Origin of the sequence: Dactylosporangium sp. NPDC049742 (assembly GCF_040674675.1) — a bacterium.
In the GTDB taxonomy this organism is placed as follows: domain Bacteria; phylum Actinomycetota; class Actinomycetes; order Mycobacteriales; family Micromonosporaceae; genus Dactylosporangium; species Dactylosporangium maewongense.
Map to the genome: position 1 here is coordinate 1 of NZ_JBFANF010000074.1, position 54,379 is coordinate 54,379.

Annotated in this window: 61 protein-coding genes and 1 tRNA gene (1 of these 62 cut by a window edge); 34 read left to right on the forward strand and 28 right to left on the reverse strand. The window is 70.2% G+C overall.

The genetic code is table 11. The features are described from left to right. Positions 1-107: 107 nt before the first annotated feature. The gene (locus tag AB0J72_RS50030) at positions 108-743 is read left to right on the forward strand and encodes a response regulator transcription factor (RefSeq protein WP_360559909.1); all 636 of its coding nucleotides are present in this window, start codon (positions 108-110) and stop codon (positions 741-743) included. An 18-nt stretch (positions 744-761) separates the two neighbouring features. On the opposite strand, the gene AB0J72_RS50035 is transcribed toward AB0J72_RS50030, so the two are convergent. From AB0J72_RS50035 to AB0J72_RS50050, 4 genes are read right to left on the reverse strand one after another with little or no spacing between them, the layout of a single operon-like run. Next, positions 762-1,865 (reverse strand): hypothetical protein, encoded by a 1,104-nt coding sequence (locus AB0J72_RS50035; RefSeq protein ID WP_363413318.1) that lies wholly within the window; start codon positions 1,863-1,865, stop codon positions 762-764. Then, positions 1,862-2,353 (reverse strand): SigE family RNA polymerase sigma factor, encoded by a 492-nt coding sequence (locus tag AB0J72_RS50040; RefSeq protein ID WP_363413489.1) that lies wholly within the window; start codon positions 2,351-2,353, stop codon positions 1,862-1,864. The genes AB0J72_RS50035 and AB0J72_RS50040 overlap by 4 nt, the downstream gene beginning before the upstream one ends. Next, positions 2,350-3,855, reverse strand: a complete 1,506-nt coding sequence (locus AB0J72_RS50045; RefSeq protein WP_363413321.1) for a hypothetical protein — start codon at positions 3,853-3,855, stop codon at positions 2,350-2,352. The genes AB0J72_RS50040 and AB0J72_RS50045 overlap by 4 nt, the downstream gene beginning before the upstream one ends. Next, positions 3,852-4,709, reverse strand: coding sequence for an ABC transporter ATP-binding protein (locus tag AB0J72_RS50050; protein WP_363413324.1), 858 nt, complete (start codon positions 4,707-4,709; stop codon positions 3,852-3,854). The genes AB0J72_RS50045 and AB0J72_RS50050 overlap by 4 nt, the downstream gene beginning before the upstream one ends. A gap of 117 nt (positions 4,710-4,826) precedes the next feature. Here AB0J72_RS50050 and AB0J72_RS50055 point away from each other — a divergent pair, with 117 nt between their 5' ends. After that, entirely contained in the window at positions 4,827-5,270 is a 444-nt protein-coding gene (locus tag AB0J72_RS50055) for a hypothetical protein (RefSeq protein WP_363413327.1), read from the forward strand. On the opposite strand, the gene AB0J72_RS50060 is transcribed toward AB0J72_RS50055, so the two are convergent. The 3 genes from AB0J72_RS50060 to AB0J72_RS50070 all read right to left on the reverse strand — a co-directional run bounded on the left by AB0J72_RS50060 (position 5,254) and on the right by AB0J72_RS50070 (position 9,308). After that, positions 5,254-6,354: an ATP-binding protein gene (locus AB0J72_RS50060; RefSeq protein WP_363413330.1), complete on the reverse strand. Its 1,101-nt coding sequence runs from the start codon at positions 6,352-6,354 to the stop codon at positions 5,254-5,256. The two genes, AB0J72_RS50055 and AB0J72_RS50060, sit on opposite strands and share 17 nt — an antisense overlap. 268 nt (positions 6,355-6,622) lie before the next feature. Then, entirely contained in the window at positions 6,623-7,630 is a 1,008-nt protein-coding gene (locus AB0J72_RS50065; RefSeq protein WP_363413333.1) for an RNA polymerase subunit sigma-70, read from the reverse strand. A gap of 103 nt (positions 7,631-7,733) precedes the next feature. After that, positions 7,734-9,308, reverse strand: coding sequence for a BTAD domain-containing putative transcriptional regulator (locus AB0J72_RS50070; protein WP_363413335.1), 1,575 nt, complete (start codon positions 9,306-9,308; stop codon positions 7,734-7,736). Between the two features lie 318 nt (positions 9,309-9,626). Here AB0J72_RS50070 and AB0J72_RS50075 point away from each other — a divergent pair, with 318 nt between their 5' ends. Next, positions 9,627-10,250, forward strand: coding sequence for a hypothetical protein (locus AB0J72_RS50075; protein WP_363413338.1), 624 nt, complete (start codon positions 9,627-9,629; stop codon positions 10,248-10,250). A gap of 32 nt (positions 10,251-10,282) precedes the next feature. After that, positions 10,283-10,450 carry a hypothetical protein gene (locus tag AB0J72_RS50080; protein WP_363413341.1) on the forward strand — a complete coding sequence of 56 codons (168 nt, stop codon included), beginning with the start codon at positions 10,283-10,285 and terminating at the stop codon, positions 10,448-10,450. Positions 10,451-11,023: 573 nt separating this feature from the next. Here the strand turns inward: AB0J72_RS50080 and AB0J72_RS50085 are convergent. Beyond that, entirely contained in the window at positions 11,024-11,581 is a 558-nt protein-coding gene (locus AB0J72_RS50085) for a hypothetical protein (RefSeq protein ID WP_363413344.1), read from the reverse strand. A 1,323-nt stretch (positions 11,582-12,904) separates the two neighbouring features. On the opposite strand from AB0J72_RS50085, the gene AB0J72_RS50090 reads away from it, so the two are divergent. From AB0J72_RS50090 to AB0J72_RS50100, 3 genes are read left to right on the forward strand one after another with little or no spacing between them, the layout of a single operon-like run. Beyond that, positions 12,905-13,669, forward strand: a complete 765-nt coding sequence (locus tag AB0J72_RS50090; protein WP_363413347.1) for a TIGR04255 family protein — start codon at positions 12,905-12,907, stop codon at positions 13,667-13,669. A 44-nt stretch (positions 13,670-13,713) separates the two neighbouring features. Beyond that, the gene (locus tag AB0J72_RS50095; RefSeq protein ID WP_363413349.1) at positions 13,714-14,112 is read left to right on the forward strand and encodes a hypothetical protein; all 399 of its coding nucleotides are present in this window, start codon (positions 13,714-13,716) and stop codon (positions 14,110-14,112) included. Next, positions 14,109-14,807, forward strand: coding sequence for a hypothetical protein (locus AB0J72_RS50100; RefSeq protein ID WP_363413352.1), 699 nt, complete (start codon positions 14,109-14,111; stop codon positions 14,805-14,807). The genes AB0J72_RS50095 and AB0J72_RS50100 overlap by 4 nt, the downstream gene beginning before the upstream one ends. Before the next feature lie 52 nt (positions 14,808-14,859). Here AB0J72_RS50100 and AB0J72_RS50105 read toward each other — a convergent pair whose 3' ends face one another. Together AB0J72_RS50105 and AB0J72_RS50110 are read right to left on the reverse strand one after the other, a co-directional pair. Further along, positions 14,860-15,537, reverse strand: a complete 678-nt coding sequence (locus AB0J72_RS50105) for a YdcF family protein (protein WP_363413355.1) — start codon at positions 15,535-15,537, stop codon at positions 14,860-14,862. Between the two features lie 33 nt (positions 15,538-15,570). Then, positions 15,571-16,875 carry a helix-turn-helix transcriptional regulator gene (locus AB0J72_RS50110; RefSeq protein WP_363413357.1) on the reverse strand — a complete coding sequence of 435 codons (1,305 nt, stop codon included), beginning with the start codon at positions 16,873-16,875 and terminating at the stop codon, positions 15,571-15,573. Positions 16,876-17,112: 237 nt separating this feature from the next. On the opposite strand from AB0J72_RS50110, the gene AB0J72_RS50115 reads away from it, so the two are divergent. From AB0J72_RS50115 to AB0J72_RS50170, 12 genes are all read left to right on the forward strand, one after another. After that, on the forward strand, positions 17,113-17,433 hold the full coding sequence (locus tag AB0J72_RS50115) for a hypothetical protein (RefSeq protein ID WP_363413360.1): 321 nt from the start codon (positions 17,113-17,115) through the stop codon (positions 17,431-17,433). Continuing rightward, the gene (locus tag AB0J72_RS50120; RefSeq protein ID WP_363413363.1) at positions 17,424-17,657 is read left to right on the forward strand and encodes a DUF397 domain-containing protein; all 234 of its coding nucleotides are present in this window, start codon (positions 17,424-17,426) and stop codon (positions 17,655-17,657) included. The genes AB0J72_RS50115 and AB0J72_RS50120 overlap by 10 nt, the downstream gene beginning before the upstream one ends. Positions 17,658-17,763: 106 nt before the next feature. Continuing rightward, positions 17,764-18,147, forward strand: a complete 384-nt coding sequence (locus AB0J72_RS50125; protein WP_363413366.1) for a hypothetical protein — start codon at positions 17,764-17,766, stop codon at positions 18,145-18,147. A 139-nt stretch (positions 18,148-18,286) separates the two neighbouring features. Continuing rightward, the gene (locus AB0J72_RS50130; RefSeq protein ID WP_363413369.1) at positions 18,287-19,015 is read left to right on the forward strand and encodes a GntR family transcriptional regulator; all 729 of its coding nucleotides are present in this window, start codon (positions 18,287-18,289) and stop codon (positions 19,013-19,015) included. A 130-nt stretch (positions 19,016-19,145) separates the two neighbouring features. After that, positions 19,146-19,532: a transcriptional regulator gene (locus tag AB0J72_RS50135; protein ID WP_363413372.1), complete on the forward strand. Its 387-nt coding sequence runs from the start codon at positions 19,146-19,148 to the stop codon at positions 19,530-19,532. Between the two features lie 280 nt (positions 19,533-19,812). Next, positions 19,813-21,411, forward strand: coding sequence for an FtsK/SpoIIIE domain-containing protein (locus tag AB0J72_RS50140; RefSeq protein ID WP_363413375.1), 1,599 nt, complete (start codon positions 19,813-19,815; stop codon positions 21,409-21,411). Then, a complete protein-coding gene (locus AB0J72_RS50145) occupies positions 21,408-21,644 on the forward strand; it encodes a spread protein (RefSeq protein WP_363413378.1) in 237 nt (78 codons plus the stop codon). The genes AB0J72_RS50140 and AB0J72_RS50145 overlap by 4 nt, the downstream gene beginning before the upstream one ends. 17 nt (positions 21,645-21,661) lie before the next feature. Next, the gene (locus tag AB0J72_RS50150) at positions 21,662-22,162 is read left to right on the forward strand and encodes a DUF2637 domain-containing protein (protein WP_363413381.1); all 501 of its coding nucleotides are present in this window, start codon (positions 21,662-21,664) and stop codon (positions 22,160-22,162) included. A 14-nt stretch (positions 22,163-22,176) separates the two neighbouring features. Then, positions 22,177-22,413: a hypothetical protein gene (locus AB0J72_RS50155; protein WP_363413384.1), complete on the forward strand. Its 237-nt coding sequence runs from the start codon at positions 22,177-22,179 to the stop codon at positions 22,411-22,413. After that, positions 22,410-24,110, forward strand: a complete 1,701-nt coding sequence (locus AB0J72_RS50160; protein WP_363413386.1) for a replication initiator — start codon at positions 22,410-22,412, stop codon at positions 24,108-24,110. Before AB0J72_RS50155 ends, AB0J72_RS50160 begins: the two co-directional genes overlap by 4 nt. Next, a complete protein-coding gene (locus tag AB0J72_RS50165) occupies positions 24,103-24,315 on the forward strand; it encodes a helix-turn-helix domain-containing protein (RefSeq protein ID WP_363413389.1) in 213 nt (70 codons plus the stop codon). The genes AB0J72_RS50160 and AB0J72_RS50165 overlap by 8 nt, the downstream gene beginning before the upstream one ends. Then, positions 24,315-25,472: a site-specific integrase gene (locus AB0J72_RS50170; protein ID WP_363413392.1), complete on the forward strand. Its 1,158-nt coding sequence runs from the start codon at positions 24,315-24,317 to the stop codon at positions 25,470-25,472. Before AB0J72_RS50165 ends, AB0J72_RS50170 begins: the two co-directional genes overlap by 1 nt. 10 nt (positions 25,473-25,482) lie before the next feature. On the opposite strand, the gene AB0J72_RS50175 is transcribed toward AB0J72_RS50170, so the two are convergent. Continuing rightward, positions 25,483-25,558, reverse strand: a tRNA-Arg gene (locus AB0J72_RS50175). A gap of 327 nt (positions 25,559-25,885) precedes the next feature. Between AB0J72_RS50175 and AB0J72_RS50180 the strand changes: the two genes are divergently transcribed. Together AB0J72_RS50180 and AB0J72_RS50185 are read left to right on the forward strand one after the other, a co-directional pair. Further along, positions 25,886-26,506 carry a type II toxin-antitoxin system RelE/ParE family toxin gene (locus AB0J72_RS50180; RefSeq protein WP_363413395.1) on the forward strand — a complete coding sequence of 207 codons (621 nt, stop codon included), beginning with the start codon at positions 25,886-25,888 and terminating at the stop codon, positions 26,504-26,506. A 184-nt stretch (positions 26,507-26,690) separates the two neighbouring features. Further along, positions 26,691-26,978, forward strand: a complete 288-nt coding sequence (locus AB0J72_RS50185) for an antitoxin VbhA family protein (protein WP_363413398.1) — start codon at positions 26,691-26,693, stop codon at positions 26,976-26,978. A gap of 362 nt (positions 26,979-27,340) precedes the next feature. Here AB0J72_RS50185 and AB0J72_RS50190 read toward each other — a convergent pair whose 3' ends face one another. Next, positions 27,341-27,817: a hypothetical protein gene (locus AB0J72_RS50190; protein WP_363413401.1), complete on the reverse strand. Its 477-nt coding sequence runs from the start codon at positions 27,815-27,817 to the stop codon at positions 27,341-27,343. A gap of 103 nt (positions 27,818-27,920) precedes the next feature. Here AB0J72_RS50190 and AB0J72_RS50195 point away from each other — a divergent pair, with 103 nt between their 5' ends. Beyond that, complete coding sequence (locus AB0J72_RS50195) at positions 27,921-28,130, forward strand: DUF2191 domain-containing protein (RefSeq protein WP_360559875.1); 210 nt, start codon at positions 27,921-27,923, stop codon at positions 28,128-28,130. Between the two features lie 102 nt (positions 28,131-28,232). After that, positions 28,233-28,355, forward strand: a complete 123-nt coding sequence (locus AB0J72_RS50200) for a hypothetical protein (protein WP_363413404.1) — start codon at positions 28,233-28,235, stop codon at positions 28,353-28,355. A gap of 27 nt (positions 28,356-28,382) precedes the next feature. Here the strand turns inward: AB0J72_RS50200 and AB0J72_RS50205 are convergent, their stop codons facing one another. From AB0J72_RS50205 to AB0J72_RS50215, 3 genes are read right to left on the reverse strand one after another with little or no spacing between them, the layout of a single operon-like run. Further along, positions 28,383-28,580: a hypothetical protein gene (locus AB0J72_RS50205; RefSeq protein ID WP_363413407.1), complete on the reverse strand. Its 198-nt coding sequence runs from the start codon at positions 28,578-28,580 to the stop codon at positions 28,383-28,385. A gap of 32 nt (positions 28,581-28,612) precedes the next feature. Next, positions 28,613-29,767: a hypothetical protein gene (locus AB0J72_RS50210; RefSeq protein ID WP_363413410.1), complete on the reverse strand. Its 1,155-nt coding sequence runs from the start codon at positions 29,765-29,767 to the stop codon at positions 28,613-28,615. Between the two features lie 3 nt (positions 29,768-29,770). Then, positions 29,771-30,079 (reverse strand): calcium-binding protein, encoded by a 309-nt coding sequence (locus AB0J72_RS50215; protein WP_363413413.1) that lies wholly within the window; start codon positions 30,077-30,079, stop codon positions 29,771-29,773. Positions 30,080-30,138: 59 nt separating this feature from the next. Here AB0J72_RS50215 and AB0J72_RS50220 point away from each other — a divergent pair, with 59 nt between their 5' ends. Beyond that, entirely contained in the window at positions 30,139-30,270 is a 132-nt protein-coding gene (locus AB0J72_RS50220; protein WP_363413416.1) for a hypothetical protein, read from the forward strand. A gap of 78 nt (positions 30,271-30,348) precedes the next feature. On the opposite strand, the gene AB0J72_RS50225 is transcribed toward AB0J72_RS50220, so the two are convergent. Further along, on the reverse strand, positions 30,349-30,594 hold the full coding sequence (locus AB0J72_RS50225; RefSeq protein ID WP_363413419.1) for a hypothetical protein: 246 nt from the start codon (positions 30,592-30,594) through the stop codon (positions 30,349-30,351). Between the two features lie 130 nt (positions 30,595-30,724). On the opposite strand from AB0J72_RS50225, the gene AB0J72_RS50230 reads away from it, so the two are divergent. Next, complete coding sequence (locus AB0J72_RS50230) at positions 30,725-31,234, forward strand: SigE family RNA polymerase sigma factor (RefSeq protein WP_363413492.1); 510 nt, start codon at positions 30,725-30,727, stop codon at positions 31,232-31,234. Continuing rightward, positions 31,231-32,289, forward strand: coding sequence for a hypothetical protein (locus AB0J72_RS50235; RefSeq protein ID WP_363413422.1), 1,059 nt, complete (start codon positions 31,231-31,233; stop codon positions 32,287-32,289). The genes AB0J72_RS50230 and AB0J72_RS50235 overlap by 4 nt, the downstream gene beginning before the upstream one ends. Before the next feature lie 17 nt (positions 32,290-32,306). Here the strand turns inward: AB0J72_RS50235 and AB0J72_RS50240 are convergent, their stop codons facing one another. After that, positions 32,307-32,696 (reverse strand): CPBP family glutamic-type intramembrane protease, encoded by a 390-nt coding sequence (locus tag AB0J72_RS50240; RefSeq protein ID WP_363413425.1) that lies wholly within the window; start codon positions 32,694-32,696, stop codon positions 32,307-32,309. A gap of 153 nt (positions 32,697-32,849) precedes the next feature. Between AB0J72_RS50240 and AB0J72_RS50245 the strand changes: the two genes are divergently transcribed. Continuing rightward, positions 32,850-33,206 (forward strand): YciI family protein, encoded by a 357-nt coding sequence (locus tag AB0J72_RS50245; RefSeq protein WP_344501422.1) that lies wholly within the window; start codon positions 32,850-32,852, stop codon positions 33,204-33,206. On the opposite strand, the gene AB0J72_RS50250 is transcribed toward AB0J72_RS50245, so the two are convergent. Next, positions 33,190-33,891 (reverse strand): RluA family pseudouridine synthase, encoded by a 702-nt coding sequence (locus AB0J72_RS50250; protein WP_363413428.1) that lies wholly within the window; start codon positions 33,889-33,891, stop codon positions 33,190-33,192. The two genes, AB0J72_RS50245 and AB0J72_RS50250, sit on opposite strands and share 17 nt — an antisense overlap. 17 nt (positions 33,892-33,908) lie before the next feature. On the opposite strand from AB0J72_RS50250, the gene AB0J72_RS50255 reads away from it, so the two are divergent. The 3 genes from AB0J72_RS50255 to AB0J72_RS50265 all read left to right on the forward strand — a co-directional run bounded on the left by AB0J72_RS50255 (position 33,909) and on the right by AB0J72_RS50265 (position 35,659). Further along, positions 33,909-34,778, forward strand: coding sequence for an RNA polymerase subunit sigma-70 (locus tag AB0J72_RS50255; protein ID WP_363413431.1), 870 nt, complete (start codon positions 33,909-33,911; stop codon positions 34,776-34,778). Between the two features lie 97 nt (positions 34,779-34,875). Further along, complete coding sequence (locus tag AB0J72_RS50260) at positions 34,876-35,490, forward strand: VTT domain-containing protein (RefSeq protein WP_363413434.1); 615 nt, start codon at positions 34,876-34,878, stop codon at positions 35,488-35,490. Then, on the forward strand, positions 35,456-35,659 hold the full coding sequence (locus tag AB0J72_RS50265; protein WP_363413436.1) for a CsbD family protein: 204 nt from the start codon (positions 35,456-35,458) through the stop codon (positions 35,657-35,659). The genes AB0J72_RS50260 and AB0J72_RS50265 overlap by 35 nt, the downstream gene beginning before the upstream one ends. Positions 35,660-35,731: 72 nt before the next feature. On the opposite strand, the gene AB0J72_RS50270 is transcribed toward AB0J72_RS50265, so the two are convergent. The 4 genes from AB0J72_RS50270 to AB0J72_RS50285 are packed head-to-tail and all read right to left on the reverse strand — an operon-like array spanning position 35,732 to position 39,574. Next, the gene (locus AB0J72_RS50270; RefSeq protein WP_363413439.1) at positions 35,732-36,145 is read right to left on the reverse strand and encodes a hypothetical protein; all 414 of its coding nucleotides are present in this window, start codon (positions 36,143-36,145) and stop codon (positions 35,732-35,734) included. 35 nt (positions 36,146-36,180) lie between these two features. Continuing rightward, entirely contained in the window at positions 36,181-37,770 is a 1,590-nt protein-coding gene (locus AB0J72_RS50275) for a family 10 glycosylhydrolase (protein ID WP_363413442.1), read from the reverse strand. A 43-nt stretch (positions 37,771-37,813) separates the two neighbouring features. Beyond that, entirely contained in the window at positions 37,814-39,025 is a 1,212-nt protein-coding gene (locus AB0J72_RS50280; RefSeq protein WP_363413445.1) for a DUF4407 domain-containing protein, read from the reverse strand. Between the two features lie 21 nt (positions 39,026-39,046). Then, the gene (locus AB0J72_RS50285) at positions 39,047-39,574 is read right to left on the reverse strand and encodes a GNAT family N-acetyltransferase (RefSeq protein ID WP_363413448.1); all 528 of its coding nucleotides are present in this window, start codon (positions 39,572-39,574) and stop codon (positions 39,047-39,049) included. A 287-nt stretch (positions 39,575-39,861) separates the two neighbouring features. Here AB0J72_RS50285 and AB0J72_RS50290 point away from each other — a divergent pair, with 287 nt between their 5' ends. The 4 genes from AB0J72_RS50290 to AB0J72_RS50305 all read left to right on the forward strand — a co-directional run bounded on the left by AB0J72_RS50290 (position 39,862) and on the right by AB0J72_RS50305 (position 44,422). After that, entirely contained in the window at positions 39,862-40,956 is a 1,095-nt protein-coding gene (locus AB0J72_RS50290; RefSeq protein WP_363413451.1) for a helix-turn-helix transcriptional regulator, read from the forward strand. Next, the gene (locus AB0J72_RS50295; RefSeq protein ID WP_363413453.1) at positions 40,953-42,086 is read left to right on the forward strand and encodes a hypothetical protein; all 1,134 of its coding nucleotides are present in this window, start codon (positions 40,953-40,955) and stop codon (positions 42,084-42,086) included. Before AB0J72_RS50290 ends, AB0J72_RS50295 begins: the two co-directional genes overlap by 4 nt. 105 nt (positions 42,087-42,191) lie before the next feature. After that, positions 42,192-43,661, forward strand: coding sequence for a glutamate-cysteine ligase family protein (locus AB0J72_RS50300; protein WP_363413456.1), 1,470 nt, complete (start codon positions 42,192-42,194; stop codon positions 43,659-43,661). Beyond that, complete coding sequence (locus tag AB0J72_RS50305) at positions 43,661-44,422, forward strand: enoyl-CoA hydratase-related protein (protein WP_363413495.1); 762 nt, start codon at positions 43,661-43,663, stop codon at positions 44,420-44,422. The genes AB0J72_RS50300 and AB0J72_RS50305 overlap by 1 nt, the downstream gene beginning before the upstream one ends. 406 nt (positions 44,423-44,828) lie before the next feature. Here the strand turns inward: AB0J72_RS50305 and AB0J72_RS50310 are convergent, their stop codons facing one another. The 6 genes from AB0J72_RS50310 to AB0J72_RS50335 form a co-directional block, all read right to left on the reverse strand. Continuing rightward, the gene (locus AB0J72_RS50310; protein WP_363413459.1) at positions 44,829-45,830 is read right to left on the reverse strand and encodes a hypothetical protein; all 1,002 of its coding nucleotides are present in this window, start codon (positions 45,828-45,830) and stop codon (positions 44,829-44,831) included. Between the two features lie 128 nt (positions 45,831-45,958). Further along, on the reverse strand, positions 45,959-47,188 hold the full coding sequence (locus AB0J72_RS50315; RefSeq protein WP_363413461.1) for a glycosyltransferase: 1,230 nt from the start codon (positions 47,186-47,188) through the stop codon (positions 45,959-45,961). Positions 47,189-47,340: 152 nt separating this feature from the next. Next, positions 47,341-49,365 carry a glycosyltransferase family 39 protein gene (locus tag AB0J72_RS50320; protein ID WP_363413464.1) on the reverse strand — a complete coding sequence of 675 codons (2,025 nt, stop codon included), beginning with the start codon at positions 49,363-49,365 and terminating at the stop codon, positions 47,341-47,343. A gap of 159 nt (positions 49,366-49,524) precedes the next feature. Further along, positions 49,525-50,220, reverse strand: a complete 696-nt coding sequence (locus AB0J72_RS50325) for an NRDE family protein (RefSeq protein ID WP_363413467.1) — start codon at positions 50,218-50,220, stop codon at positions 49,525-49,527. 11 nt (positions 50,221-50,231) lie between these two features. Then, on the reverse strand, positions 50,232-52,721 hold the full coding sequence (locus AB0J72_RS50330; protein WP_363413470.1) for an EAL domain-containing protein: 2,490 nt from the start codon (positions 52,719-52,721) through the stop codon (positions 50,232-50,234). A gap of 31 nt (positions 52,722-52,752) precedes the next feature. Then, positions 52,753-54,379, reverse strand: partial view of a S8 family serine peptidase gene (locus tag AB0J72_RS50335; RefSeq protein ID WP_363413473.1) — the 3' portion only. It continues 155 nt past the right edge of the window; the window shows 1,627 of its 1,782 coding nt (coding positions 156-1,782); its start codon lies beyond the right edge, outside the window — the gene reads right to left on this strand; it ends in the stop codon at positions 52,753-52,755.

Sequence of the window (54,379 nt, forward strand, 5' to 3'; positions counted from 1 at the left end):
GGGCAGCCAAGAACATGGGCACGACACTCACCCCCGAACACCTCAACCCCGCCCTACAAACCCAACCTACCTCCGACTTAACGAACGTTGCACTAGGCTGCTCAGTTGTGACGATCCGGGTGCTCATCGCCGACGACCAGCCGATGGTCCGCGACGGGCTGCGGCGGATCCTCGGCGCCGAGCCCGACCTGGACGTGGTCGCGGAGGCGGCCGACGGGGTGGAGGCGCTGCGGCTGGCCCGCGAGCTCACCCCCGACGTGGCGCTGCTCGACATCCGGATGCCGCGGATGGACGGGCTGACCGTCACCCGGCACCTCGCCGGCGGCCCGACCCGGGTCGTCGTGGTGACCACGTTCGACCTCGACGAGTACGTGTACCCGGCGCTGCGCGACGGCGCGTCCGGCTTCCTGCTGAAGCGGTCCGGCCCGGCGCTGCTGGCCGAGGCGGTCCGCGCCGCCTACGCCGGGGACAGCCTGATCAGCCCGTCGATCACGGTGCGGCTGCTGAAGCACGTCACGGGACCCCGCCCGGCCCGGCCCGCGCCGGTCGAGGCGCTGACCGAGCGGGAGCTGGAGGTGGCAGCCCACGTCGGGGCGGGCCGGACCAACGCGGAGATCGGCGCCGAGCTGTTCATCTCCGCCGGCACGGTGAAGACCCACGTCGCCGCCATCCAGCGCAAGCTCGGCGTCCGCAACCGCGTCGGCATCGCCGTCTGGGCCTGGGACACCGGCACCGTGGCGTGACGGCCCGCGGCCGGCGCGTCAGGTGACGAGCCGGTCGGCCCAGGTGGACGGGTCGGCGGGGGTGCGGGCCACCCGGATGCCCTCGGCGATCGTCAGGAGCGCCGGGCTCGTGTACGTGCCGGTGCCGGCGATGTGGATCCACAGGTCGTTGACGTCGGGGAACTCGACGGAGGGGCGGAACCGGTCGTCGGTGAAGACGGCCGCGGGGTGGCCGGCGACGGTCAGGGTGGGTGCGGCCGAGGTGGCGGGCCGGCCGGCGTGCCTCATCGAGATCTCGGCGCGGTCGACGGTGTTCTCGCCGGCCCAGAGGGTGGCGAAGAGCATGCGGCCGGGGAGGTCACGGCCGGCGAGGGTGGTCTCGCAGCCGAGCAGCCCGGCGCCGGCCGGGAGGGCGGTGAGCTGGACGGGCGCGGCGCACCGCAGCGTGACGTCCAGGCGGACCCGGGACCTGATCCGCGCGGCGTCGGCGGTGGCGGCGTCCTCGGCGAAGAGCTGCGCCCACACGCCGGGGACCGGCTGCCAGCGCTGGTAGTAGAAGCGCTGCATGGGGCCGGAGGTGAAGACGAAGACGCCGTCGCCCTGGTCGGTGGCGGTGGGCAGGTGGCCGGCCGGGTCGCGGTTCTCGTCCTCCAGGAGCCGGTCGAGGAGGGCGGTCGTCTTCGCCAGGGACACCTTGTAGGTGGCGCCGTCCCGGATGAACTGGATCGTCTCGACGCCGCCGGTCGAGCGCCACGTGGTGTACGGGGACACCACGCTCCACTCGTCGACGGTGAAGTGCAGCAGCGCCGGGTCGGTGCCGATCCTCGACGGGTCGGCGGGCACCGCGACCACGGGCAGGCCGGGGACGGACCAGCCGCCCGGCGGCGGCAACCTGGTCCAGTCGGCGCCGACGCTCAGGGGCGCCTGCGCGGCCGGGCCGGGCACGTCCGGGGACCGCGACACGGTGACCGCGCCGGCGGCGGCGACGACCGCCACGAGCGCGGCGCCGCGCACCGCGTAGGCGCGGGCCCGCAGGCGGCGGCCGCGGCGGACGGCGGCGTCGGCGAGGGCGGACGTGTCGACGGCGTCGCCGTCGTGGGCGCCGAACGTGGCCGCCAGGTCCTGCTCGAGCTGGGTGCTCATGAGACGCTCCGGGAGGAAGAGGGCTGGTGACGGGCGCGCAAGGTGGTGAGGGCGCGCAGCGCGGTGGTCCGGACGGTGACGGCCGAGCAGCCGAGGATCTCCGCGATCGCGACGTCGTCGAGGTCCTCGTAGTAGCGCAGGACCAGGACCGCCCGCTGGCGTACCGGCAGGGCGAGGACCATCCGCCACAGCGCGTCCCGCTCGGCCACCGCCACCCCGATGTCGGGGGCGGCGGTGGGCGCGGCGACCAGCGCGATGGTGACCTCGCCGCTGGAGCGGCGGCGCCACCAGGAGGTGTTGGCGTTGACCAGCATCCGGCGGACGTAGACGTCGGGGCGCTCCGCCGCCGACACCCGCCGCCACTGCACGAACGCCTTGGCCAGGACCTCCTGGACCAGGTCGTCGGCCCGGTGCTCGTCGCCGGTCAGCAACCGGGCGAAGCGCACCAGGGCCGCGCCCCTGCTGTGCACGAACTCCTCGAACGTCACCCCCAACAGACGCTTCCACGGCCGCCGAATGTTCTGACGGTCCGGAAGAAGAACACGATTCCCAGCAGCGCCAGCGCCGAGGCCGCGACCAGCGCCGGCGGCGGGCCGCCCGAGGGCAGGGCGCCCATGAAGTCCACCGCCGCGACGTCGTTGATCAGCATGTACCAGAGGATCGTGTAGACCGCCTGGAAGGTGCGTGCGGCGCCGGTGAGGGTGCCGAGGGCCAGGGCGAGCGCCGGGATGAACAGCGCGCCGGCCGCCCAGGCGGCGAGGCCCGTCAGGTCCGCCTCGACGGCCATCCGGATCGCCGGTGGCGCGGCGGTGCCGGCCGCCAGCAGTACACCCGCGGCGAACTCGGCGAGAAGGCGCCGGCGCGGACCGGGATACGCCGCGAGGATCGCCCCCGCCTCGCGCCGGGTGCCCAGCCGCGACCACAGGATCACCGGCCAGATCCACACGACGGCGAGCACGGAGCCGGGATCGACCGGGGTGGCGAGCCCCAGCAGGGCCAGCAGCGCCGCACCGGTCCACCACCACCAGGGCGTGCCCCGCAGCAGGACGCGGAGCTCGGCGAACGGCAGCCGCACCGCGGACCCGGTCACCACCGCCGGCGTCTGGGGGAGTCCCTTGTAGACGGTCCTCGGCCCGCCGGCGGTGACCGCCGCGGCGGGGCCGCGGGCCGCGATGTCGAAGCGGTGGAACCACAGCGCTGGCAGCAGGGCCACGGCCACCGCGAGCAGGGTCAGCGCGACCCGGCCGGCCACGAACGGCGGATCCAGCGGCAGGCCCGGCCAGTCGAACGTCCGAAGTGGAGTGTCCACGTACATCAGACCCAGGCCGAACGAGTCGGAGGTCGCCGGCATCGTGCCCGCCAGCTGCGCCACGCCGATCCCGCCGAGCGGGGCCGACGCGGACTGGCCGCCGATGGCGCCGACCATCCACACGAAGCACCACAGGATGTTGCCGAAGCCGGACCGCAGCACCGGCGTCGCGTCCCACAGCAGCGCCGCGGCGGCCGTCACCGCCAGCATCGGCAGCGCCAGGAACACGAACGGCGTGAGCAGCCCGACGGGGTCGACGGTCCGCGACTCGCCGCGCAGCAGCTGGAGCGCGAGCGCGGTGACGGCGAGCGTCGCCGCCATCGAGCCGAGCACCAGCAGGTTGCTGGCGAACTTGCCGGCCAGGTACACGGGCGTGCGCAGCGGCGACGCCGCGAGCAGCTGGCCGACCCCGGTGCGGACGTCGCGGGCGACGGCGTCGCGGACCAGGTAGAACCCGACGAACGTGAGCCACAACGCGCTGGTCAGGGCGGTCACCAGGCCGACATAGGCGCTGGTGTAGGTGCCGCGGTAGCCGCCGGCGTCGAGCACCACCCAGCGGGCGTCGGTCGGCGGCACGGCCAGCCAGCCCAGGCCGACCGCCGAGATCAGCATCACGAGGTACGCGGGGCGGCGCACCCGCTCCCGGAAGTCGGCGACCGCGAGGCCGATGACGGCGGTCACCGGGTCACCGCCAGGTAGGCGTCCGAGAGGTCCGGCGCGACGGGGGTGGCGTCCGGGGCGGGGCGCTGCGTGGCGAGCACCCGGACCCTGACCTGGCCGCCGGTGCGGATCTGCCGGGTCACCGGCATGCGTTGCTGGACGCCCGGCAGGTCGGCGGGGGCGACCGGCAGCTCCCACACGTGCCCCGCGACGCTGCGCACCAGGTCGCCGGGGTCGCCGTCGAAGCGGATCCGGCCGGCGGCCACGACGACGATCCTGGTCGCGACCGACTCGACGTCGGAGACGATGTGCGTGGACAGCAGCACGGACCGGTCCGCGGACAGGTCGCTCAGCAGGTTGCGGAAGCGCACCCGCTCCTCGGGGTCGAGGCCCGCGGTGGGCTCGTCGACGACGATGACCCGCGGGTCGGCGAGCAGCGCCTGCGCGATGCCGACCCGGCGCAGCATGCCGCCGGAGTAGCCGCCGAGGGGGCGCTTCGCGGCGTGGGCGAGGTTGACGAGGTCGAGCAGCTCACCGACGCGGGCGCGGGCGGACCGGTGCGAGAGGCCGCGGACCGCCGCCAGGTAGGTGAGGAACTCGTGGCCGGTGAGGTGCGGGTACACGCCGAAGTCCTGCGGCAGGTAGCCGAGCGCTCTGCGCAGCGGGGCGGGCCTGGCGACCGCGTCGGCGCCGTCGAAGCGGACCTGCCCCCGGGTCGGCCGGGTGACCGTCGCCGCGATGCGCAGCAGGGACGACTTGCCCGCGCCGTTCGGCCCCAGCAGCCCCACCAGGCCGGGCCCGAGCCGCAGCGTCAGGCCGTCGACCGCGCGCTTCTGCCCCTTGTAGACCTTGGTGATGTCGATCAGCTCAAGCATGGGTCCAGCCTCGTGGTCGCACGCGGTGGGCACATCTGCCGAACGGGAGAGAAGGCGCCCCCCATTTGGGGGTGGGATGCCGTAGCCTGTGGCCGCTTCCACGGGAGGAATGAATCCATGGCCATCTCGGCTCAGCAGCAACAGCAGGCCGCGCAGCTCACCCCCTGCCGGTTCTGCAACAACGTCCCGACCGCGCAGACCAAGTTCCGCGGGCACCGGGGCCTGATCGTCATGATGCAGTTCCGTCACGTCGACGGGCCGTTCTGCCGCGACTGCGGCATGGCCACGTTCCGCGAGATGACGTCGAAGACGCTCATCCAGGGGTGGTACGGCTACGGCTCGTTCTTCATCACGCCGTTCGTCGTGCTCTGGAACATCATCAACCGGCGCAAGGTCGCGAACCTCGCGCCGCCGCAGCCCTCGCCGTACGGCGGCGCCCGCCAGCCGATGAACCCGGGCAAGCGGCTGCTCGCCCGGCCGATCAGCATCATCGGGCTGCTCATGCCGTTCATCCTGGTCTTCGCCGCCATCCTGCTCATCACGCTCACCAGCGACGCGTGACCTGACCGGCTGGCAGGTGACAGGTCACCTGCCAGCCGCCGTCCCGCGGCCCCGCGTGCAGCTCCCCGCCGAGCGCCTCGACCCGCTCCCGCAGGCCGGCGAGCCCGCTCCCGCCGCCGTCCCTGACCGCCGTCGATCCGCTGCGATCGTTGACGATCACCAGCCCGACCCGTCCGTCCGCGACGCTCACGGTCACCGTCACCCCGGTCGCGGCCGGGGCGTGCCGGCGGACGTTGGTCAGCGCCTCGATCACGACGTGATAGGCGGCCTTCGAAGCTTCGGCCGACATCGCCGGGATTTCCGTCATGTACAGCTGTGCCTCGGCGGGACCGGTCGCACCGAAGCGCTCCACCACCTCCGGCAGGTCCCCGATGCCCAGGACGCGCTGCGACGCAGGCCCCCGCAGCGCGCTGACCATCCGGTCCATCCCGTCCAGGGCGCGCAGGCCGGCCGCCTCGATCTCCGGCAGGCCCGCCGCCTGCGCCGCGATCACGATCCCGGTGACCTCGTGCGCGACCAGGTCGTGCAGGTCCCTGGCCAGGTCGAGCCGGTGCGCGCGGCGGGCCCCCTCCTCGGCCTCGCGCCTGCGGTGGTCGCCGAGCCGCAGGTAGAGCCCGGCACCGGCCACGCACACCGTCGCCCCGAACGCGGCGCTCACCAGCAGCACCGACGCCTCGACCCGGTCGCCCGGCACGTGCAGCGACATCCGCAACGGCAGCGCCGTCATCGCCACCCCGACGGCGACCGCGGCGGGTGCGGGGGCCCGCCGGGCGAGCGCCACCAGCAGGACCCCCAGCGCCACGAACTCGAACGACGCCCACAACGCCGCCGGCTCCGGCGCACCCCGGTACACCACGTCGGCGAGCAGCGACCCCGCGGCGACGGCCATCGCGGGCCGCGGCGCCCGGGCGAGGGCCGCGACGGCGACGGCGGCGAGCGCGGCCGCCCCGGCCACGAGCCCCGCGGCACCGGTCCGCGGCAGCGCGCACAACCAGAGCGCCCCGACCGGCAGCACCAGCAGGACCAGCAGGAGCACCTTCGCCCGTTTTCCGGGCCCGGCCCACCCCTCCCGCCGCCGGCCCATAGCAGCGAGAATAGTGCCTGCTGGGCGGCCGTCGCTTTCGCCGGCGATCTGCCATCCATTGGTCGACGCGGCAGGATCAGCGGGGGTAGCGGCAGTGGCGGCGTGGTGCTGTCAGGCGGGGGAGCTCGCGGTCATCGAGGCCCGGCTGCGACTCGCCGTGAGCCTCAGCGCGGCTCCTTCGCCAGGGTGTCGCACCAATCCAGGTACCGATCGGCGCGGAGGGTCCCCGCGGCGGTGTTCGCGTTGTCGCGTCGGTGTACTTGCCTGATCACAGTGTCGGGGGCAGGTCCAGCCATGGTTTGTCGGCGGCGTCGAATCCGGTGAGCTCGGCGATCTTCCCGTCGACGATGTGCAGGACCGCGAGGGTGAACAACCGGTACTCCGGGTCGTCAGGGGTGCGGCGGTACAGCGCGGCGGCGGGCATGCGGTTGACCGTCGTGGCGATACAGCGCCAGTCGTCGTAGCCGGGCTGGAAGAGCCCACCGGAGACCCAGCCGTCCACCGCGTCCTTGGCCGTGCCGACCGAGGTGCCCGCCTCGGGCAGCATCACGAAGCGCAGGTCGTCGCGCAGCAGGGACATCAGCCCGTCGAGGTCGTTGCGCTCATGGGCGTCGATGTACGACTTCACCACGCCGCGCTCGTCATCCGACAGCTCGTGGGCGGCGGGGCTCCGCCAGTCGAGGCGGCGGCCGGGCAGCTGCTCGCGCATCGTCACGCGCGCCCGCTGCAGCGCGCTGGTCACCGATGCGACGGTCAGATCGAGGGCGTCGGCGGCCTTCGACGCCGGCCAGCCGACGACGTCGCGCAGGATGAACACCGCCCGCTGCCGCGGCGGCAGGTGCTGGACGGCGACGATGAACGCCAGCTCGATCGTCTCCCGCGCCACCACCGATTCCTGCGGGTCCTCGGGGAGCATCCGGTCGGGGTACGGCTGCAGGTACAGCACCTCGGAGCCGACGTCCGCCAGCCCGGACGGTACGGGTGTGCGGTCGTTGCGCTTCTCCAGGAAGTCGAGGCAGGCGTTCGTCGCGATCCGGTACAGCCAGGTCCGCAGCGCGGCGTGGCCCTTGAACGACTCCCGCTTGTTCCACGCCCGCAGGAACGTCTCCTGCGTCATGTCCTGGGCATCCTCGTAGTTCGCAAGCATCCGGTAGCAGTGCACCTGCAGCTCACGCCGGTGGCGCTCCGTGATGAGCGCGAACCGCGCCGCATCGCCTGAGCGAACCACCGCGATGAACGAGTCCTCGTCAGCGCCCAGCGGTCCAGCGTCGGTCATGGTCACCAATCCTTCCACCGGTGTGCGAGGGGGCCACCAGAACCGACGACGTGGCGGAAGAATTCTGATCGGTGAACCGGCAGGGCGTCCGATGCTGCCCGTGTCAGCCGAGCGGTATCGCCACCAGGGTCTCGCCCAGCGCACGGGCCACCGACCAGTGCACGAGGTTCCGGGTGACCAGTTCGTCGACCGAGGCCAGCGGGCCGCGCAGGTACCGGTCGGCGACGATCCGCCGGGCGTCGTCCGGCCCGATCCCGTGCAGCGACGCGATGATGGTCTCCGGGGCGGTGTTGATGTCGACGAGGCCGCCGTCGTCGAACGTGCGCGACAGGTCGGGCCGCCCGATGTGCAGCTCACGCGCGATGGACGGGTGGTGGTTGACGAGCTGCCGCGCCTGCTCCCGCCGTACCCTCTGGGTCAGTTCGACCGCAGCGGACAGCTCCGGAATGCGGCCAGGCGGGCGGATGATGATGAGTACGCCGGCCGCCGAGCCACCGACAGCCGCCACGAGAAGGGCGAGCACCCCTACGCCCGCCCAAGGTCCGCCTGCGTACGCCGGCCCGTCCATTTCCATGGCAACTACGAAGAACACGAGCAGCGCGAAGAACGCCGCCGCGACGAGCCCCAGCATCCGGCTGCGGTAGCGGAAAGCGAGGACGCCGACGACCGCCCAGCTCGTCAAACCGAACGTCAGCAGCGGTATGGCGCCCACGATGATGGAGGCCAGCCAGACCGGAAAGCGACCGGATCGTGGTGGAGCGGGCAGCGGCATGGCGGGCAGTAGTACAGCCGGCGGCACCACCGTGGGCTGCAGCACGGCGGTCGGGGGGCGCGTGGCGGGCGGTTGGTGCCAGTGGCCGTTGACCGCCGGACGTGGCGGTTCGGGCGCGGTCAGTGACGGCTCCGCGCGCAAGATCCCGCGGTGCAGCTCCTGCAGCCGCTCGCTGGGTTCGACGCCGAACTCGTCAGCAAGCAGCTGGCGGGCGTCGCGGAACGCGGCCAGCGCCTCCGGCTGCCGGCCGCACCGGTAGAGCGCCAGCATCGACAGGTACCGCAGCTCCTCGCGTAAGGGAAACTGGACAACCAGCTCGGCGAGCCTCGGTATGAGCTCGGCATGGTGGCCGCGCTCCATCTCCAGCGCCGCCCAGGATTCCAGAGCGGTCGCCCGGCTCTCGGCGAGCCGGTCCCGGGTCGCGTCGAACAGCGCACCGGACAACCCGGCGAGCGCGCTGCCCCGCCAGAGTCCCAGCGCGCGCTGCAGCAGCCCGCTGGCGTCTGCCAACCGGCCCTCCGCTCGTGCGGCTTGCGCCCGCTGCAATTGGCTGTGGAAGACGTCGGCATCCAGCCGCTCGGGGCCGACCGAGAGCTGGTACCCAGCGTCGGTCAAGGCGAGCAGGCTGCCCGGGCTTCGGGGCGAGCGGTCGGGCTCCAGCACCCGCCGCAGCCCGGCCACGTATTTCTGCACCACGTTCGCGCCGTTCTCCGGCGGCTCCGCCTGCCACACCGCGTCCACGATCTGTGCCGTCGGGACCGGCCGGTTCGCGTTGATCAGCAGCACGGTCAGCACCGCCCGCTGCTTCGCCGGCCCGAGGTCGAGCTCCGCCTCGCCCCGCCAGGCGCGCACGGGTCCGAGAATCTCGAAACGCGGCAACTCCTGCCCGTCCGGCGTGCTGGCCACCCCGACCTCCCTGTGCCGCCGGACAGTTTACGGGTGGCCCGGCTGACCGCCCAACCAGGTACAACGCGCCGACGGCAGTGCGATCGCAGTGCCCGGCAGCGCGACGGCAGTCGGCCGGCAGCGGGCTCCTTGACGATGAGCCGGCGGCCGACGGTCGCCTGTGAGAACGATCCATGAGAGGGACGAATGCTGTCCAGATTCATCGTCGGTTCGGTGCTCGGCACCGCCCTGATCGCCACGCTGACCGGCTGCTCGGCCGGCGGGCCGGCGGCCGCGCCCGCCTCGTCTGCGGCGTCTCCGGCACCGGAACCCGCGACGGTGCTGGCCGCCGCGGTCGCCAAGACCGCCGGGGTCAACCTGAAGGTGGTCCTCGCTGGTGGCACGGCCGAAGAGAGCTTGACGGGCAGTTACGATGCGGCGCGCAAAATCGGGTCGCTCGCGCAGATGTCGGGCACCGATCGCATGACGATCATCGCCACCCCCGACGACCTTTATCTCTCCGGCCTGAGCGACTTCAAGGGCAAGACCATGCACCTGCAGATCGCGAAGCTCGACACGAAGAGCCCGCTCGCCATGTTCGCCGACGTCCTGACGCCGCTGACCCTGCTGACCGGCGTCAAGGATGTCAGCTTGACCGCGCCGGGCTCATTCACCGGCACCCTTGACCTGACGAAGGCGCAGGGCACCACGTCCGGCTCGCGGAAGTTCCTCGACTACGTGCGGTCGGCCGCGGCCGCCCGGGCCGACACGGTGAAGTTCACCGCGTCGGTCAACGAGCAGGGCTACCTGGCCGAGTTCGACGCCACGCTGCCCGACATCGATGACGGCAAGGACGGCGAGTACGACCTGAAGTTCTCGGACTTCGGCTCGCCGGTCACCATCACCAAGCCGACCGGATCGAAGGTGGTCGAGGCACCCGCCGCCATGTACAGCCAGCAGTGAGCTGCGTGCGCATCGGCGCCACGGGGGCACCGATGCGCACGCTCAGCCACCTCAGAGGACGCCGGCGACACAGCCGCACACCAGCAACGGGCTCGAAGTCCTCCGACCAGGACCAGGGCCAGCTCTCCATCGCCGACCAGCTGCAGCGCGTCGGCGGCCAGCTGCTGCACCGCGAGACCAAGACCGAAATCTTCGGATGACATCTGGCTGCACATGGCAGCGCATCGACCAGAGAGAGTGTCCGCTGGTGGATGCCGATTTCTGCTGATCAAGTGGGTGCCCCCGGCAGGATTCGAACCTGCGACACACGGTTTAGGAATTGGATCAGGGCGTCCGTCGCTGACGCCCTCACCTGCTCTAGCCTGCGCTTCCGTCTCGTGCTCGGGGTCGGTTGCCGCCCGTGGTTACCCGTGATTGACCGCTGTTACTGGCACGCGAATGGCACGACCATGCGCCTGCTTGACATCGCCTTATGACGGAGTGTGAGGAGTGGTCCCGTGTGGCATGGATACCTTGGAACTCTCGTGGCACGCTCGGGGTGGTCGCGGCGCGAGAGGGCGACCTTGAGGCAGGACTGGCCGGTGCCCGTGCAGGGCTCGCCATCGACCGGCAATCTCTGCTGTCGCGGGTTATGTACTCTCGCGAACTGCCTGCCGTTTTGAAGCAGCGCTATCCGGCCGGTCCGCGGGTTGAGGAATGCATCTAGGAGCTAAGGTCGCGCGCCGTATAGCCAGCATTCGATATCGTCTACCAGTTGAGCCGCGAAAAATTGTTCAGATCGACTCCGGCTGGTTCTGATCGCCAGCTTGTCGAACAAACCTAAAGCGATCGGTCACCTTAACTTTTACTGGTAACGCCTTCCCGGCCCGGTAGACATTTAGATTTTCGTTGGGTCGACCTTCTATTAGCTCCCGAACTTCTCGCTTCAACCAAAGGAATGTAATTGAAAGCTCCGGCCTAGATGAATCGATTAGCGGAAGGTTGGGCCGTGTCGGGACGCCGTTTGCTCGCATCTTCCATACGGTGCTTGAGTATCCTTCAAGGCGGTATTCAAGTTCAGGGCCGTTGGTGATCTCCCCCCTAGTGAACGAGCCATCTGGGTTGGGAAACCACCAGCTGATGAGACGTATGCTTACCGTTACTGCGCTGGAATTTTCAACGGTAATATGCGCATCCATGTACTCGGGAGTTCTATCCGCCGAATAAAACTCGCGGACTAGAGCCCTTGCAGTGACTACCGGGCGGCTGTATCGATAAGCCAAGATTGAAACGAGCAAAGCTGCCGCCGAAATTGCAACAGCCGTCCAGGTTGCTAAGTCATTGACGCTCATTCTTAAGTGACCCTGCTTCACTATTACTGTTCCAACTGACGTGGGTAGCGCCGACCGTGGAATCCCAAGTAGGTGGCTGTTCCTCCGCGGTAGCTCACTGCCGGGCCTTGTGGTGTGGCGGCTGACTATAATGCCGTCCTGCAGCTATAGCAACAGGTCGTCAGGCAATTCGACTGCATGAGATAGGACGCAACGCTCCTAGATGCAGCGGCTTGTTTGTCTCGCGAAGCTGCAGCCGGCCCGCTATTAGTCAACTCTGCAGTGGCGGTGTGCGGTGGTCGGCGCCACCTCGTACCGCTGGGACGAGTCGGCCACAGTTTGGCAGCGGGTCGCCGCTTGCAACGCGCCGCAGGTGATCGCGGCGTGCAAGTTGGCAGTGATCCGTACATAAGGCGCCGAGTGGTCGGTTACCGGGGGGCGCTGGCGCAGCCAGAACGCCGTCCAGCTTATGCCTACAGGCAGCTTGGGCATTCGGTCGGACAGGCTCCCGGCCGCGGCGCCGGTCCGCATCGGACAGCCACGCGCTGTTGGTTCGAAGCGTGGTCGTATCGCCGCCGCCGTGACCAGCCGTCCTGCGACGGTGCGGATGTCGACGCCAGCGTGATCTGACCGTCGCACTGCGGGCACGGTCGGCATTCGTTGCCGCACGTATCAACCGCGCCACCACCCACAAGCTCCTCCGTACACCCGTCGTGCACCCCTGGGAAGCGGGCCGCCGGCGGGGGTGCCCGTCCGCGCGGAGGGTGAGGGCCGCGCGGACGCTTGGCGCCCCCGCCGGCGGTCTGCTTGGCATCGCCTGCGCGGCGGGGGTGCGGAGGAGCGGCCCCCTCCGGGACCCTGAGGCCCGCCGGGAGGCAAGAGCGCAACTACACGCGGAGGGCGACGCTGCGGGAGCGACGGTCTGTAGCCCGGCGAACGTCGCGGTAGCTCAAATCTGGATGAGCAGCCTCGACCGTTACGGGCGTCTCGACCTGAGCTGTCGATGTGTCTGGCGGCCCTTCTCATGCGCACTCTGTACGGCTCGGACGTGGTGTCCCAGCCGGACGGGCTTCCGGCGCCGGCGCGCAGCGCCGGGCGCCGCTTGCCCGCCGAGCTGGGTGTCCACGTCCGGGCCTGCGCCGAAGGCGCCTTGATCTAGTACAGCCAAATTCAGCAGCACCTCGGACGCTGACACTCGGACGCTGTCAGGCATCGGCAGGGGTTAGGCACCCGCACGACTACCAGTGGCGCAGGTGCCAAGCCGTGCGCCATGATGCCTGTACCGTTAGACCTTGGAGCACAGGTTCCTTCAAGCGCCAGCCAAGCACGCCGAGAGGCAACAACGTGATCGAGATTGAACGGGATCTAATGGAGAACCCCCTCGTGGAGGCGATCCTTGAGATCAGATGGCATCTTGATGGCAACGCAGACCCTGCTCATCCACTGTTTGCCGGGGCCTTGGCAAGTGCCGCTCGTGACCTGTACCCCGTTCAGCAGAGATTGCCAGGCGCTGAAATCCCCGACGACCTGTCACCACACATGGTAAAATTCCGCCTTCGCGCAGGCGAGAATGCATGGCCGTTGATCCAGGCAGGCCCAGGTATTGCGACCCTGAACTCAGTCGATGATTATACCTGGCAGAGCTTCAAGGTCAGGGCACTCGACCTTTGGGACAGCCTGATGCGGGCCTATGCGCCGTTTAATAATGAAACCCCACCGGTCGTTAATAATCTAATCCTCAAGTATATTAATGCTCGCAATCTCGACGGGCTTACCCCGCAACGCTACCTCGCCGACAAGCTTCATACGCAAGTCTTACTTCCCGCCGGTGTTGTCGAGCATGAGACGGACGGCGAGCCCACTAGCGTTGCTATCGCGGTAGCTCTTCCGCTTAAGCGCGCAAATACTACAGGCACCGTTCGGATTCAAAATGGCGCCAAGCAGGACGCTCCAGCAGCTTTGTGGGAACTAACCGCTGATGGCAAGTTTCCAACGCCGGTCGATAGGGCAGGATTTGAGGATTGGCTCGAATATTCACATGGCGTACTTGAAGCGTGGTTCTTTTCGCTGATACAAGGAGACCTACTCACTGCCTTCCGAGGGGTGTGACGACGGCATTGACGACATCAACGCATTCTTCATCCTCATACTCCATGCCTTCAGGTGAATGGGTAGCAACTACTGCGACGAAAGATGCTGCCACGATCTCTGTCGATATCGCCAACGAGAGTGTGGAACGGAGCGCTCCTCAGCGTCGGCTAAGCTTTGCCGCTAAGACGCTATTCGCGGCGTCCATTACCGGCGCAGCGCTGGCCGGTCTAACGGTCCCTGGCCTTACAGCAGCTGAATCGTTCGGCGTCAGCCCCTCGGCGTCCGTTCGTGACTGGCAGCCTCCCGCAGAGGTCGAGCCGGAAACGCTCTCATGGGCGGACGTTGTTGCCATCGCAACAGAAGAGTTTGTGCGCATGGAGGAAAAACGCACAGCATTGGCTGAGCTTGAGCGCGAAATTTACGACTCGTACGAATACGACGAAGAGGACTGGACGGCGTGATCTATGATTCGGTCGAGCCAGACGAACCAATTCGGCAGGGCGACATCTTTCGGAGGATTCCGAAAATCGACTTCAACCTCGCGCGAATGGTTGCGATTTCTCCGTCGAAGGGTCCAGTGATCGGCTCATGGGAGACCTTAGAGCATGCGGCTGAGTCGTCGACGATTGCCGTAAACGTAATGCCGGTTCTTGCCGTAGTCATCAGCCAAGACTGCGACGCTTCACGTTCTGAGGACATCAGCTTCTGCGAAGTTCGCCCGTTCGAGGACGTCGACGGAAAGGCGAAGAACTTCGCAAATTTGAAGCCGAAGGCTCGACAAAGCATCATAACTACCCACGCTCGTGTGAACCAAAAATGGTTCTACATGCCATCGGACGACAGTATCGGGATATTGGAGCCGATGGCCGTAGATTTCCGAATTCCAATCCGGTTGCCGCGTGAGAACATTGAAACGATGCGTGCAGCCAATAGAATCGGCCGCCTCAACGAAGTGTCGAGCGCTCATTTTCGAGAGCGAATTTCAGAGTTTTTCCGACGTTATCCCTATGATGAGTGGTACCCACTTTCGTCTGACGAACTGCGCGAGTACCCGCCGTCTAAATATGGACTTGCGCCGCCGTTTCCTTGGCAGCGAGATCAATCATCGATCAATGATGTGGCTGACTCTTCACTCCAATCACAGGTCGATGGATAGGCGTCTACAAACGAGAGTCACCTACGCCGCGAACGAAGTTGGAACTCCCCCGTTAAACGATTCGCGCTGTGTATCCGGCAGCAGCTAGCCGACTGTAAGCAGATCGTACAGAATGCGGCATGTCCTGGCGTACTGCAAATCCACGCTCCGCGTACAGTTCAATGCGCTGCGTATCGCCGACGAGCATGTTGATAACTTTGTCGGCACTGCCAATACTGTGCATATAATCCGTAAGAGCTACCGGATTCGATGCGCAGATCACATCAAGGTCCGGCCATACCTTCTTAGCGGTTGCGTACGCACGCCGCTGCTGATATGGCCTGGACATCACAACTGCCGAACGTATGTCGAAGTTGCAGTCGTCCAGAAGTTTGCGAGTCAATTCGAAGTTCTGTTGCGTGTTGGACGCCTGCGGCTCGATAAGGACCGCATTTCGTGGCACGCCATTCTCAATGGCATATTCGGCGTAGTGGACTGCCTCGCCGCGGGGGAAGCGTTCGATTGTTGTGGGGGCGTTGGCGCCGGTGAAGACGATGCGGGGGAAGTAGCCGCGGTGGTAGAGGTCGGTGGCGATGATGGCGACGCCCAGGTCGTGGCTGCCGAGGCCGATGCCGATGTCGCAGGGGCGGAGTTCGTGGTGCATGTTGTGGTAGTCCCACAGGGTTTCGACGTCGGCGCGGTGTTCGGCGGGGATGATGGTCGCCGGGGTGCTCTGGTCGGCATGCGTCACGCCAACACAGTAAGCGGCGGTGAGCGGGTGCGCTCAGTCCATGACGTCGAGCCGGCGGGCCAAGTCGACCAACACCGTTGAGGGCTTCGAGCGCTGGTGGCGGATCCAGGAGAGAACCAGCTGGCGGCTCAGCACGTGATAGCGGACCTGCTCGGGAGCCATCTTCTCGGCGGCGAGCACGGTGTCGAGGGCTTCGTCGGCACGGTTCCAGGCGCTGAGCGCGCGGGCGACTTCGAGTGAGTGGCGTACGCGGCGTTCCATCGGCAGTCCGGACGTGTCGACGCGCGGGCCGAGGTCCACGGCGACCTGGATGTCGCCGAGTTCGGCGGCGGTGGCGACGCGATGGATGGCGACGTTGGTCGGGCCGAACGCTGTCCACAGGTGGTTGGCGTCGTGGCCGAGACGCTGCGCTGTTTCGTCGGCGGCGGTCAGGAACGTGCGGGTGGTGATGGCGTCGTTGGCGCGGGCGGCTGCGATCGAACCGGCGAGGAACAGCGTCCCGTACACCGACAGCAGCTCGGGCGTCGCGTTCGACAGGTGCGGCTCCAGGTAGTTCGCCGCGTCGTTGGTCAGCTGGACGGCTTCGCGGTAGCGGCCGGTCGCCTGGAGCGCGTGAGCAACGGAGCGCAACAGGGTGCCGGTCAGCACGACATCGCCGGCAGCTCGGGCGGCGCCGAGTCCCCGGTCCGCAGCGATCCAGGACAGGTCCGCCTCGCCGATCTTCGTCAGCTGCACGGCGGCGAGCTGGTACGCAAGGCCGAGTACCCGCCGAGCGTCGTCGAGCGCGTCACCAGACATCGCGCTCACCGCAGCCTCGGCATGCGCGATGAGGCTGGGAAGGCGACCAGTCACGTACCCGAACCGTGCGTCCTGGTACGCGTCCCAGAGTGTCTTCAGCTCCTGCTGCAACGCGTCGATCGGCGGCGGCTCCACCGACGAACCCGCACCGAACGGCGTGACCTTCCGATAGTCCATCAGGGCGGCGCGCAGGGCGGGGACGGTGCGCATGCCGCTGTCGCTGGTCCACGACACGAGGGATGGTTCGGCGACCAGGTCGGCGAGGGCGACGTCGAGCACGTCGGCGAGGGACTTGATGACCGACAGCCGGTCCAGCTGGATGCGGTTGTTCTCAACCTTGCTCAACCAGTCCTCGGTACGGTCCACCAGACCGGCCAAGACTTCCTGCGACATGCCGCGCCGGCGGCGGTACCAGGCGACCCGCTCGCCGATGGTCAAGGTGTTCGTCATCCCACGCATGCGGTAAGCGTCGCACCACCCTCCGAGTTGACCCCGGAACAATTTTCCGGGGTGAAGGCCCTCGATGGGTAGACGCTTCATCTATGTTTCGGGCGGTCTTGCTCCAGGGAGCCATCGGCGGTGGCGTGTGACGATTCACCGCGCTTCGACTTCGACGTGCCGTTCGTGTGAGGGGCGCGGGGTGAAGCTGGTCAGTCGACGGGGGGCACTGACGATGGCCGAGGACAGCGTGGTGTACGCGGTCCGGCCGTGCATCGACTGCGGCGGCATCCCGGCTCCGGACCAGGACGGCCCTGGCCAGGAGACGGAGGCGACCGAATGAGAGCAACAACGTTCCGGGTGGCGACGGTGCCCGTGGCGCCGCAACCCGACCTCGACCTGGATGTCCGGACGCTGCGGTGCTGGGGCGCGGTCGACGAGGACGGCGACCCGGTCCTCGTGCTCAAAGACGACGACGTGACCGTGGTCATCGACTTCGGGTTCGGCGGTGCATGGGACACCGCGATCCGGGCAGCAGAACGGCTCAGCGACGAGGCGCTGGCGTACGCGTCGAAGCTGCGGGCACTGATGGCCGCCCAACAGACGCCGCCGGCCGACCAAGAGCCGGCGAAGGAGAACAAGGAGGAACCATGCAGGTGAGCAAGGACGGCGTGACCGTCGACCTGACCGGCGCGAGCTGGGTCAAGAGCAGCAAGAGCGGCCCGTACTCCGACAACTGCGTCGAAGTGACCGGCCTCGACGGGCAGCTCATCGCGGTGCGGGACTCCAAGAACCCGGACGGCGCGGTGCTGGCGTTCACGCCGGGCGAGTGGGACGCGTTCGTCGAAGGCGCCCAGGGCGGCGAGTTCAACCGGGCCAAGTAGACGCGATGGCGTGGAGGCGGCCCCTCGATGCTCGAATCACCGAGGGACCGCCACCCATCGTGACACCTCCGGGTGACACCCGGAACACGTGGAAGGGCGGCGCAGCATGATCGTGCAAGACGACCTTCGCGGTGACGCGCTCCGGTTGGAGATCGCCATCGCGCTCCTCCCCCTCGTCGGCCGGGTTCAGCAGGTCGACGACAACGCCCGGGTGCTCGGTACGCGGGGCAACCGGCTGACCGACCAGGATGACCGGCGACTCGTCATCGACGACGCGGCCCGGGGCTGGGAAGCGCTCGATCCGACGCAGCAGCGAAGCTACGGCGCCGATCTGAGGACGGCGCTGTACGCGTACACCTGCGACTACGTCGAAGCGGTCGAGGCCGGCGGCCCCGATCCAGACGAGGCGGACGCGCGTACCTACGAGAGCGCGATGGAAGCGCTGTGGCGGCGGCACGCTGACGCGTTGCGCAGGGCTGCCACGGACTGACGAACAGGGCCTCGGCATCGTTCGGTGCCGGGGCCTCGCCGTGCCACGCTGGTCCCTCCCTTCGGAGGATCGACAGCACGGCGCTCACACAGTTAAGGTCTTGACAAGGTATGTTGTCGTCTTCGAATGGTGGGTCTCCGTGCCGATCGAGTACAGACCTCCCAAGTACATAACCATCGTCAACGCGTTGCAGGCCCGCATCGAGGACGGCACGTACGCGTCTGGCGAGATGCTGCCCAGCGAGACAGCGCTCATGAACGAGTTCGACACGTCGCGGCCTACGGTCGTTCGGTCGCTTGAGATCCTGCGGCAGGCCGGCTGGATCGACACGCAGCAGGGCAAGGGTCGGTTCGTGCGGGCCAAGCCTGCTGAACCGCGGTCCCTGCCGGCCCACGCGGCGTCGCTGCTTGCCAGTGAGGCTGAGGGCCGGTTGCGGATCCTCGACGTCGGCGAGCTGCCTGCTCCCGCGCGAGCCTCCTCCGCGCTTGACTTGGACGAGGGCGCGCCCGTGGTGGTGCGTCGCCGGCTCGTCAGCGTCGACGGACTGGGGCCGGTTGAGCTGGGCACGGTGTACGTGCCGCTCGACCTCGCCAAGGGCACCGGCATCGGCTCCACAACGCCGCTCGCCGAAGGGGTCCTCCAGCACTTGGCGGTGCGCAAGGGCATGCACTTCGACCACGTAACGGAGCGGATCTCGGCGCGACCGGCTACTGCGGAGGAGGCCGAGCTGCTCGACGTCGACCCTAACGGCTGGCTGCTCACTGCGTTGTTCGCCGTGTACGCCAGGGGCGGCAAGCCGGCCTTCGCGCTCGACATCGCAGTGCCGCCAGCACGGCACGAGTTCGAGGACTCGTTCTCGATTGCTTAGGTGGATGGCTCGCATTACTCGAATGCGAGCCATCGCCAAGTTTCTCTCTCCGAACACTTAACAAGCTAGGTTCCGTCGCTACACTTGAGTCACACATAACAAGTTAAGTGGTTGTCTGAAAGGACTGGATGTGGCGCTCAAAGGTGGTACGCGGTTCTCGGTCCGGTTCGAGGACGTGTTCCCGGCCGGCTGCGTGCTGGTGCCGGACTCGATCGTGGAGGCGCAGGACTACAACGAGGTGACCAAGGCACGCACCCCGGCAGTGGACAAGCTGTCCGGGTCGCGGGTGTGGACGGTCAGGGTCATGGACATGGACCCGGATCTCGCGGGCCGGTCGCGGGAGGTCGCCGTCAAGATCTCGGCGAACGTGCAGCCGGTCCCGGACGGCGCGGGGTTCTCCCCGGTCGAGTTCGAGGGGATGACGGTCACGCCGTACGTCGGTCCGACCGGTCGGCTCGCGTACTCGTACCGCGCGACCGGGTTCAAGTCGTCGGCGGCTGCTCGTAAGGCGGCCTGAGCAAGACAGCGCGGGGCGGTCTGTATGCCGTAGGAAGCCGGACCGCCCCGCTGCCGACCAAGCCCATTGCTGAGGTGTGGAAGGCGGTTTCATCATGCCCATTTCTGGGCGGCGTCGCCAAGCCTGCCCCGGCCAACTCCTGCTGCTCATGCCTGTTGCGCGCGATGCGCGGGGCCGTTTCACCCGCTGGTTCACCGGGATGCCGCTGCAACTGCTGGCGGTCCGCCGGGACGTGCGGGGGCGGTTCGCAGCGCTGGCGCCTGCGTAGGAAAGGTCGAAGGTGAAGAACAACAACGTCCCGCTGGTCAACTTCCGGCGCCTGTCGATCCCGGCGCCGTGGTGGCTGGTGATGTGGATCGTCATCCCGTACCTGCTGTTCAAGGCCACGGTCCTGCTCATCCGCGCGCTGCCGGTGCTGTGGCGCAACCGCACCTCCGTCACCCTCGCCGTGCTCGCGGTGTGGCTGTGGCACCGGCACGGCTGGGAGATCCTCGTCTTGTTCGCCGGTGTCGCCGGCGCCACGGTCGGGGTGTGGTGGTGGCGCTGGCGGCCATGGTGTGAGCGGTTGATCGTGCTGCCGGTGCTGTCGTGGTGGCAGCGGCTGTTCGTGTACCGGCTGCACTGGCGCGAGGCGATGACCGTCTGCCGCCTCGCCGAACGGTTCGACAGCAAGCTGAACGTGCCGAAGCTGCTGCGCGTCCGCTGCACGTACGCCACGGATGAGGTGCTGCTGCGGATGCCGCGCGGGCAGAACCCCGACGACTACCACGCGGCGGCGGCGAACCTGGCGTACTCGTTCGGCGCCCGCACCTGCCGGGTCTACTCCGGCCGGCGGGAACAGCCGCCCGTGCGCACGAACCGGTGGCTGACCCTGCTCGACCGGTTCCGGTACCGGGACCGCCCGCGGCTGGTGTGGCTGGTGTTCGTCCGCCGCGATCCGTTGCGCCGCACGGTGCCCGCGTTCGACATCCCCGAGGAAACCGATCTGGAGGCGCTGCCGCTCGGGCTGCGTGAGGATCTCGTCCGGTACGTGCTGCGGCTCCTCGCCACCCACATCCTGATCGTCGGGGCGACCCGGTCTGGCAAGGGCTCCGTGCAGTGGTCGCTGATCCGGGCGCTCGCCCCGGCGATCCGGTCCGGGCTGGTGCGGTTGTGGGGCATCGATCCCAAGGGCGGCGTTGAGCTGTCTCTCGGCCGGGAGCTGTTCAGCCGGTACGAGTACGCCACCGTCCCGCCGATGGTCGCCATGTTGGAAGAACTCGTCGAAGTCATGCGGGAGCGGCAGGCCCGTATGCAGGGCAAGACCCGTGTGCACACGCCGACCCTGGATGAGCCGCTGTACGTGCTGATGGTGGACGAGATCCTCGCCCTCGTCGCGCTGCTGCAGGACCCCGACCTGCGCGGGCGGGCACGCTCGGCGCTGGCGATGCTCCTCACCCAGGGCGCCGGGCTCGGGGTGCTCGTCATCGGCGCGACCCAGGACCCGCGCAAAGAGGTTGTGGAGCTGCGGGACTTCTTCCCGACGCGGATCGCGTTGCGGCTCAACGAACCCAACCACGTCGACCTCGTCCTCGGGCAGGGTTCCCGGGCTCGCGGCGCGCTGTGCGACCAGCTGTCGTCGCGGCCGTCGATGCGGGGGATCGGGTACGTCGTCCTCGACGACCGTCCGGAGCCTGAGCGGGTCCGGTTCGCGTACGTCACCGACGACGAGATCCGCGACATGGCCGTCACCTACGCCGCCCCGGCCGTCGCGGTGGCGCCGCCGTCGATCCCGGTGCAGCGGCAGGCGCCGAAACACACGTACAAGCCGGGACGGCACGCGAGAGGTCCGCTGCTGCCGGACAGCCTGACCGACCTGCTCGGCGGCGAGCCGGCATGACCCGCCGCTTCTACCGCCTCCGCGCACCCCACCCGGTCAAGGGCTCCTCGGCCGTGACCGTCCGGGTCACTGACGACGAAGACCTGTACGTCGCGGTCGGCGCGGGCCGCCGGCGGATGTACGTCACCCCGGCTGAGGCGTGGGCGCTGTGGCGGTGCCTGTCCGAAGCGGTCGCCTCCACTGGCGAGCCGCCGGACTGGATTCGCGTCCCGATCACCCCGAAAGCCAAGTGAGGCAACGGATGCGCCGCATGCGGCTCCACGTCGAAAGCGTCGTCCTGGTCGTCATCCTGCTCGTGGTCGGTGGCATGGCCGGCGCGGCGTCGTTCACCCACGTTCACGACTGGACGATGGCGAACTCACCCGCTGGAACAGCCGACTGGTTCGGTTGGGCGAATGCCGCGATCTCCGAACTCGTCCCCGTCGCCTGCGCGCTCGTAATCCGTCGTCGCCGGCGGACGAGGGAGTCGGTGCGGTACCCGTTCGCGGTCCTCACGGCGGCCGTCGCGCTGTCCCTCGCGGCGCAGCTGGCGGTCGCCAAGCCGGGCATCTCCGGAGCGCTGATCGCCGCTGTCCCGGCGCTCGCGTTCATGGCCCTCGTGAAGCTCATCCTCTCGACGAAACCAGCGCCCGCACCGGTCCCCAGCGCTCCACCCGTCGACCTGGTCGAGGTGCCCGAACCTACGCCGGTCGAAGTGCTGCCCGTTTTCCAGCGCGCCAACGGCGCGATCCCGTCCGGCATCGTGAAGTGAAGGGAACCCCCACCGTGAACACTTTCCAGCGGCTCGTTGAGGCCGTCGCCGACCGGTTCCACGCCTCCACCGACGCCCACGCCGAAGCGCAGGGCCTCACCGTGCAACGGCTCCCGTGGGGCGGCCGGCGGATCGGACACCCCATGGTCGGTGCCTACGCCGCCGCTCGCCGTGCCCGTGTCCTGCGCGGTGACGGCGACGCGATCGACCGCACGTTCGTGGACGTCCGGCACCCGGCAGGCCGCCGATGACGGTCACCACTGAGGCGCTGCCCGGTCTGGAGCCGCAGGAAGGGCCGCGCCCCGGCTCCCGTGCCGCGCGCATGCTGATGCCCCTCGCCGCAGACGTCGTGAAGGACATGGCGGCTGAGTACGGTGTCTGCCTCCGCCCGGTCGGGCTGCGCCGCACCGACCTGACGACCGGCCAGACCGAGATCATCGACGTCCCGTGCGGCGCAACCCGGGAAGACAAGTGCGTCCCGTGCGCCAAGCGGGCGCGGCGGCTGCGGAAGACGCAGATTCGGGAAGGCTGGCACCGCACCGACGAACCCGCACCGGCACCGAATCCGGCGACGGAGGAACAGCGGTCGCTGATCAGCCTCCGGGCACACCTCGAGTACTTCCGCGACCAAGCCGTCCGCGAATCGAAGTGGGACGAGGTCGGCGAGGTCGACGACGCGATCCGCGAGGTCGAGGAGGCCATCGCGGCCGAGGGCCTGCGCGGCACGGTGGCGCCGGCACACGACAAGCCGGACGAGCCGAAGCGCCAGCGGTCGACCCGGCGCCGTCAGGACGCTCCGGCGCTGCCCCGGCAGAAGGTCCAGCCGCGCACCATCGGCCGCGCCTACACCGCCCCGGACGGCACCGAGCACCGCCCGTCGATGTGGCTGACCATGACCCTCGACTCGTACGGCCCCGTACGAGAGGACGGCTCACCGCTCGACCCGTCCCGCTACGACTACCGGCGCGCGGCCTGGGACGCGATCACGTTCCCGCGGCTGCTGGACCGGTTCTGGCAGAACCTGCGCCGCTGCGTCGGCTGGAACGTCCAGTACGCCGGCTGCGTCGAGCCGCAACGCCGCCTCGCTCCGCACGCGCACTTCGCCATCCGGGGCACCATCCCGCGCACCGTCCTGCGCGAGGTCGCGGCGGCCACCTACCACCAGGTCTGGTGGCCTCGCGTCGACAAGCCTACGTGCCGCCCGGTCTGGGACGCCGACGCCGAGGTCTGGTGCGACGCGGACGGCCTGCCGCTGCAGACGTGGGATGAGGCGCTCGACGCGATCGACGAAGACCCCGACGCCGAACCAGCGCACGTGATCCGGTTCGGCAAGCATGTCGACGCACGAGGCGTCGCGGCCGGCAGCAAGGACATCGACCGCACGGTCGGCTACATCACGAAGTACATCACCAAGTCTGCGGCCGACTGCCACACCGTCACCACCGACCGGCAACGGGCGCACCTCGAACGCCTCTGGCAAGAGCTGCGCGTCACGCCCTGCTCGGAACGGTGCGCGAACTGGCTCCTCTACGGCATCCAACCGAAGAAGGCGCACGGGAAGCTCCGTCCGGGCAACTGCAAGGGCAAGGTCCACCAGCGGGCCACCCTGGGCATCGGCGGCCGGCGCATCCTCGTCTCCCGCGACTGGTCGGGCAAGACCCTGGCGGACCACCGCCACGACGCCCGCGCCTGGGTCAAAGCCCTCCTTGGTGTCTCGGGCGGCGTCGACCAGGTCCCGGTCACCGAATCCGACGACGGAACGCCGGCACCGGTCGCCTGGGAGCTGGCGAAGCCGAACGACCCCGACATGCCACCGATGCGGCACCGCCTCCTGCGCGCGCTGGCGCAACGGATGCAGTGGCGCAACGCCATCAACGCCGCCAGAGACCGGGCGGCGCAGTACGAGCAGACAGCCAACGACAACGAGGAGGAACGCAACGGTGAGTGACCGGCTGTTGAAGGTCGCCGAGGTGGCCGAACGGCTCGGAGTGACAGAACGGTTCGTGCGCCGGCTCATCGCCGAACGCCGGATCGAGTACGTGAAGGCAGGCACGCACGTCCGCATCAAGGAGGAAGCACTGACCGCCTACATCGACGAGTCCACGGTGGCTCCGATCCGCATGGGCTTGTACAGCAACGGATTGGTGGCCTGATGACTGACAAGAAGCGGCGTCGCTTCGGCGCCGTTCGGCAACTCCCGTCCGGCCAGTGGCAGGCGCGCTACACCGGCCCGGACGGCCAGATGCATTCCGCACCGCAGACATACCCGACCAAGCCCCTCGCGGAGCGCTTCCTGAGCACGGCTGAGGGCGACATCGCATCGGGCCGCTGGATCTCGCCCACGGCGGCCAAGACGCCGATCTCGGAGTGGGCGGACCAGTGGTTCAACGCCTCGCGGTCGCGCTGGAAGGTCAAGACGCAGGAGACGTACCGCTCGGTCATCGACCGGCTGATCGTGCCGCACCTCGGCAAGGTGAAGCTCGGCGCGCTCCGTCCGCTCGCGGTGACGCGGTGGGTCGGCACCCTCGCCGAGACGGTGAGCGCGTCACAGGTCCGCCAGGCGTACCGCCTCCTGTCGCAGATCATGGCGTCGGCCGTCGACAACGGCATGATCCCGGTGACCCCGTGCCGGGGTGGACGGGTCGCGGGCCTTCCTCGTCTGCCGCAGGCAAAGCCGACCGTTCTGGCGCCGGCGGACGTCGCCCGTCTTTCGGCAAAGTGCGAGCTGCCCGATCGCGTCCTGGTCCTGCTGCTCGCGTACGCCGGGCTCCGCATCGGTGAGGCGCTCCCACTGCGCCGCCGATCCTTCGACCTGTCGAGCCGTCGGCTCGTCGTCGCCGAGGCGGTGTCGCAGGTCCGCGGCGGCTCGGTGATCGGTACGCCGAAGAACCACCAGCAGCGGGAGCTGATCCTGCCCGCGTTCGTGGCCGACGCGGTAGCGGAACTGCTCGGCAACTTGCCCGAGGGTGAGGACGTGTTCCTGTTCGGCGGCCGGCAGAAGCACACGAGCGGGCGACAGCAGAGCTACTACGGCTTCCGCAGCCGGTTCCGCGTAGCTGCTGAAGCGGCAGGTCTCGACGGGCTGAAGCCGCACGATCTCCGAGCCACGCACGCGTCCTGGGTCTCGGACTCGCACGGCATCATCGTCGCTGCCGCTCGCCTCGGCCACGCCGACGCCAGCGTTACGACCAGGCATTACGCCCGCCCGCTGGGCGGCAAGGATGAAGAGGTGGCGGCGCACCTCGACAAGGTGGCGCGGAAGGCTAGTGGCACGCGAATGGCACGCAAGATCAGGAAGAACGTGCCATAAGCGCCTGACCTGGTGCCCCCGGCAGGATTCGAACCTGCGACACACGGTTTAGGAAACCGTTGCTCTATCCCCTGAGCTACGAGGGCGCGGAGCACAGTGTACCGACGCCCCCGCTGACCTGCGTCGCCATATCCCACCCCGGCGTGACCTGGCTTCGTTCGGGCTGGTGGGAGCGCGGGCCGATCACACGATCGGCGTTTGCGATGGGCGGCGTCCGTCCGGTATGCCCGGTTGGTTCGCCGTGACCCGAGCTGGTTCGCTTCGCCGATCACTCGTCGAGTTGGTGCGTGGTCGCTGGAGCCAGAATATAAGTCCGGCTTATACTGCTGGTATGTGGGAGGTCAGGGCCGCATCCCGAGGTCGAGGAATGGTTCCTGGAACTGTGTCGCACCGACGTGGTGACAGCAGACCTCGTGGCGGAGGCGATCGACGTTCTGGCCGAGCAGGGGCCGGCACTCGGCAGGCCGTTGGTTGACCGGCTGAAAGGCAGCCTGTACCAGAACATGAAGGAGCTGCGGCCAGGCTCTGCCGGCCGCTCCGAGGTTCGGATGGTCTTCGCGTTCGATCCTGCACGTGAGGCGATCTTCCTGGTGGCAGGAGACAAGTCCGGACGGTGGGAGACGTGGTACCGCACAGCGATCCCGCTCGCGGACTCTCGGTACGCCGACCATCTCGCAGCGCTGAAAAGAGGAGGGTCAGTCATGACCGAAGCTTCGAACTGGCGGGACGTCAGGGCCAAGGCTCGTGCCGCCGACCCGACCTGGGACAGCACCGAGCGAGTCACCCGGCGTCGGGAGATGCGGGAGCAGATGCTGGCATCGGTCAGCGGCGCTCAACTGGCTGACATCCGCAAGCAGCTCGGCATGACGCAGGTCCAACTGGCCGAAGCGACCGGACTGACGCAGGCGCGCATCAGCCAGATCGAGAACGGCGACGCGGTCGGCCTGGAGACGCTGAGGGCTTATGTGGTCGGGCTCGGCGGCCAACTCGATATTGTCGCCCGTATCGGCAACATCCAGCTCAACGTGGCCTGACTGGGCGGTCTTCCAACTGGCAGTAGCCGATGCACTTGGCGGCCGACGAACCCCGTGCGCTAGCACCTGCTCGCCGCCTCATCGTTAATCCGTCGGCTGCTGCCCGGGTGGCAGAAGGCGACGATCCCGTAGCCGAGGACATCTGCGAGCTGGACGGAGTTGGCGCGCGAAGGAAGGAGAACTCATGACCGAGTTCCACGACTGGAAGGATATTCGCGCCGACCTCGACGACGGATACAGCGAAGCGTTGGCCGCGGAACGGGCACGGACCGAAGCGTGGATCAGCGCTGTCGAATTCCTCGACGAGCTGCCCGCCGAACGAAATCAGTCTGTTGCGCAAGCTGCCGCCTCCGTGCGAGCCGAAGGGCTCGCGATCAGCTCGAACACCGAAGCGATCATGGAGCGCTGGGCTCGCGGTGAACTCAGTACGACCCAAATGCGAGAACTGGTTCGGCAGCTCCATACCTCATGACCGTCGACCCGTACAGCGACCCGGCCTCCGGGGTGCTCCGCAATCGGTTCGGTATCACCGACCCGGACCGACCTGACCGCAGCGGCGCTGGCGGACCTCGGCACCCGGATCCTGCCCGGCGGCTACGATCTCATCCACCTGCGCCTGTTCCACGCAGAGATCTTCGGTGATCTGTACCCGTGGGCGGGTGAGATTCGAACTGTGGGCATCGCCAAGAGCGATCCCTTCTGCCTGCCGCAGATGCTGGCCTGAGGAGGCGGCGCTCAACTGATTGACATTCGCCAGCGGCTCGGCGTGACGCGAGCAGACGGTTGATGCCGTTTCACCCGTGGGCGAGTCCTATTGTTGCCGCGCCTGAGCGCTCACCGAGCCAGGCGGTGCCGGAAGGCGTTCTTCGGAGTGGTGTGGGTGCGGTACAGCGGGCTGCATGGCGTGGCGGCCAGCCATGCCTCCAGGTCGTCGAGCTCCCGTCCCCTGCAGCGTTCGGCGAGGAACGTGAACTCGGTCATGATCCCGACGACGCTGCGGTTGGCGGTCGGGGCGATCCGTCGGCTGCTCATATGTTCGACCTCGGCAGTGACCAGCTCGTTGTCAGCGCCGTACGCAGCCATGATCGCGGCGATGCGGTTGGCGGCACGGGACAGCGCGGTGGCGGCGGGTGCGAGCGGCAGCAGGACCGGCAGCAGGGTCGGCTCGTTGACCAGCAGTAACACATCCGGTCGCCATGCGAACCGAGTGGCGTACCACTCACCGAGCGCGGTGGTCGACTGCTCGCCCGCGTGCAGGTCTGGCGGGCCTATTCGGTCGCGGAGCTTCTTGGTCGCGCGCACGATCATCACGGCGAAATCATGGCAGTGGCGTGGCGACGTCCGTCGCCGAGTACTCGTTGAGCGCCGATCAAACGTACGTACTGTCAACCGAAGTGGATACACGGAGGCTGCTGTGACCAGGAAGCTCATCGACATCGACCTGGACGCGCTGGTGGAGGCAACAGCGCTGCTCGGGACGAAGACGCCGAAGGACACCATCAACACCGCGCTCCGTGCGGTTGCTGCCGTCCACTGTCGTGCCAAGGCGCTGGACGAGCTGACCGAGATCGCCGCCACCGGCGCGTTCGATCACCTGCTTGACAAGGGGAACTATCGGCCGTGAGCGCAGTCCGGTTCCTTGCCGACACGAGTGCCGTCGAGCGTCTGCTGCGCAACCGCGGGTGCAGGAGCTGTGGCAACCGCAGCTGCGGGCCGGCGTCAGGTCGTGGCGGCGACCGCTGAACTGTCCGACCTGTCGCTGCTGCACTACGACCACGACTTTGAAACGATCGCGCGGACGACTCAGCAACCAACCACCTGGCTGGCGGCTCCCGGCGCGATCGACTGACCCGGACATCGGCTTCCACGCGTGTGGTTACGTGATGGGGCATGGCACTTGCTCGTCCGCGATGTGGGCGGCGTGGAGCAAGGCGCGCCCGCTGCCGGTAGCAACCTCGCCCAGCTCCACGGTGGGATCGATCGGGTCGAAGGTGGCTTCCTCCGCCCACCGCGTCGTGGTCTCGTCGGCGCCGATCGGCACAGGGGCGCAAGCAGCATGCGGTTCCGAGGTCATCGGTAGCTTCTCTCGATCAGGTTTGGGCCTGCTCAACTGGCTGTGCTGACGTACAGGCCGGCGCGTTCCAGGCGGTCCAGCAGGCTCGGCTTGCGGGCGTGCTCCTGGCACAACTGATGGATCCGGGCCCGGAACGTCTTGCGTTGGCCGTCGCGCTCGCTGAGTGCCTTCAGGTCGGCCAGCAATGTGACTGCGGCGTCGTACTCCTTGGGTTTCTTGGTCGCGATCAGGTCCGCAACTCGCTGCCACGCGCGTTCCGGGTCGGCCGCCAGCTCGTCAAGACGCTGCTCGCGGGCCGCTGCGGCCGCTGCTTCCCGGCGTGCCTGTTCGGCCGCCTTGCGCTCCTGTTTCTGCCGCTCCCGTGCTGCCCAGCGGGTCTCCGCGCCGGCCAGCAACTCGCCCACCGTACGGCCGCCGCCTGCAGTCTCGATGGCCGCGCCACCGCCGTACCGGCGCAGCAACTCGGCCTGGAGGCGCGCGCCGTCGCCGCGCAGCAGCCGCACGATGGCCTCGTCCTTGTCGGCGGCCGGCAGGTGCTTCACCCATTTGGCGAGCGCCGCTTTGGAGGGCGCCTTCGTGGTCAGCGGCGCGCTGGCCTGGGCGGCTGTTTCGAGCAGGTCCTCGTCCAGGCGGAGGAAGCTGGTGAGGCTGCGCAGCGGACCCGACAGTTGCGTCAAGCCGGGCGGGACCGGGGGCTCCAGTGCATCCTCGTCCAGCTCCTCGTTCTGCACACACAACAGCCACGCCAGGTAGAGCAGGCGGGTGTCGCCGGCGGCCAGTTCCGCCCGGACGGGGACGATTGCCGCGAGAGCAGCCTCCTCCTCCCACCACTCCTCGTCGCCGTCCTCGTCCTCGCTGTGCAGGTCGAGGATCACGTGCTCGTTCGTGACGAACGACGAAGCGGAGTCACCCACGCAGTACGTCGCCGCGAGCGCCGGATCCAGCAGCGATGCCGGCAGCCGTAGCGCGATCCGGCGGGTGCCCCAGTTCGCCAGGTACAGATGCGCGTCGAAGTACCGCCGCATCCAGTCCCGGGGATCGGCCTTCAGGTCGCCCCACTCATAGGTGTTGACGAAGCTCGACGCGCTGATCCGGCCACGGGTCGACACCGCACGCAGCTCGTTCTGCTCCGCGGCGGTCAGCGGCCGGTCGATCGCCACGAACTCGTAGTACTGGTACTCGCTCACGGGTCACCCACCCCAGTGCCGGTAGGCCGCGATCCACTCCGACCCGTCCGGCGGCGGATCCGGCAGCGGGAGGTCAAGGATCGCGATCGCCTGCCGCTCCCGACCCCGGTGGCAGATCGCCACGATCCGCTGACCCCTCAGGTCCACCTTCCGGACCGTGACCTCGACGCCGAGGACCTGTGTGGTGAACGGCAGGGCGAGGTTGTCTTCGATCATGGTGTACAGGCCGGTCAGCTGCTCGTCCTCGTTGTAGCAGTCGACGGTCGCGTCCTCGACCAACGCATCGAGTTCTTTCCGGCTCAGCGAACCCACCGCCGGAGGATAGCGGAGACCATCGGTAGCGGTGATGAAGAGCGTGCGACGATCCTGCCATGGGCGCCGACGCGACGGTGGAGAGCGAGCTTGCCCGGCTGCGCCGTGAACTGGAGCGGTTGCGCGCGGAGAACGTCCGCCTGTCGCGTCTGCTCCACGATCCCGGGTACCAGATGATGTGCACCTTCTGAGCTGACCGCCGGACCGTCAGGCCCGCGCCGCGACGGTCTCGGCGAAGCGCACGGAGAGGCTGCGCTGCAGCAGGGGCGTCAGGGCTCCACGGCGAAGCTGGTGCGGGTCCACGCGCCGTCGAGCCGCGGGTCCGTCAGCAGCGGGAGCACCACGGGCGTCATCCGCACCGTCGCCGCGTCGGTGACGTGCCGCATGAACGCCGTGCCGGCGAGGTGGTCGAGCGCCCAGTACCGCCGGTCGGCGTCGGAGCTCCACAGCTCGGCGCCCTCGGGCCAGCCGGCCTCGGCGAGGATCCGCTCGACGTGGATCTCTGGTCTGCTCACCGAGCCACCCTGTCGAGCGAAGATGTCGGGGAAGGCGGTCAACGGGCGGGGTGGGGTGGGGCCTCTGTCTGGTGAGGCCTACCGAAGGAGACGAAGCGTGGTGACCCTGCAGCCGTCCGAGGTGCACGTCGTGGGGTTCGAGGCGTTCGTCGCGGCCCGTGGGGCGGCGCTCGTGCGGTTCGCGGTGCTGCTGACGGGGGACGACCATCGGGCCGAGGACCTGGTGCAGGAGGCGCTGGCGAAGGCGTACCTGCGGTGGGGGCGGATCCGGCGGGCCGACGATCCCGAGGTGTACGTGCGGCGGCTGGTCCTCAACGGGTCGCGGTCGTGGTGGCGGCGCAGGGCCAACCGGGAGGTGCCGGTCGAGCGGGCGCCCGACGCGGCCGCGGCCGGGGACCTGAGCGGGGAGAGCGCGGACCGGGACGAGCTGTGGCGGCTGGTGGCGGCGTTGCCGTTCAAGCAGCGGGCGGTGGTGGTCCTGCGGTACTACGAGGATCTCGACGACGCGGCGATCGCGCGGGTGCTCGAGTGCTCGCAGACGACGGTCCGGACCCATGCCATGCGCGCGCTGAACAGGCTGCGCGGGCGACTTGGCGGAAGCGAGAGCGGAAGCGAGAGCGGGAGCGAGGCGGAGGCATGAGCGGCATCGAGGACAAGCTGGTGCGGAGCCTTGCGGCTCGGGCCGGGGCCACGCAGGTCGAGGCCGGGGAGCTGGCGCGCCTGGCGGTGCGGCGGGCGGGCCGGATGCGGGCGCGCCGGAGGGTGGCGGGTGTGGCCGCGGCGGTGGTGCTGATCGTGGGGGCGGCGGTGGGCGTACAGGCGATGCTGCCGCAACGCAAGGACACGACGCTGCCGGTGGCGCTGGGGGTGCCGTCGGCACTGAGCCGGCCGGAGGGGATCGGTGCGGACCCGGCGCTGCTGCACCTGGACCTGGACCTGAAGGCGTTCGACGACGTGGGGGTGGTCGACTGGGTCTCCGGGGAGGACCGGGAGTCGGTGACCGTGTACGGGCAGGACCACGAGCTGGTCGCCGCGGTGTACGTGGCGCCGACGGTGGTGGACCTGAAGCGGGGGCTCCGGCCGCTGAGCTCGGCGGCCGTCGACGTCACGGTCGGCGGGCGGCCGGGCAGGGCGGACACGTTCGACCCGGGGAACGGGCAGCGCTTCACCGACCTGCGGTGGGAGCCGGTCGACGGGATCTTCGTGGCGGTGTGGGCGCGGGACCTGGCGGCGGCGCAGCGGGTGTACGGCGCGGTGCGGCTGGACCGGGTGCAGCGGTGCGTGACGCCGATGCGGCTGTCGGAGCTGCCGGCCGGAGCGCGGTGGGTCGAGTGCCAGACGGCGACCAAGGTGACGCAGGAGCGTTCGGCCGGGGAGTGGGCCTGGTCGGGGCTGGTCGTCGCGCAGGCGGACGTCGAGCGGGTGCGGCTGTGGGCGGCGGAGCCCGCGGCGGCGGACGGTGCGCGGTTCGCGCCGGACCGGGTCGTGGCCGGCAGGTCCGCGCAGTGGCTCACCGACGGGATGCGCGGGCTGTGGGTTCCCGGGTTCGGGCCGGTCAGCCTGTACGTGCTGGAGGCGACCGCGTTCCACGCCGACCTGCTCAGCGAGGATGAGGCGGCCTGGTACGTCGAGCATCTGCAGGTGTACGACGATCTGACCAACCCCGACGCGTGGCCCACGTCAGCGACGCGCTGAGCGACGAGGACGGCGCGTCAGGCGACGAGGACGGCGAGCGCCAGCAGGCAGTGCGCGGCGATGCCGAGCCGCACGCTGTCGAACCGGACGGTCACCGCCGTCAGGACGAGGTGCATGACGAGGATGTAGGGGAACAGGCCGGAGAGCGCGAACGGCAGGGCCGACAGCAGTCCCGACGCGAGGATCGCCGGCGTGCCGTGCAGCGGCGTCCGCGGCAGCAGGTACGCCCGGAAGAACAGCTCCTGCGGCGCGGCCGCCACCAGGAGCAGCAGCGGCAGCACGGCCGGTCGGTGGTCCGTGCCGAGCAGCATGGCCAGCCCGAGCGCGATGGCGAACAGGCTCGGCAGCAGCAGCAGGTACAGCCGCGGAGGAAGCCTGCGGTGCAGCGACAGCGTGCCGATCGTCATGGATGTGACGCTACGAACGGCGGACGGCCGGATACAGCCCGCTGTCTACCGTGTCAGGGGTAGGGCCAGCCATACCCCTTTTTCGAGAGCATGTCGGATCGGGCCTGGCCCGTTCGAGGTACCGGCGAGGACACCCGTTGATTGGAGTGGAACATGCGCTATCTCGTGCTGCTGAAGGGGACGACCCCCGGCACCCCGCCTCCGCCTGAGCTGATGGCCGCGATCATGCAACTCGGCGAGGACGCCACCGCCGCCGGGGCGCTGCTGGACACCGCGGGCCTCGCGCCCAGCGTCAACAGCGCCCGGGTCACGGTCACCGGCGGCGCGCTCGACGTGGTCGACGGGCCGTTCGCGGAGACGAAGGAGATGATCAGTTACGCGCTGTACCAGGTGCGCACGAAGGCCGAGGCGACGGAGTGGACCAGCCGGTTCATGAAGCTGCACCGCGACCTGTGGCCCGGCTGGGAGGGCGAGGCCGAGGTGCACCAGGTGTTCAGTCCAGCAGGCTGACGTCGAACGCCGGGAACTCCTCGGGCGGCGGCGCCTCCACGGTGAGCCGGGTCCCGGCGTGGTCGAACGACAGCCGCCACGCGTGCAGGTGCGTCCGCCCGGTGGCGGCCTTGTCGAACAGCGGGTCGCCGACGATCGGGTGGCCGATCCACGCGAGGTGCACCCGGATCTGGTGGCGCCGGCCCGTCAACGGGTCGGCGACCACCAGGGCGCGCTGCTCGTCCTGCCACGGCACGCGCAGCTCCGTCACCGACGGATAGGTCGGGACCTGGTCGTACACCGCCTCGGCCGGCACCGACCAGACGCCACCGGACAGCGTGATCGCCTCCCGGGGCGCCGCGATCCGCACCCGGTTCTTCCGCCCGACGCTCAGCGGCAGGTCGATCGTGCCGGTCGCGGGGAGCCCGCCGGGCGCCACGACCGCCAGGTACGACTTCCGCACGGTCCGCTTGTTGAACTGTCGCGTCAGCGCCCCGTGCCCGGCGAGGTCCTTGGCGAACAGGATCACGCCGGAGGTGACCTTGTCGATGCGGTGCGCCGGGAACAGCGTCTCGCCGGCGTCGGCGGCCATCCTGACCAGGTCGGACTCGTGCCGCTCGCCCATCACGGACACCCCGGCCGGCTTGTCCAGCACCAGCACCGCGTCGTCCTCGAAGAGCACGCGCTTCCGGTAGTCCGTCCACATCGCCCTAACATACGGTGGTGGAGGAGTACCGCCGCGAGCTGGAGGTCCACTGCTACCGGATGCTGGGCTCGCTGCACGAGGCCGAGGACCTGGTGCAGGAGACGTATCTGAAGGCGTGGCGGGCCCGCGACACCTTCGACGGGCGCTCGTCGGAGCGCACGTGGCTCTACCGGATCGCCACCAACGCCTGCCTGGACGCGCTGAAGGGCCGTCCGCGGCGCGCGCTGCCGGTCGACCTCGCCCCCGGTGAGGCCGAGCACTGGCTGGAGCCCGTCCCCGACGCGGTCCTGGAGCACCGGGGCCCGGAGGGTGCCCTGCTGGCGAAGGAGCGCGTGGAGCTGGCGTTCCTCGCCGCGCTGCAGCACCTGCCGCCGCGGCAGCGGGCCGTGCTCATCCTCCGCGACGTGCTCGACTGGTCGGCCGCGGAGACCGCGACGCTGCTGGAGATGACCGTCCCCGCGGTCAACAGCGCCCTGCAGCGGGCGAAGGCCCGCGTGCCCGCCCCCGCCGAGCCGGCCACCCCCGCCGACCACGAGGTGGCCCGCCGCTACGCCGAGGCGTTCCAGCGCGCCGACATCCCCGCCATGGTGCGCCTCCTGGCCGACGACGTCAGGGCCTCCATGCCGCCGTTGCGCATCTGGTACCAGGGAAGCCCGGCCGTCGAGCAGGCCCTGCGGGCGAGTCGCCCCGCCCTCGGCGAGATCCACGTCCGCTGCACCACCGCCAACCACCGCCCCGCCGTCGTCGCCCACATCCGCCCGCCCGGCGAGCCCGCCTGGCAACCCTTCGGCGTCTCCGTCCTGCACGTGTCCGGCGGGCGCATCACGGAGATGGTCGCCTTCCACGACCCGGCGATCGTCGCCCTCTTCGACCAGCGTTCGCCGTAGGGACCGCCGACGGTCGACCGGTGGTGGGGAAAGCCCTACCGTGGATCGGCGGGCTGGCACCGGTGTCGAAAATGCGCGCCGCGGGCACGGTTGAGGTATGCAGTGGGCCTACGTCGTGATCTTCGTGTTGCTGGTGGGCGACTGTCTCCTGCCGTTCCTGCCGGCGGAGACGAGCGTCATCGCGGGAGGTGCGCTGGCGGCGGGTGGGCAGCTCAGGCTGCCGGTGGTGCTGATCGCGACGGTGGCGGCGGTCGCGGCCGGGGATCTGCTGACCCATGAGGCGGCGCGGCGGGGCGGGCGCAGACTGTTCGGCAGGTGGACGGGCCGGGGGCGGCCGCGGCGGGTCCTCGCCAAGGTGAGCGGGGCGTTGCAGCGGCGCGGCGGCGCGATCGTGGCGACGGGCCGGTTCGTGCCGATGGGGCGCACCGCGGTGGCGCTCGCGACCGGTTACGCGCGGTTCCCGCGTCGCAGGTTCGTGCCCGCGCTGCTGGTCGGTGCGGTGCTGTGGAGCTGCTACATGGTGTCGCTCGGATACCTCGGGGGAAGGGTGTTCGACCAGCCGTACACGGCGGCCGGGGTGGGCAGCGCGGTGTCCATCGCAGTGACGGCGGTGTTTGCCGTCGCGCGGATCCGGGCACCCCAGCAGGTGCGAGACGGATCGAAGGGAAGGATCAGCGATGAGCTTCGCGGACAAGGTCGAGCACAAGGCTGAAGAGCTCAAGGGCGCCGCCAAGGAGAAGTTCGGCGACGCGACGGACAACGAGCGGCTGCAGGCCGAAGGCGCCGCCGAACGGGCCGCCGCCAAGGCGAAGCAGGCCGGTGACCATGTCAAGGACGCCGGCGCGGACGTGAAGGACGCCTTCACGCACCGGACGAGCTGAGCGCACCGGGCGAGCCGGGACTGACACTTTTCGGGGCCACCCCTGCACCATGGGGGTGGCCCCGAAGGCTGCTCAGGACGAGGAAGCGGACAGTCCCGTGCAGATCAGCATGACCAGCCCGACGATCAGGTCGTTCGCGGTGGGGCCGCTCCACCCGTACTGCAGCACGAGCGGCGCCAGCAGCAGCCAGCCGGCGAGTCCGGCGGTGACCCAGGTGAGCGCGGGAGTGGGGCGCAGCAGCCGGACCATGGTGACGATCGCGACGGCGATACCGACGACGGCGTCGCTCCAGAAGACGTCGTAGCGGGCGGCGCCGATGTAGCCGATCGGCACCGCGGACACCACCAGCCAGACGGCGGCCAGGAACACCACGGCGAGGAACGGGGCCGGCGACGACTCCCGGCGCTCCTCGCGCTCCTGGAAGTCGGCGGTGGCCCGGACGTGCGCGGGGGTTGTGAAGTCCTGGTCGGAGATGAAGCTGGTCATCGCCTGAGACTCGTCGGGCCCAGGATGACCCGGGATCACCTCGCCGGAGTGCTCTCGTTCCAGGAGCGGTCCAGCGCCGTCACGCAGTACTTGGCGGCGGCGTCCGGGACGGTCAGCGAGCCGTCCCCGCCGCGGCGCACCGCCAGCAGCTTCGCCGAGGAGCCCTTCACCTGGTACACGGCCGAGTTGACGCCCTTGCCCTTCCAGGTGAGCGTGGTGCCGGACGTCGAGACGGAGGGCGGCGCGGGCACGTCGGCGGGCAGCTGCGCCATGACCGGCGGCAGCGCCGGCGTGGAGTAGAAGCTGGCGGCGTAGCGGGAGACCGCGCCGAGGGTGTCGCTGCGCATGCTCTTGGCGCTGAAGTGGACGCTGCCGGTGACCTGCGGATACTTCCGGTTCAGGGCGAGCTGGCGGTCGAGCTCGCCGGGGTCGGACCAGGCGCCGGACTGCCCGACGCGGTAGTCGGCCTGGCCGATCCACAGCTGCACGTCGGTGTCCTTGACGACGCCGGCCCACCAGGGCAGCAGCTTCGCGTAGTCCGCGACGTCGAACCCGATGTTCCAGTACAGCTGCGGGACGATGTAGTCGAGCCACTCCCGCTGCACCCACAGCCGCGTGTCGGCGTAGATCTCGTCGTAGGACTGCAGCCCGCGGGTCGGGGAACCGGCCGGGTCGGTCCGGTCGTTGCGCCAGATGCCGAACGGGCTGATGCCGAACTTCACCCACGGCTTCAGCTTGCGGATCTTGTCGTGCATCTCCTGGACGAGCTTGTTGACGTTGTCCCGCCGCCAGTCCGCACGGCTGAGGCCGTTGCCGTACTGCGCGTAGGCGGCGGCGTCCGGGTAGTCCTGCTTGCCGACCGGGTACTGGTAGAAGAAGTCGTCGAAGTGGACCCCGTCGACGTCGTACTTCTTGACGGCCTCCATCATCGAGTCCTCGACGAACTCGCGCGCGGCCGGGATGCCCGGGTTGAAGTGCAGGCGGCTGCCCGTGGTGCCGGCCGCCGGGTAGACGACCGCCCACTCCGGGTGCTTGCGCAGCGGGTGGTCCGGCGCGAGCGCGCCGATGTCGGACCCGGCGCCGCCCGGGGCCGGCTGGCTGCCCCGGTACGGGTTGAACCAGGCGTGGAACTCCAGCCCGCGGGCGTGCGTCTCGTCGATCATCCAGCGCATCAGGTCGAAGCCGGGTGCCTTCCCCCGTACCCCCGTGATCCACTCCGACCAGGGTGCGTAGGCGGACTGCCACAGCGCGTCGCCGCTGGGCCGTACATGGACGAACACCGCGTTCAGGTTGCGCTTGCCGGCGAGGTCGAGCCAGCCCAGGTACTCCGACTTGATCTGCTCGTCGGGCAGCCCCGGCCGGCTCGGCCAGTCGATGTTCTCGACCGTGGTGATCCAGATGCCGCGCAGCTCCCGGGGCGCGTTCAGCGGCACCCCGTCGCACCGCAGGTCGGTGCGCGGCCGGGACCGGTCGGCGCGCTCACCGCCGCGACCGTCGGGCGCGGCGCTGGAGGACGTCGAGCTCACCCACACCGCCCTGACGGCGCCCACCCCGGCGACCACCGCCAGGACGATGCCGATCACGACCGGCAGCACAGGGGGGCGGCGGGGGAGGCTGTGACGCACGTCGACCAGTCTGCCGGGTGCCGAAGCCCCCATTGCAAGCGATTCAGGAACTTCTGGACGAAGAGGGGAGGGACTGCTCCTCCAGTTCCGCCATGAGCCGCGCGGTCGCCTGCTCGACCGCGGCGTCGACGAGCCGGCGCTCCGCGACGATCGTGTCGAGGCCGTCGCCGGCCACCTCCTGCGCCGCGTCGGCGACCTTGAGCTGCTGCTCGTGGCGTTTCGTGGCGGTCAGCTCGCGGCGGCGGGCGTCGCGGGCCTCGGTCCGCTCGTACGCGTTGCCGTGCGAGACCAGCTTGAGCCACACCGCCGCGCAGTCCAGGCAGACCAGCAGCGCCGCGACGCCGAGGTAGAAGAACCCGAACCCCCAGAAGTCGCTCTTGACCAGGTGCCACATGGCGGTCGTCCGGGCGCCGAAGCCCGCGCCGGCCTCCACGGACCGCCGGTTGTCGGCGCGCTGCTCGGTGATCTGCCCGTTGAGCGCGGCGACCTGCTTCGCCCGGTCGAGGCGGGCGCTCTCCTGGGTCTTCTGCAGCGCGGCCGCCTCGTCGTCCAGGCGGGTCGCCTCGGCGGTCAGCGCCCTGGACTGCCGCACGAGCGTGTCGCAGAACCCGCCGGGCGGGCAGCCGGCCCGCTGGGTGACGCCGTCGGCGCGGGAATCGGCGAGGGCACGGTCGTACACCTCGGCGGCCTCGGTCCGCTTCGTCGCGGCGAGCTGGTGCAGGTCGGCCACGGCCTTGTCGTCGGCGGCGTCCTGCCGGCGCAGCGCGTCGACCTGCCCGGCGAACGTGGCGATCGCGCCCGACTGCTCCAGCTGGATCAGCTGGCGGTTGTGCACGGTGCCGAGGTACGCGTCGATCTCGCCCTTGTACCTGGCGAGCATGAGCGGCTCGGTGATGACGACGGCGAACAGCAGGGCGAGCAGCAGCCGGCCCGCGTACAGGCCGAACGTGCCGCGCCGCAGCAGATGCTTCGGGTCGGGGGAGTCGAGGTTGTCGTAGCTGACCGCGACCCGCCCGACGACGGCCCGGTCGTAGGCGATCACGGCGGCCGCGACCGGCGGGCCGACCAGCCACTGCCACCACGGGTGCGTGTAGTTCGCGGTGGCGTCGACGAAGGTCGCGGCGCCCACGATCGCGTACACGCCGTACAGCAGGATGAACACCGCGATCGAGCGGTACAGCGCGCGGTCGGTGTGGGTCCGCACGCTGGCGGGGTTCACGTTGGCGACCCGGAGGAGCAGCGAACGGTCGGCCATGCGCCTGACGGTACGCGAGCATTAGTCGCGTTTAAGGGGCATTTCCTGATTCAGCTCTTTCACCAGGATCCGGCACAGCTCCGGTTCGCGCACCTCCCGCTCGTCCTTGAACACCACGTAGTAGGTGTCGACGAGCCCGTGCGGCCACTCGGCGAACCCGAGCCGCAGGTACAGCCGCTCGGCGTCGGCGTTGTCCAGCCCGATGCCCAGCGCCAGCTGCGCGTGCCCCCGCTCGCGCACGACCTGCTCGGCGGCGCGCACCAGCGCGGTCCCGATCCGCCGGTTGCGCAGCCGCTCGACGACCCGCAGCCGGTTGAGCAGCGGCACGCCCGGCAGATGCTTGCGCAGCTCGGCCTCTTCGGCGTCCTCGAACCACACGTAGACGCAGCCCACGACCTCGTCGTGCAGCCACGCCACCAGGAGGACGCCGTTGTCCTCTGTCTGTCGTGCCATGCGCTCGGCGAAGAACGAGGCATCGCCGAACGCGGCGACCACGAGGTCGAGCTCACGCCCGATCGCGGGCCTGACCTCCAGATGATCTGACAACACTCAGCAATAGTGCCTTCCCGTGCGACCACGGTCGATGCTCACCGGGGTCGGGGCGGGGCGGCGATCCACCACCCCGACCCCGGCGCCCGCATCGCCGGGCCGTCCCCTCCACCGGTCCGACACCGCGGGTCACGGATGTGACGGCGACGTTTCTGACGTCAGCCTAAACTTCAGTTTCGACTGAAGCAACGTATCGATCACGGCCGTTTGACCTGGTATTTGCTATGGTGGGCGCGTCAGGAAAATTCATTCATCTCCTGAAGTCCGAACTCGTCGGGAAGGTTGCCATGGCAGCACCGGCATCGAACGCGAAAGCCCGCCTGGCGGTGCGGCTGAAGTCGCTGCGGACCGACACCGGCGGCCCCGCACTCACCCAGAGCCAGCTCGCCAAGGCCCTCGGCGTCAGCCCGCCGCTCATCTCCTCATGGGAGTCGCCGGGCAAGCCCGACCTGCCGCCGACCGCCCGCATCAACGCCTACGCCCGGCTGTTCTGCACCCCGCGCTCCTTCACCGCCGGCCGCGTCCAGCTCATCGACGAGGACGACCTCGACCACGACGAGCAGGCCGGCCGCCGCGAGCTGGAGGAGGAACTGCTCGCCCTCCGCGACGCCGCCAACGGCACCAGCGGCGGCACCCGCCCGGTCCGGCCCGCCGACGAGGAGCTCCGCCGCCTGCACAGCGGACCCCTGTTCTTCGCCGACGGCCGCCCCATCACCATCGTCTGCGCCCGGCTCCCACCCGAGTTCCGGCGCAACATGCCCTACGTCGACCCCGCCGAACCCGACTACACCGAGTCGTACACGTACGCCGACCTCGACACCCTCCTCGAACTGCACGGCCACCTCCGCGCCGCCAACCCCCTCAGCCAGATCCGCGTCCGCGCCGACGACGCGCTCTCCGCCGACGACCTCACGACCCACCTCGTCCTGCTCGGCGGCGTCGACTGGAACTTCCTCACCCGCACCCTGCTCAACCGCCTCGACGTCCCCGTCACCCAGCACGACCGGCTGGGCGACGACGAGACCGGCGCCGCCTTCCAGGTCCGCGCCGGCGACGACACCCACGTCTTCGCGCCCACCCTCGTCGACGGCCAGCTCGTCGAGGACGTCGCCCACTTCTACCGCGCGCCCAACCCGTACAACCGGCTCCGCACCGTCACGATCTTCAACGGCATGTTCGGCAGGGGCACCTACGGCGCCGTGCGCTCGTTGACCGACGAAAGGTTCCGCGACCGCAACGGTGGGTACCTGGCGGCACGATTCGCGCAGCGCGATACCTTCAGCATCCTCACGTCGGTGCAGATCGTCAGAGGGGAAGTCTTGACGCCAGACTGGACGGTCCCCGAGACCCGGCTCCACGAATGGCCGGAGCTCACGGAGTGACCCAAGGACCGCCACCGGTCCCGCCGCGGGTGCACACGCACCACGCGTCGCACACGCGACTGCTCAGCACCGCCACCGTCCGCTCCACCCGGCCCGCCGGCGTCAACGCCGTCATCGTGCCCACCGCCCGGCCGTACGGCTACCTCCGCGACGCCGCCGAGCTCGTCAAGGACCTCAACTGCCAGCTCATCGTGCTGTGCAGCAAGTGGGCCGACGCCGGCCGGGCCCTCGATCTCGCCGCCGACGTCGGCGTCCGGGTCGTCACCGTCGACGTCGAGCACGACCAGCCGCGCCTGCCGGAGCTGCGCACCTCGACGCTGCTCACCGAACGGGCCTGGCAGCGCTTCGCCCGCAAGACCGACACCAGCCTCAAACGCAACGTCGGCCTGGCCCTCGCCCGCATGGTCGGCTGGCGCTTCGTGCTCTTCCTCGACGACGACATCCGCGTCGAGGAGCCCGGCGACATCTGGGACGCGGCCGCCCTCGCCGAGACCCACGCCGCCGTCGGCCTCGTCAACCACGGCTTCCCCGACAACTCCGTCGTCTGCCACGCCTACCGCCGCACCGGCGGCATCCAGGGCACCTTCGTCGGCGGCGGCGCGCTCGTCGTCCAGGTCAACCGCACCACCTCGTTCTTCCCCAACATCTACAACGAGGACTGGTTCTTCCTGCTCAACGGGCGCGGCATCGACCCCGTCACCATGGTCGGCAAGGTCACCCAGAAGGAATACGACCCCTTCCGCGACACCGTCCGGGCCCGCGGCGAGGAGCTCGGCGACACCCTCGCCGAGGGCGTCTACGCGCTGCTGGACGACGGTAAGACCATCGACGCCGCCGACGCCGGCTACTGGGCGGCGTACCTGCAGGTCCGGCGGGACTTCATCCAGCACGTCCTGGAGCGGCTGCCCCGCGCGATCGTCACCGGCGAGGCCGAGCGCCACCGGATGGCGGCCGCCCTCGCCGGCGCCCACGGCCGCAGCCTCACCATCACGCCCGACCTGTGCGTCGAGTACCTGCGGGCCTGGTCCGCCGACCGCCGCCTGTGGCAGTCGTGGCTCGGCAAGCTCCCGCACAAGCCGTCGGCCGAGGCGGCGCTGCGCTACCTCGGCCTCAAGCCGCACGTCGCCTAGCCGGTCCGCCCTTCCACGCCACCTCCTCGGTACTGGGACGCGTGAGTAAAAAACCGCGACTCGTGGTATGCCAGATGAACCGACGGCTTCGGAGGTGGACGGCCCATGGGCAAGGACGTCGAAACGACCGAGTTCAGCCGCGAAGACCGGATGCGGTACCGCGACAAGGTCCGTCAATGCCTCGACGCGTTCGCGCGCATGCTCTCGGACGCGCACTTCGAGGACGGCGACGGCATGAGCGGGCTCGAGATCGAGCTCAACCTCGTCGACGAGCACCACGACCCGGCCCTGCGCAACCAGCGCGTGCTCGACGCCCTCGCCGACCCGGCGTTCGTCACCGAGCTCGGCCAGTTCAACATCGAGATCAACGTGCCGCCACGCCGGCTCGCCGGCGACGGGCTCGCCGGGTTCGAGGAGCAGGTCCGCGCCAGCCTCAACGCCGCCGAGGAGCACGCCGCCGGCGTGGACACCCGGCTCGCGATGATCGGCATCCTGCCCACCCTGCGCCGGGACCAGCTCACCCCCGACGTCCTGTCGGCGAACCCGCGCTACGCGCTGCTCAACGAGCAGATCTTCGCGGCCCGCGGCGAGGACCTGCTCATCGCGATCGACGGCGTCGAGCGGCTCCACGTCCGCTGCGACTCGATCGCGCCCGAGGCCGCCTGCACCAGCGTCCAGTTTCACCTGCAGGTCAGCCCGCAGCAGTTCGCCGCGCACTGGAACGCCGCCCAGGCCATCGCCGGCGTCCAGGTCGCCCTCGGCGCCAACGCGCCCTTCCTCTTCGGCAGCGAGCTGTGGCGGGAGACCCGCATCCCGCTCTTCGAGCAGGCCACCGACACCCGCGCCGAGGAGCTGAAGTCCCAGGGCGTGCGCCCCCGCGTCTGGTTCGGCGAGCGCTGGATCACCTCGATCTTCGACCTCTTCGAGGAGAACGTCCGCTACTTCCCCTCCCTGCTGCCCATCTGCGAGGACGAGGACCCGATCGCCACCCTCGACGACGGCGGCGTCCCGAAGCTCGGCGAGCTGCGCCTGCACAACGGCACCGTGTACCGCTGGAACCGCCCCATCTACGACGTCGTCGACGGCAGGCCGCACGTCCGCGTCGAGAACCGCGTCCTCCCGGCCGGCCCGACCGTCGTGGACAGCATGGCCAACGCCGCCTTCTACTTCGGCCTCGTCCGCCGGCTCGCCGAGCAGGACCGGCCCGTCTGGACCCAGATGTCCTTCGGCGCCGCCGAGGAGAACTTCCACAACGGCGCCCGCCACGGCATCGACGCCTCCCTCTTCTGGCCCGGCCTCGGCTCCGTCCCCGTCACCGAGCTCGTCCTGCGCCGCCTCCTGCCGATGGCCCGCGAAGGCCTCGACGGCTGGGGCGTCGACCCCGCCCACCGCGACCGGCTCCTCGGCATCATCGAGCAGCGCTGCCTCACCGCCCGCAACGGCGCCTCCTGGCAGGTCGACACCGTCCACCGCATCACCGGCGCCGGCCAGATCGACCGCGACGACACCATGCGCAAGCTGATCGAGGAGTACCTTCCACGGATGCACTCCAACGTCCCCGTCCACGAGTGGTGATTGGCGCCGGTGCTGGTGCCGGTCACGGCGCCGCGGCGGTCCGGGTTTCGGTCGACGGCCCAGTGGCGACGCTGACCATCGACAACCCCGGCAAGCGCAACGCGATGACCGCCGCCATGTGGCGCGCCGTGCCGGTCCTGCTGAAGGACCTGGAGGCGGACCCGGCCGTCAAGGTCCTCGTCGTCGAGGGCGCCGGCGGCACCTTCTGCGCTGGCGCCGACATCGACGACGCCGCGGCGATCGCCGCCGCCGGCGAGGACAGCGTCGCCGTCCAGGCCGAGCTCGCCCTCGCCGCCTTCCCGAAGCCGACCATCGCCCGCATCGACGGCTTCTGCGTCGGCGGCGGCTGCCAGCTCGCCGTCGCCTGCGACCTGCGCTTCGCCGCCGCCGACAGCCGCTTCGGCATCACACCCGCCAAGCTCGGCATCGTCTACCCCCGCTCGACGACCCGCCGCCTGGCCGCCCTCGTCGGCCCTTCCCGCGCGAAGCTGCTCCTCTTCACCGCCGAGCTGATCGACGCCCCGGCCGCCCTCGCCATCGGCCTCGTCGACACCGTCGTCGCTCCAGCCGCGTTGGCGGCGTCGGTACGGGACACCGCCGCCACCATCACCACCCGCTCCCAGCTGAGCGTCCGCGCGGCCAAGGCGTTCATCGACGGCCGGGAGGGCCCCGCCCAGCAGGACCCCGCCGAGGTGGCGGAGGGCTTGGCCGCCTTCAGAGACCGCCGCCCCCCAACCTGGCCCTCCAACTACCCGACGTAGCTTCTCCGCACCTGTCAGTGCCCCACGAATTCGTGTTGCGGGCAGGCTAAACTACGGACAGCGACGACGCCGGAGATCAATTTCCTGCCGTGGGCTATGGTCCTGGAGGAAGCGGAACCCAGGGCACACGACTTCCTTTGTCGCCCCGGCAGTCACCGCCCCCGAAACTTCGCCGATGCGGCAATGAACGAGTACGACTCCCACACCTGGGTGCCCTCCCGTGGCCGAGCGTCGCCCGCACCGCGCGGGGTCCACGCGGGACTGCGGCTGAACGTCGCCCGCACCGCGCGGAGGGTGCACGCGAGGCTGTGGCTGAGCGTCGCCGCACCGCACGGGGTGCACGCGAGGCTGTGGCTGAGCGTCGCCGCACCGCACGGGGCGCACGCGAGACGCGCGGCCCGCGCGGTCATCGGCGCCGGGGGACGAAGGCGGCGATCCGTGGGACGCCGCCGGAGGCGGCCAGCGTGCCGAGGACGCCGAGCAGAGCGTAGGAGGACAGGACGACGGCCGGGCGCCCCACGCCGGCGCCGTCGAAGTAGACGATGCCGCGGATGGCGTCGGTACCCAGGCCGGGCGGCAGCCAGGGACCGATGGTGCGCCAGAAGGCGGGCAGCAGCGGGGCCGGGTACGCGCCGCCGGCGCTCGGGTTGCCCAGGACCACGAACAGCACGACGGCGACGCCCGTGCCCGCGAAGCCGAGCGCGGCCTGCAGGGCCATCGTGACGGCGCCGGAGGCGAGGACCAGCAGCGCGCCGAAGCAGGTGAGCCGGGCCAGATGGCCCGCGCCGGCGCCGGTGACGGTCGTGGCGACGAGGGCGCCGCCGAGGCCGGACAGCAGGGCGTAGGCGAGCAGGGACAGCAGGCGGATCGCGGCGCGGTGGGGGTTGGCGGGGCGGGCGCCCTTGCTGGCGCTGAGCGCGATCGCCACGAGGTAGCCGCCGACGACCCAACCGAGCGCCAGGTAGAAGCCGGACAGGCCGCGGGCGTCGCCGAGCAGGGCAGGCTTCACGTCCTCGACGGTGAACGCGCGGTCCTGTGCGTCCTCGAGCGGCGTGAAGACCTGCTCCAGGGCCTGGCCGACGCTTGCCCCGGCGCCGCTGGCGATGATCAGGCGGTCGGTGGCGTTCGTTGCCGAGACGACGAACGCGCCGTAGACCTCGCGGTCGTCGATCATGCGGCGGGCGGTGGCCTCGTCGGCGACGGGCCGGGCGTCCAGCGGGGCGCCCGGCAGGGTGTCGAGCTGCCGGGCGAGCGCGTCGAGCCGCTCGGCGGGCGCCGTGACGGCGATCGGGATCCGGTGCGGGGACGGCTTGTGGAAGGCGCCGATGTAGCTGGCGATGAAGGCCAGTTGCACCGCGAGGACCGCGAGGACCAGCAGCCCGGCCCGCGGCGTGACGCCGTCGCGCACCTCGCGTACGAAATCCGAACGCCAAAGGCCCGAACGCCAAAGGTTCGAACGCCAAAGGTTCGAACGCGAAGAACCCATACGAAACAGATTTATACGTAAAAAATTCGATTTCACCGTAATTGACGGTATCAGGCCTTGCGGAACACCCAGACCCGCATCAGCACGAACCTGAGCACGGTTGCGGTCAGGTTGGCGAGCACGAGGACGGCCACCTCCAGCAGGTGCGGGTGCGCCGGTGCCGCCGTGTCCAGCGCGACCAGTGAGCCCGACGTCAGCGCTAGGCCGAGGGCGAACAGCAGCAGGCCCTGCGCCTGGTGCCGGCCGGCGTGGGCGGTGCCCCGCACGGCGAAGGTCAGCCGGCGGTTGAGCGCGGTGTTGCCGACCGCGGTGACCAGCAGGGCCGCGAAGTTGGCCGCCTGCGCGCCCGCCGCGGGGCGCAGGAGCGCGAACAGCAGCAGGTACGCGACCGTCGACAGCACCCCGACGCCGGCGAAGCGCAGCAGCTGCGACGGCATCGACGCCGGCACGCCCGCGGCGGCGAGCGGCTCCCGGCCGAACCGGGAGCGTAACGACTGGAGCGGCAGCGAGCCGTCGATCAGGCCGCGGGCGAGGCGGGCGATGCCGCGGAGGTCGGCGAGCGCGGTGGCGACGATGTCGACGCGGCTGTCGGGGTCGTCGATCCAGTCGACCGGCACCTCGTGGATGCGCAGCCCGGCCCGCTGCGCGAGCACGAGCAGCTCGGTGTCGAAGAACCAGCCGGTGTCCTCCACCAGCGGCAGGAGCTGTTCGGCGACGTCCTTGCGGATCGCCTTGAACCCGCACTGCGCGTCGGAGAAGCCGACCTGCAACGTGCCGCGGAGGAGGATGTTGTACGAGCGGGAGATGAACTGCCGCTTCGCGCCGCGCACCACCCGGGAGCCGCGGGCCAGCCGCGTGCCGATCGAGACGTCGGAGTGGCCCGACAGCAGCGGGGCGACCAGCGGCAGGACCGCGTTGAGGTCGGTGCTCAGGTCCACGTCCATGTACGCGAGGACCGGCGCGTCGGAGGCGTCCCACGCGGCCCGCAGGGCCCGCCCGCGACCCTTCTCGGTCAGGTGCAGCACCTCGACGCCGGCCAGCTCGCCGGCCAGCTCGCCGGCCAGGGCGGTGGCGACCGCGAGCGTCCCGTCGGTGCTGGCGTTGTCGGCGACGGTGATCCGGAAGGGGTACGGGAACGTCGCGCTGAGGTGGGCGTGCAGCCGACGCACGCACGGGCCGAGGTCGCGCTCCTCGTTGTACACGGGGACGACGACGTCGAGGACCGCGCTGGCGGCGGTGACGTCGGTGGTTGCTGCGCGCGGGAGCGTCGTTGTCGTCATGCCAACCAAGTTCGGCTCCGTTGCTTCCGGCAGGTTGTGGCGATCCTGTACCCCACCTGTGAAAGAGGGCCGTCCCGGAAGAAAGAGCGCCGTCCCGGAAGAAAGGAGGGCCGCCCCGGAATCGGGACGGCCCTCTTGGACGGGAGGCGTGGTCAGGACAGGTCGTACACCGTGACGCCGCCGACCGTCTGCGCGGTGTAGTTGGCGGCCACCCACGCGGCGATCTCCGCGCTGACGCTGCTGCCGCCGTTGCTGCGCCCGCCGACGCCGGCACCGCCGATGAAGTAGTGGATCCGGCCGTCGGCGACGTACTGCCGGAACTGTGCGAGGCTCGGCGCCGGGTCGCTGCCGTTGAACCCGCCGATGGCCATCACGGGAAGCTCGGTCGCCAGCTGGTACCCGGAGGCGCTGTTGGACCCGACGGCCGCACCGACCCACGTGTACTTGGCCGCGTCCTCCCGCAGCAGCGCGACCAGCTCCGCGCTGGGCGTCGTGGCGTTGAGCAGCCCGCCCATGCCGCCCCCGCCACCACGCTGCCCCGCACCGCCGCCGCCGGGGAAGCCGCCGGCGGTGCCGGCGGGACCGGGGAAACCGCCAGTGCCAGTGCCGGTGCCCGTGCCGCCCGGGAAGCCGCCGGGGAAGCCGCCGTTCCGGGAAGGGCCGCCGCCCGTACCGCCGCGGCCGCCGCCACCAGGGAAGGAGCCTCCGGCGACCGCCGGACCCGCCGTGACGATGGAGCCGGAGTGCGGGGTGGCGATCGTGTTCAACGAGTAGGCGACCGGCCCGCCGAGCATCGCGAAGAGCGCCACCGCGGCCGCCGCGAGCGAGACCCGCCGCCCGAACCCGCGGCCGAGCTGCTGGCTGACCAGCAGTCCCACCGCGCCGGCCGCCCCGGCCAGCAGGACCGCGACCTTCAGCCACGGCTGGAAGCCGGTGGCGCGGGTGAGCAGCACGTAGGACCAGATCGCGCTGACCGCGACCGCCGACGAGAGGGTGGGCAGGGCGTACACGTTGCCGCGGCGGCGCCACAGCGTGGCCGTGCCCATCGCGACCAGCGCGCCGATCGCCGGCGCCAGGGCCACGGTGTAGTAGTCGTGGAAGATGCCCTGCATGGTGCTGAAGACGACGGCGGTCACCACCAGCCAGCCGCCCCACAGCACGTAGGCGGCCTTCCGTGTCGACCAGACCAGGCCCGCGACCAGGAAGATCAGCGCCGCCGGCAGCAGCCACGACGCCTGCCCGCCGGTCTGCCCGTCGAAGAGCCGCGACCAGCCCGTCTCGCCCCAGCGGCCACCGTTGGCGCCGCCCCCGCCCCCGCCGACGCTGCCGGTCTCGTTGCCCGTGATGCGGCCGAGGCCGTTGTACCCGAGGGTCAGCTCCAGGATCGAGTTGTTCTGCGACCCGCCGACGTACGGTCGCCACGACACCGGGATCAGCTCGACGGTCGCCACCCACCAGCCGGCGGACACGACCACCGCCGCGCCCGCGATGAGCAGCTGCACGATGCGCCGTCCCCAGCCGGTCGGCGCGAACAGCAGGTACGCCAGCGCGAACGCCGGCACCACCAGCAGCGCCTGGAGCATCTTGGTCAGGAAGCCGAGGCCGACGCCGGCGCCGGCGAACACCAGCCACCAGGTGCTGCCCCGCTCCAGGGCGCGGACCATGCCGTACACGCCGGCGACGAGCAGCAGCATGAGCAGGGCGTCAGGGTTGTTGAACCGGAACATCAGCGCCGCGATCGGCGTCGTGGCGAGCACCGCCCCGGCCAGCAGCCCGGCCGCCGGGCCGTGCCAGCGCCGCACCGTCGCGTACAGCAGCCAGACCGTCGCCACCCCGATCAGCGTCTGCGGCACGAGGATGCTCCAGGAGCTGAGCCCGAAGACGCGCACCGACAGTCCCGTCACCCACAGCGCGCCGGGCGTCTTGTCGACGGTGATGAAGTTCGACGCGTCGGACGAGCCGAAGAACCACGCCTTCCAGCTCTCGCCGCCCGCCTGCGCCGCCGCCGCGTAGAAGGCGTTGCCCCAACCGGATGCGCTGAGGTTCCACACGTACGCCACCAGCGTGCCGACCAGGAGCACCCCCAACGCCGGCCGGACCCAGACCGGATCCCGGGGCGGCGGCGTATGCGGGGGCGTGTCGGCAATGTCAGCGGGGCGGACCAGCGTCGTCGTCATGCTCCCGAGACTGCGGTCCGCCCCTGCCAGCACCTTGGGCCCCACCTGTGCGCCACCTGTGAGTCCGGCCCACCCGGGACGGACCGGTCCACCCGCGACGGACCGGTCCACCGCGACGGACCGGCCCACCGCGACGGACCGGTCAGCGGGACGGACCGGTCAGCGGGACGGGGGAACGGGGATCCGGGTCCAGGTGGCGGAGGGGCCCGGGGTGGTGGCGAAGTCGTACCGGACGGTGTCGCGGCCGAGGGCGACCAGGCTGGCGGAGCCGGAGCCGTACTCCAGGCCGTCCACCTCGTGGCGCACCAGCAGCGTGCGCGGGGCGACACCGGTGAACGTGCCGCCCGCGAGCAGCGGCACCCAGTCGCCCCAGGCCTCGCGGGTCGGGGTGTCCGGGGCGAGGGGAGGGGTGGCGGCGGCGTGGAGCGGGGCGAAGTCGTTGACGTCGACGCCCTGGTTGACGATCACGTGGTCGCCCGGGGGCAGGGTGTGCGTGGTGAGGTCGGTGCCGTTCCAGGACAGGACGGTGACCTCGGCCGGCGTCGCCCGCACCAGGTGGAAGGCGTCGAAACCGGAGAGGTCCTGCGGCAGGGGGGTCAGCGGGAGGGCGCCGCGGGTCGGGCGGTCGCCGAGGGGTGGCAGGGGCGGGAAGCCGTTCAGCAGCGCGGTGACGGCCGGGGCGGCGGGGTCGACCGCGAGCCAGGTGCCGCCGGCGGTGCTGTCGCGGCCTCCCCAGAAGCCGGGCCAGTGCTCGGCGGGCGGCTCCCAGGGTCGGGCGAGGTACTCGTCGCGGACCGCGGCCAGCAGGACGGGGAAGGTGGCGGCGGGGTCGAAGCGGAGGAGCACGGTGCACATGCGGGAAAAGGTTATGCCTGTCCGAGTTGCGGCACCCGTGCGGCCAGCCAGTCGGCGAACTCGTCGGCGGGCAGGGGCTTGGAGATGAAGTACCCCTGGACCAGGTTGCAGCTCTCCGTGCGCAGGTGGTTGAGGGTCTGCTCGTCCTCGACGCCCTCGGCGACGACCTCCAGGTCCAGGGCGTGCCCGAGCTGGACGGCGGAGCGGACGACGGCACGGTCGCGGTGGTCGACGGCGATGCGCTGCACGAAGGACTTGTCGATCTTCATCTCGTGGATGGGGAGCTCGCGGAGGCGGCCGAGGGAGGAGTAGCCGGTGCCGAAGTCGTCGATGGCGAGCTTGACGCCGAGGGCGTGCAGGCGGTCGAGCGTGACGAGGCTGCCGGCCGGGTCGTCCATGATGCTGCTCTCGGTGATCTCCAGGGTCAGGGCGCTCGCCGGTACACCCGCCTGACCCAGCAGCCGGGCGGCGATGTCGGGCAGGTCGGCCTCCTGCAGGCTGTTGGGCGACAGGTTGACCGCGACGTGCATGTCGTGGCCCATCCGCCGCCACGAGGCGCAGCGGCGCAGCGCGACCTCCAGCACGTGCAGGGTCAGGGGCCGGATCAGGCCGGACGTCTCGGCGAGGGGGATGAACTCGTCGGGCGGGACGAAGCCGTGCGCGGGATGGTGCCAGCGGGCGAGGGCCTCGGCGCCGCGGACGACGCCGGTGGCGGTCTCCAGCTTCGGCTGGAAGACGACGACGAGGTCGTGCCGCTGGATGGCCTCGCGCAGGTCGGCGACCATGGCGAGGCGCCGGGGGCTGTTGCGGTCGTCGTCGGGCTGGTAGACGCGGACCCCGGTGCGGGTGGTCTTCGCGACGTACATGGCGACGTCGGCGCGCTGGATGAGGGTCTTCGCGTCGTGGCCGTGCTCGGGGGCGAGCGCGATGCCGATGCTGACGCGGGCGTTGAGGCGCAGGTGGCCGATCGCGATCGGCTGCTCCATGGCGGCGGCGAGGTCGTCGCCGATCGCGACGGCGACCTCGCGGGTGCGGATGCCGGGCAGCAGGACGGCGAACTCGTCGCCGCCGAAGCGGGCGACGGTGCCGCGGTCGCCGAGGCGGCCCTGCAGGCGGTCGCCGACCTGCCGCAGGAGCGTGTCGCCGATGTCGTGGCCGAGCGCGTCGTTGACGTCCTTGAAGCGGTCGAGATCCATGAGCAGCATCGCGACCGGGGTGCCCTGGGCGCGCAGCGCGTCGGTGAGCGACTGGAAGCGTTGCCGGTTGGGCAGGCCGGTGAGCGGGTCGTACAGCGCCAGGTGCTCCTTCTCCGCGACCTCCCGGCGCAGCTCGTCGAGGAGGCGGGCCTTGGCGAGCGAGAGGCTGGCGTGGTTGGCGAGCGCCTGGAAGAGGCGGACGTGATGCTCGCCGAAGGTCGGGATGTCGGGGAGGCTGTCGGCGACGAACAGCACGCCGGTCGCGCCGTCGTTGAGCGGCACGGGCACCGCGATGCCGTCGACGATGGAGCCGACGACGCGGCTGCCCTTGGCGACCAGGACGGGGGTGCCGGCGCGGGCGGGCTGCCACCACGCGGTCTCCGGCAGGGTGTCGATGACGGTCGTGTCGAGCTGGTGCCGGCCGTGCATGCGCATCCGGATCTGGGAGCCGTCGGCGCCCGGGATGATCAGTTCGGCCCGCTCGGCGCGGAGCTGGTCGCGGGCCTGCTCGAGCACGATGCGGGCGACGCCGCCGGTGTCCAGGACGCCGTCGATGGCGCGGGTGAAGGCGTAGAGCTCCTCGACCTGCTCGTGGCCCTGGCTCTGGCTCACGTAGGAGCGGTAGGCCCGGTACGTGACCGCGGAGACGATCGCGATCAGGGCGATCGCCCTCGGGTCGCGGTCGATGGCGAGGGTGCTGATCAGGCCGATGCTGGTGGTGATCGCGACGAGCGGCAGGCCCTGCAGGGCGCTCGGCAGGCGCTTCCACTCGCTGGGGTCGTCGTGCAGCGCGATCACGGCGGTGACCAGCACCGCGGCGACGACGTCGGCGACGAGCATGACGAGCAGCACGTACAGCCACTGCAGCGGGCCGACGTCGGGCAGGGTGGGGCCGGTGAGGGCGCGCAGCATCACGGACGCCGCTGTGGTCTGCACGCCGAGGAGGGCGACGTTGAAGCCGAGCTTGACGCCGCGCTGGCCGCGCAGGACCACCAGGCCGAGGCCGCCGCCGAGGAGCCGGACGGCGAGCAGCAGGGTCGGGTCGACCGAGAGCAGCCCGAGGACCATCGGGATCTCGCTGAGGCTCATCGCGTGGCCGCCGCGGCGGACCCGGATGTGCACCGCGAACCCCTCGGTGACCGCGAACGCGACGGCGAGCAGGATCAGCGGCAGCGCCTCGGGGGACGCCGGCAGCCCGCCGTGGTGGACGCGCAGGCCGTGGGCCACGATGGTGGCGACGCCCAGCCACAGGCTGAGCGCCGCCACCCGTGCGTCCGGGCGCGTCCACGCGCGTGCTTTCTTCATGACCGTCCCGGAATCGCCCTTTTCATGAGGGTTACTGCCAGATGGAGCTTGACCAGTAGCTTCCACTCCAAGTTCGGCCGCTCCAGGTGCTACCTGACCAAGTTCGGCCACTCCATGTGCGGCCGTCCCACACGGCGCTGCTCCAGGTGCGGCCGCTCCAGGTGCGCCCGGACCAGCTGGTGCCGGACCAGCCGACCGCGACCCAGCTGCGGCCGGTCGTGGCCGTGCCGCTCAGCGACGTGCCGGTCCAGGTCGCGCCGTTCCAGGTGCCGCCGGTCCACGCGGTGCCGGCGGTCGATGCCTTCGCCCACGTCGACGGCGTCCAGGCCCGGCCCATGATGTCCGTCTCGCCGGTCAGCTCGGTGCCGGTGACCGGGTCCGCCACGTGCGCGGAGCCCCGGGAGGCCTCCAGCGTGCCGGTGCCGGTCGACGCCGTCCACGTCTGCGTGGAGGTGGGCGTCGGCGCCTCGATCGCCCTCTTGACGTTGAGCTGGCCGGAGCCGCGGCCCAGCACGTCACCGGCGGTCATCGCGTCCGTGGTGCCGACGAGCAGCTTCTTGACCTGGTCGGGCGTGAGGTTCGGGCGCTGCTGCAGCAGCAGCGCCGCGGCGCCGGACGTGATGGCCGCGGCCTGCGAGCTGCCGCTGCCCCGGAAGTACCGTCCGGTCGTGTCGCCCGGCACGAGCCCCGTCGGGTAGTTGACGTCGACGTAGGAGCCCGGGTCGCGCAGACCGACGATCGAGCGGCCGGGCGCGGTCAGGTCCGCGGAGCGGGTGGCGTTGCCGCGGGTGCTGAAGTCCGCGAGGACGTCGTCGGAGCGGGACTCGGTGCCCTTCGAGTCGGCGGCGCCGACCGCGATCACGTACGGGTTGGCCGCCGGCATCGACAGCGCGGTGCGGGTCTTGCCGTCGTTGCCGGCGGAGACCACGACCGTGATGCCCTTCTTCCACGCCGCCTCGACCGCGTGCGACAGCGGGTCGAGCTTCTCGTCCTGGTAGCTGTCGGTGCCGAACGACAGGTTCAGCACCTTGATGTTCAGGCCGGGGTCGTTGCGGTGCGTCACGACCCAGTCGATCCCGGCGATGACCTGCGAGACGTCGGTGGCACCGTCGGCGGTGGCGACCTTGACACTGATCAGCGTCGAGGTGGGCGCCATGCCGGTGAAGTTGGTCGGCGAGTCGACGGTCAGGAAGTTGGTGCCGGGGTCGCGGCCGGCGATCAGGCCGGCCATGTGGGTGCCGTGCCCGAACGTGTCGGCGTAGCGCAGGTTGGGCGACTGCGACTCGAACGACAGGTCCGGCCCGTTGACGATCCGGCCCGGGTCGTTGAGCCCGGTGACCTGCGAGACGCCGGAGTCGATCAGGGCGATGCCGACACCGGCGCCGCCGATCGGCCGGCCGCTGGAGTCGGTCTTCTTCCACACGTCCAGCGCGCCGGTCGCGCGCACGACGCTGAACATCGAGTTGGCGTCGCCGTCGGCGCGCCATCGTTCGGCCTGGAGTGCCACCTCACCGTCGAGGGTCACGGACCGCACGCCGGGGGCGGCCCTCAGGGCGGACAGTTGCGTGTCCGGTATCTCGGCCGCGAAGCTCTCCACGATCGACAGCGCCCGGCCGACCTTCCCGCCGGCGCGGTCGACCGCCCGGGCTGCCGCGTCG

What these genes read in the sequence shown, in the direction of transcription:
- AB0J72_RS50035 (WP_363413318.1), bottom strand. Translation starts at nt 1,865, where the DNA reads ATGAGCACCCAGCTCGAGCAGGACCTGGCGGCCACGTTCGGCGCCCAC.
- AB0J72_RS50050 (WP_363413324.1), bottom strand. Translation starts at nt 4,709, where the DNA reads ATGCTTGAGCTGATCGACATCACCAAGGTCTACAAGGGGCAGAAGCGC.
- AB0J72_RS50055 (WP_363413327.1), top strand. Translation starts at nt 4,827, where the DNA reads ATGGCCATCTCGGCTCAGCAGCAACAGCAGGCCGCGCAGCTCACCCCC.
- AB0J72_RS50060 (WP_363413330.1), bottom strand. Translation starts at nt 6,354, where the DNA reads ATGGGCCGGCGGCGGGAGGGGTGGGCCGGGCCCGGAAAACGGGCGAAG.
- AB0J72_RS50065 (WP_363413333.1), bottom strand. Translation starts at nt 7,630, where the DNA reads ATGACCGACGCTGGACCGCTGGGCGCTGACGAGGACTCGTTCATCGCG.
- AB0J72_RS50080 (WP_363413341.1), top strand. Translation starts at nt 10,283, where the DNA reads ATGCGCACGCTCAGCCACCTCAGAGGACGCCGGCGACACAGCCGCACA.
- AB0J72_RS50085 (WP_363413344.1), bottom strand. Translation starts at nt 11,581, where the DNA reads ATGAGCGTCAATGACTTAGCAACCTGGACGGCTGTTGCAATTTCGGCG.
- AB0J72_RS50095 (WP_363413349.1), top strand. Translation starts at nt 13,714, where the DNA reads ATGCCTTCAGGTGAATGGGTAGCAACTACTGCGACGAAAGATGCTGCC.
- AB0J72_RS50110 (WP_363413357.1), bottom strand. Translation starts at nt 16,875, where the DNA reads ATGAAGCGTCTACCCATCGAGGGCCTTCACCCCGGAAAATTGTTCCGG.
- AB0J72_RS50115 (WP_363413360.1), top strand. Translation starts at nt 17,113, where the DNA reads ATGAGAGCAACAACGTTCCGGGTGGCGACGGTGCCCGTGGCGCCGCAA.
- AB0J72_RS50120 (WP_363413363.1), top strand. Translation starts at nt 17,424, where the DNA reads ATGCAGGTGAGCAAGGACGGCGTGACCGTCGACCTGACCGGCGCGAGC.
- AB0J72_RS50125 (WP_363413366.1), top strand. Translation starts at nt 17,764, where the DNA reads ATGATCGTGCAAGACGACCTTCGCGGTGACGCGCTCCGGTTGGAGATC.
- AB0J72_RS50145 (WP_363413378.1), top strand. Translation starts at nt 21,408, where the DNA reads ATGACCCGCCGCTTCTACCGCCTCCGCGCACCCCACCCGGTCAAGGGC.
- AB0J72_RS50150 (WP_363413381.1), top strand. Translation starts at nt 21,662, where the DNA reads ATGCGGCTCCACGTCGAAAGCGTCGTCCTGGTCGTCATCCTGCTCGTG.
- AB0J72_RS50160 (WP_363413386.1), top strand. Translation starts at nt 22,410, where the DNA reads ATGACGGTCACCACTGAGGCGCTGCCCGGTCTGGAGCCGCAGGAAGGG.
- AB0J72_RS50170 (WP_363413392.1), top strand. Translation starts at nt 24,315, where the DNA reads ATGACTGACAAGAAGCGGCGTCGCTTCGGCGCCGTTCGGCAACTCCCG.
- AB0J72_RS50185 (WP_363413398.1), top strand. Translation starts at nt 26,691, where the DNA reads ATGACCGAGTTCCACGACTGGAAGGATATTCGCGCCGACCTCGACGAC.
- AB0J72_RS50205 (WP_363413407.1), bottom strand. Translation starts at nt 28,580, where the DNA reads ATGACCTCGGAACCGCATGCTGCTTGCGCCCCTGTGCCGATCGGCGCC.
- AB0J72_RS50220 (WP_363413416.1), top strand. Translation starts at nt 30,139, where the DNA reads ATGGGCGCCGACGCGACGGTGGAGAGCGAGCTTGCCCGGCTGCGCCGT.
- AB0J72_RS50235 (WP_363413422.1), top strand. Translation starts at nt 31,231, where the DNA reads ATGAGCGGCATCGAGGACAAGCTGGTGCGGAGCCTTGCGGCTCGGGCC.
- AB0J72_RS50240 (WP_363413425.1), bottom strand. Translation starts at nt 32,696, where the DNA reads ATGACGATCGGCACGCTGTCGCTGCACCGCAGGCTTCCTCCGCGGCTG.
- AB0J72_RS50245 (WP_344501422.1), top strand. Translation starts at nt 32,850, where the DNA reads ATGCGCTATCTCGTGCTGCTGAAGGGGACGACCCCCGGCACCCCGCCT.
- AB0J72_RS50250 (WP_363413428.1), bottom strand. Translation starts at nt 33,891, where the DNA reads ATGTGGACGGACTACCGGAAGCGCGTGCTCTTCGAGGACGACGCGGTG.
- AB0J72_RS50260 (WP_363413434.1), top strand. Translation starts at nt 34,876, where the DNA reads ATGCAGTGGGCCTACGTCGTGATCTTCGTGTTGCTGGTGGGCGACTGT.
- AB0J72_RS50265 (WP_363413436.1), top strand. Translation starts at nt 35,456, where the DNA reads ATGAGCTTCGCGGACAAGGTCGAGCACAAGGCTGAAGAGCTCAAGGGC.
- AB0J72_RS50270 (WP_363413439.1), bottom strand. Translation starts at nt 36,145, where the DNA reads ATGACCAGCTTCATCTCCGACCAGGACTTCACAACCCCCGCGCACGTC.
- AB0J72_RS50280 (WP_363413445.1), bottom strand. Translation starts at nt 39,025, where the DNA reads ATGGCCGACCGTTCGCTGCTCCTCCGGGTCGCCAACGTGAACCCCGCC.
- AB0J72_RS50290 (WP_363413451.1), top strand. Translation starts at nt 39,862, where the DNA reads ATGGCAGCACCGGCATCGAACGCGAAAGCCCGCCTGGCGGTGCGGCTG.
- AB0J72_RS50300 (WP_363413456.1), top strand. Translation starts at nt 42,192, where the DNA reads ATGGGCAAGGACGTCGAAACGACCGAGTTCAGCCGCGAAGACCGGATG.
- AB0J72_RS50315 (WP_363413461.1), bottom strand. Translation starts at nt 47,188, where the DNA reads ATGACGACAACGACGCTCCCGCGCGCAGCAACCACCGACGTCACCGCC.
- AB0J72_RS50320 (WP_363413464.1), bottom strand. Translation starts at nt 49,365, where the DNA reads ATGACGACGACGCTGGTCCGCCCCGCTGACATTGCCGACACGCCCCCG.
- AB0J72_RS50325 (WP_363413467.1), bottom strand. Translation starts at nt 50,220, where the DNA reads ATGTGCACCGTGCTCCTCCGCTTCGACCCCGCCGCCACCTTCCCCGTC.
- AB0J72_RS50330 (WP_363413470.1), bottom strand. Translation starts at nt 52,721, where the DNA reads ATGAAGAAAGCACGCGCGTGGACGCGCCCGGACGCACGGGTGGCGGCG.